Source organism: Shewanella sp. 10N.261.52.F9, from assembly GCF_041471165.1.
Lineage (GTDB): Bacteria > Pseudomonadota > Gammaproteobacteria > Enterobacterales > Shewanellaceae > Shewanella > Shewanella marinintestina.
On record NZ_JBFRNX010000028.1, the window covers coordinates 57,672 to 115,342 of the forward strand.

Annotated in this window: 50 protein-coding genes and 1 tRNA gene (2 of these 51 cut by a window edge); 18 read left to right on the plus strand and 33 right to left on the minus strand. The window is 43.7% G+C overall.

Annotated elements, in window-relative coordinates:
- From AB4298_RS17880 to AB4298_RS17945, 14 genes are all read right to left on the minus strand, one after another.
- Positions 1-115: the beginning of a flagellin N-terminal helical domain-containing protein gene (locus AB4298_RS17880; RefSeq protein ID WP_248997899.1), read on the minus strand. Its footprint begins 707 nt before the window's first position; only the first 115 of its 822 coding nucleotides appear in the window; it begins with the start codon at positions 113-115; its stop codon lies beyond the left edge, outside the window.
- Between the two features lie 93 nt (positions 116-208).
- The gene (flgL, locus tag AB4298_RS17885; RefSeq protein WP_248997900.1) at positions 209-1,399 is read right to left on the minus strand and encodes a flagellar hook-associated protein FlgL; all 1,191 of its coding nucleotides are present in this window, start codon (positions 1,397-1,399) and stop codon (positions 209-211) included.
- A 38-nt stretch (positions 1,400-1,437) separates the two neighbouring features.
- A complete protein-coding gene (gene flgK, locus AB4298_RS17890; protein ID WP_371987763.1) occupies positions 1,438-3,360 on the minus strand; it encodes a flagellar hook-associated protein FlgK in 1,923 nt (640 codons plus the stop codon).
- Between the two features lie 43 nt (positions 3,361-3,403).
- Entirely contained in the window at positions 3,404-4,510 is a 1,107-nt protein-coding gene (flgJ, locus tag AB4298_RS17895) for a flagellar assembly peptidoglycan hydrolase FlgJ (RefSeq protein WP_371987765.1), read from the minus strand.
- A gap of 28 nt (positions 4,511-4,538) precedes the next feature.
- Positions 4,539-5,630: a flagellar basal body P-ring protein FlgI gene (locus AB4298_RS17900; RefSeq protein WP_248998067.1), complete on the minus strand. Its 1,092-nt coding sequence runs from the start codon at positions 5,628-5,630 to the stop codon at positions 4,539-4,541.
- 38 nt (positions 5,631-5,668) lie between these two features.
- Entirely contained in the window at positions 5,669-6,343 is a 675-nt protein-coding gene (gene flgH, locus AB4298_RS17905; protein WP_248997903.1) for a flagellar basal body L-ring protein FlgH, read from the minus strand.
- A 22-nt stretch (positions 6,344-6,365) separates the two neighbouring features.
- Entirely contained in the window at positions 6,366-7,154 is a 789-nt protein-coding gene (gene flgG, locus AB4298_RS17910; RefSeq protein WP_248997904.1) for a flagellar basal-body rod protein FlgG, read from the minus strand.
- Positions 7,155-7,164: 10 nt separating this feature from the next.
- Entirely contained in the window at positions 7,165-7,908 is a 744-nt protein-coding gene (gene flgF / locus AB4298_RS17915; protein ID WP_371987766.1) for a flagellar basal-body rod protein FlgF, read from the minus strand.
- 236 nt (positions 7,909-8,144) lie between these two features.
- Positions 8,145-9,506, minus strand: a complete 1,362-nt coding sequence (gene flgE, locus AB4298_RS17920) for a flagellar hook protein FlgE (protein WP_371987768.1) — start codon at positions 9,504-9,506, stop codon at positions 8,145-8,147.
- Positions 9,507-9,594: 88 nt separating this feature from the next.
- Entirely contained in the window at positions 9,595-10,410 is an 816-nt protein-coding gene (flgD, locus tag AB4298_RS17925; protein WP_248997907.1) for a flagellar hook assembly protein FlgD, read from the minus strand.
- A gap of 25 nt (positions 10,411-10,435) precedes the next feature.
- Positions 10,436-10,852: a flagellar basal body rod protein FlgC gene (gene flgC, locus AB4298_RS17930; RefSeq protein ID WP_012276534.1), complete on the minus strand. Its 417-nt coding sequence runs from the start codon at positions 10,850-10,852 to the stop codon at positions 10,436-10,438.
- A gap of 2 nt (positions 10,853-10,854) precedes the next feature.
- Positions 10,855-11,253 (minus strand): flagellar basal body rod protein FlgB, encoded by a 399-nt coding sequence (gene flgB / locus AB4298_RS17935; RefSeq protein ID WP_248997908.1) that lies wholly within the window; start codon positions 11,251-11,253, stop codon positions 10,855-10,857.
- 192 nt (positions 11,254-11,445) lie between these two features.
- Positions 11,446-12,285 (minus strand): CheR family methyltransferase, encoded by an 840-nt coding sequence (locus AB4298_RS17940; protein WP_371987865.1) that lies wholly within the window; start codon positions 12,283-12,285, stop codon positions 11,446-11,448.
- Between the two features lie 136 nt (positions 12,286-12,421).
- Positions 12,422-13,342, minus strand: a complete 921-nt coding sequence (locus AB4298_RS17945) for a chemotaxis protein CheV (RefSeq protein WP_248997909.1) — start codon at positions 13,340-13,342, stop codon at positions 12,422-12,424.
- A gap of 204 nt (positions 13,343-13,546) precedes the next feature.
- Between AB4298_RS17945 and flgA the strand changes: the two genes are divergently transcribed.
- The 3 genes from flgA to AB4298_RS17960 all read left to right on the plus strand — a co-directional run bounded on the left by flgA (position 13,547) and on the right by AB4298_RS17960 (position 15,201).
- The gene (flgA, locus tag AB4298_RS17950; protein ID WP_371987769.1) at positions 13,547-14,320 is read left to right on the plus strand and encodes a flagellar basal body P-ring formation chaperone FlgA; all 774 of its coding nucleotides are present in this window, start codon (positions 13,547-13,549) and stop codon (positions 14,318-14,320) included.
- Positions 14,321-14,396: 76 nt separating this feature from the next.
- Entirely contained in the window at positions 14,397-14,714 is a 318-nt protein-coding gene (gene flgM / locus AB4298_RS17955) for a flagellar biosynthesis anti-sigma factor FlgM (protein ID WP_371987770.1), read from the plus strand.
- Positions 14,715-14,775: 61 nt separating this feature from the next.
- Positions 14,776-15,201: a flagellar protein FlgN gene (locus AB4298_RS17960; protein WP_371987771.1), complete on the plus strand. Its 426-nt coding sequence runs from the start codon at positions 14,776-14,778 to the stop codon at positions 15,199-15,201.
- 100 nt (positions 15,202-15,301) lie between these two features.
- On the opposite strand, the gene AB4298_RS17965 is transcribed toward AB4298_RS17960, so the two are convergent.
- Both AB4298_RS17965 and AB4298_RS17970 read right to left on the minus strand, forming a co-directional pair.
- A complete protein-coding gene (locus AB4298_RS17965; RefSeq protein WP_371987772.1) occupies positions 15,302-15,748 on the minus strand; it encodes an LPP20 family lipoprotein in 447 nt (148 codons plus the stop codon).
- Positions 15,749-16,369 carry a FlgO family outer membrane protein gene (locus tag AB4298_RS17970; protein WP_371987773.1) on the minus strand — a complete coding sequence of 207 codons (621 nt, stop codon included), beginning with the start codon at positions 16,367-16,369 and terminating at the stop codon, positions 15,749-15,751. It lies immediately after the preceding gene.
- A 487-nt stretch (positions 16,370-16,856) separates the two neighbouring features.
- Here AB4298_RS17970 and AB4298_RS17975 point away from each other — a divergent pair, with 487 nt between their 5' ends.
- The 4 genes from AB4298_RS17975 (at position 16,857) to AB4298_RS17990 (ending at position 20,172) form a co-directional block, all read left to right on the plus strand.
- Positions 16,857-18,026, plus strand: coding sequence for a flagellar assembly protein FlgT (locus tag AB4298_RS17975; RefSeq protein ID WP_371987775.1), 1,170 nt, complete (start codon positions 16,857-16,859; stop codon positions 18,024-18,026).
- 262 nt (positions 18,027-18,288) lie between these two features.
- Positions 18,289-18,364, plus strand: a tRNA-Arg gene (locus AB4298_RS17980).
- A 225-nt stretch (positions 18,365-18,589) separates the two neighbouring features.
- Complete coding sequence (locus tag AB4298_RS17985; RefSeq protein WP_371987776.1) at positions 18,590-19,918, plus strand: motility associated factor glycosyltransferase family protein; 1,329 nt, start codon at positions 18,590-18,592, stop codon at positions 19,916-19,918.
- A complete protein-coding gene (locus AB4298_RS17990; RefSeq protein WP_248997917.1) occupies positions 19,918-20,172 on the plus strand; it encodes a hypothetical protein in 255 nt (84 codons plus the stop codon). Before AB4298_RS17985 ends, AB4298_RS17990 begins: the two co-directional genes overlap by 1 nt.
- Positions 20,173-20,363: 191 nt before the next feature.
- Here the strand turns inward: AB4298_RS17990 and AB4298_RS17995 are convergent, their stop codons facing one another.
- From AB4298_RS17995 to pseB, 6 genes are all read right to left on the minus strand, one after another.
- Entirely contained in the window at positions 20,364-20,993 is a 630-nt protein-coding gene (locus AB4298_RS17995) for a pseudaminic acid biosynthesis-associated methylase (RefSeq protein WP_371987777.1), read from the minus strand.
- Positions 20,994-21,066: 73 nt separating this feature from the next.
- Positions 21,067-22,122: a pseudaminic acid synthase gene (gene pseI, locus AB4298_RS18000; RefSeq protein WP_248997919.1), complete on the minus strand. Its 1,056-nt coding sequence runs from the start codon at positions 22,120-22,122 to the stop codon at positions 21,067-21,069.
- A complete protein-coding gene (gene pseG, locus AB4298_RS18005) occupies positions 22,115-23,653 on the minus strand; it encodes a UDP-2,4-diacetamido-2,4,6-trideoxy-beta-L-altropyranose hydrolase (protein ID WP_371987778.1) in 1,539 nt (512 codons plus the stop codon). Before pseG ends, pseI begins: the two co-directional genes overlap by 8 nt.
- Positions 23,650-24,348, minus strand: a complete 699-nt coding sequence (pseF, locus tag AB4298_RS18010; protein WP_371987780.1) for a pseudaminic acid cytidylyltransferase — start codon at positions 24,346-24,348, stop codon at positions 23,650-23,652. Before pseF ends, pseG begins: the two co-directional genes overlap by 4 nt.
- Complete coding sequence (gene pseC, locus AB4298_RS18015) at positions 24,345-25,493, minus strand: UDP-4-amino-4,6-dideoxy-N-acetyl-beta-L-altrosamine transaminase (RefSeq protein ID WP_371987781.1); 1,149 nt, start codon at positions 25,491-25,493, stop codon at positions 24,345-24,347. Before pseC ends, pseF begins: the two co-directional genes overlap by 4 nt.
- Positions 25,493-26,491 (minus strand): UDP-N-acetylglucosamine 4,6-dehydratase (inverting), encoded by a 999-nt coding sequence (gene pseB / locus AB4298_RS18020; protein WP_248997923.1) that lies wholly within the window; start codon positions 26,489-26,491, stop codon positions 25,493-25,495. Before pseB ends, pseC begins: the two co-directional genes overlap by 1 nt.
- A 666-nt stretch (positions 26,492-27,157) precedes the next feature.
- Between pseB and AB4298_RS18025 the strand changes: the two genes are divergently transcribed.
- From AB4298_RS18025 to AB4298_RS18035, 3 genes are all read left to right on the plus strand, one after another.
- Entirely contained in the window at positions 27,158-29,629 is a 2,472-nt protein-coding gene (locus tag AB4298_RS18025; protein ID WP_371987782.1) for a 6-hydroxymethylpterin diphosphokinase MptE-like protein, read from the plus strand.
- 123 nt (positions 29,630-29,752) lie between these two features.
- A complete protein-coding gene (locus tag AB4298_RS18030; protein WP_248997925.1) occupies positions 29,753-30,232 on the plus strand; it encodes a DUF2947 domain-containing protein in 480 nt (159 codons plus the stop codon).
- Positions 30,233-30,274: 42 nt separating this feature from the next.
- The gene (locus AB4298_RS18035; protein ID WP_371987867.1) at positions 30,275-30,835 is read left to right on the plus strand and encodes a chalcone isomerase family protein; all 561 of its coding nucleotides are present in this window, start codon (positions 30,275-30,277) and stop codon (positions 30,833-30,835) included.
- A 37-nt stretch (positions 30,836-30,872) separates the two neighbouring features.
- Here the strand turns inward: AB4298_RS18035 and AB4298_RS18040 are convergent, their stop codons facing one another.
- On the minus strand, positions 30,873-31,769 hold the full coding sequence (locus tag AB4298_RS18040) for a DUF6268 family outer membrane beta-barrel protein (protein WP_371987784.1): 897 nt from the start codon (positions 31,767-31,769) through the stop codon (positions 30,873-30,875).
- Positions 31,770-32,076: 307 nt separating this feature from the next.
- Entirely contained in the window at positions 32,077-32,691 is a 615-nt protein-coding gene (locus AB4298_RS18045) for a TetR/AcrR family transcriptional regulator (protein ID WP_371987786.1), read from the minus strand.
- Positions 32,692-32,894: 203 nt separating this feature from the next.
- Between AB4298_RS18045 and AB4298_RS18050 the strand changes: the two genes are divergently transcribed.
- Both AB4298_RS18050 and AB4298_RS18055 read left to right on the plus strand, forming a co-directional pair.
- Positions 32,895-34,019: an efflux RND transporter periplasmic adaptor subunit gene (locus tag AB4298_RS18050; protein WP_248997929.1), complete on the plus strand. Its 1,125-nt coding sequence runs from the start codon at positions 32,895-32,897 to the stop codon at positions 34,017-34,019.
- A 6-nt stretch (positions 34,020-34,025) separates the two neighbouring features.
- Positions 34,026-37,121: an efflux RND transporter permease subunit gene (locus AB4298_RS18055; protein ID WP_371987788.1), complete on the plus strand. Its 3,096-nt coding sequence runs from the start codon at positions 34,026-34,028 to the stop codon at positions 37,119-37,121.
- Between the two features lie 2 nt (positions 37,122-37,123).
- Here the strand turns inward: AB4298_RS18055 and AB4298_RS18060 are convergent, their stop codons facing one another.
- A complete protein-coding gene (locus tag AB4298_RS18060) occupies positions 37,124-37,375 on the minus strand; it encodes an HP1242/YdcH family protein (protein ID WP_248997931.1) in 252 nt (83 codons plus the stop codon).
- Between the two features lie 190 nt (positions 37,376-37,565).
- Between AB4298_RS18060 and AB4298_RS18065 the strand changes: the two genes are divergently transcribed.
- Both AB4298_RS18065 and AB4298_RS18070 read left to right on the plus strand, forming a co-directional pair.
- Positions 37,566-39,569 (plus strand): methyl-accepting chemotaxis protein, encoded by a 2,004-nt coding sequence (locus AB4298_RS18065; protein ID WP_371987789.1) that lies wholly within the window; start codon positions 37,566-37,568, stop codon positions 39,567-39,569.
- Positions 39,570-39,731: 162 nt separating this feature from the next.
- A complete protein-coding gene (locus AB4298_RS18070) occupies positions 39,732-40,304 on the plus strand; it encodes a hypothetical protein (protein WP_371987791.1) in 573 nt (190 codons plus the stop codon).
- 123 nt (positions 40,305-40,427) lie between these two features.
- Here the strand turns inward: AB4298_RS18070 and AB4298_RS18075 are convergent, their stop codons facing one another.
- From AB4298_RS18075 to purL, 5 genes are all read right to left on the minus strand, one after another.
- Entirely contained in the window at positions 40,428-41,681 is a 1,254-nt protein-coding gene (locus tag AB4298_RS18075; RefSeq protein ID WP_371987792.1) for a dicarboxylate/amino acid:cation symporter, read from the minus strand.
- Between the two features lie 262 nt (positions 41,682-41,943).
- A complete protein-coding gene (gene cydX / locus AB4298_RS18080) occupies positions 41,944-42,060 on the minus strand; it encodes a cytochrome bd-I oxidase subunit CydX (RefSeq protein WP_012154573.1) in 117 nt (38 codons plus the stop codon).
- Between the two features lie 15 nt (positions 42,061-42,075).
- On the minus strand, positions 42,076-43,215 hold the full coding sequence (cydB, locus tag AB4298_RS18085; RefSeq protein ID WP_248997935.1) for a cytochrome d ubiquinol oxidase subunit II: 1,140 nt from the start codon (positions 43,213-43,215) through the stop codon (positions 42,076-42,078).
- Positions 43,216-43,230: 15 nt separating this feature from the next.
- The gene (locus tag AB4298_RS18090) at positions 43,231-44,787 is read right to left on the minus strand and encodes a cytochrome ubiquinol oxidase subunit I (RefSeq protein WP_248997936.1); all 1,557 of its coding nucleotides are present in this window, start codon (positions 44,785-44,787) and stop codon (positions 43,231-43,233) included.
- Positions 44,788-46,009: 1,222 nt separating this feature from the next.
- Positions 46,010-49,891, minus strand: coding sequence for a phosphoribosylformylglycinamidine synthase (gene purL / locus AB4298_RS18095; protein ID WP_371987868.1), 3,882 nt, complete (start codon positions 49,889-49,891; stop codon positions 46,010-46,012).
- Between the two features lie 293 nt (positions 49,892-50,184).
- Between purL and mltF the strand changes: the two genes are divergently transcribed.
- Positions 50,185-51,639 (plus strand): membrane-bound lytic murein transglycosylase MltF, encoded by a 1,455-nt coding sequence (gene mltF, locus AB4298_RS18100; RefSeq protein ID WP_371987795.1) that lies wholly within the window; start codon positions 50,185-50,187, stop codon positions 51,637-51,639.
- A gap of 244 nt (positions 51,640-51,883) precedes the next feature.
- Entirely contained in the window at positions 51,884-52,021 is a 138-nt protein-coding gene (locus AB4298_RS18105; protein WP_248997938.1) for a hypothetical protein, read from the plus strand.
- Here the strand turns inward: AB4298_RS18105 and tadA are convergent.
- From tadA to guaB, 3 genes are all read right to left on the minus strand, one after another.
- Entirely contained in the window at positions 52,011-52,559 is a 549-nt protein-coding gene (gene tadA / locus AB4298_RS18110; protein ID WP_283107182.1) for a tRNA adenosine(34) deaminase TadA, read from the minus strand. The genes AB4298_RS18105 and tadA overlap by 11 nt on opposite strands.
- An 87-nt stretch (positions 52,560-52,646) precedes the next feature.
- Positions 52,647-54,224 carry a glutamine-hydrolyzing GMP synthase gene (gene guaA / locus AB4298_RS18115; RefSeq protein WP_371987797.1) on the minus strand — a complete coding sequence of 526 codons (1,578 nt, stop codon included), beginning with the start codon at positions 54,222-54,224 and terminating at the stop codon, positions 52,647-52,649.
- 122 nt (positions 54,225-54,346) lie between these two features.
- Complete coding sequence (gene guaB / locus AB4298_RS18120) at positions 54,347-55,819, minus strand: IMP dehydrogenase (protein WP_220781142.1); 1,473 nt, start codon at positions 55,817-55,819, stop codon at positions 54,347-54,349.
- Between the two features lie 121 nt (positions 55,820-55,940).
- On the opposite strand from guaB, the gene xseA reads away from it, so the two are divergent.
- Both xseA and AB4298_RS18130 read left to right on the plus strand, forming a co-directional pair.
- Positions 55,941-57,278 (plus strand): exodeoxyribonuclease VII large subunit, encoded by a 1,338-nt coding sequence (gene xseA, locus AB4298_RS18125; RefSeq protein WP_248997940.1) that lies wholly within the window; start codon positions 55,941-55,943, stop codon positions 57,276-57,278.
- Positions 57,279-57,444: 166 nt separating this feature from the next.
- On the plus strand, positions 57,445-57,671 hold the start of the coding sequence (locus AB4298_RS18130) for a hypothetical protein (protein ID WP_248997941.1). 481 nt of this gene lie beyond the right edge of the window; 227 of the gene's 708 nt are visible here — the first part of the coding sequence; its start codon is at positions 57,445-57,447; its stop codon lies beyond the right edge, outside the window.

The following is a 57,671-nucleotide window of genomic DNA, read 5'->3' on the forward strand; positions in this document are numbered from 1 at the left end:
TAATGCGAAGACCACTCGATAAACGCTCCATTGAGGTCGACAGTCCTTGGCTTGACTGGTTTAGGTTCTTTTGCGCTTTCATTGATGTAACGTTGGTATTAACGGTAATAGCCATTATGATTTCCCTTATCTAAAATTACTGCCAAGACTTCAGGCTTGGCTAATTTCGGTTAATTTGAATTCTAATTATTTAGGTGGCATTCATGGTTTAGATATAATCAAACAATGACACTGTGCCGACCTTAGTAAAAACGCTTGATGCTGCACTTAAAGCTTGCTGTTGTTGCTCTAATTGCATTATCGCCTCGGCGTAATCTAAATCTTCCAACATCGAAAGAGCCGAGTTGTTCACAATCTTTTCTTCTTCATGGGTTGCAGCATAACTGTCTAAGCTTTTTAAGCTATTACCGGCAACACCCCGTGCAACATCCAGTTGATTCATTCCACTGTCGATATTATTCAACATTTGTGCCAACTCTGATTTACCTGCAGGAGTATTGACTAGGTTAGGGTCCTCAATTAAGGCTATCGCACTATTGATAGTATCGAGCAAACTCGCTTCTGGCTTATGTTCCATGGTAAATGAGTCACCTGACGCGGGCTTACCATCTAGCTTAACTTCAATGCCGTTGAAGGCGACGGGACTGTTAGGATCAAAAGCTGGTACAGTGGTGACAACAGCATTCGTCGAATCTCTGACTTCTAAATCATTACCAACCATAGTAAATGTGTAGGTATCGGGCACATGTGTCGCAGGATCTGTCACTTTTGCGCTTTCGACATTAAATTCGCCAGTTTGTGAGGCCAAATAATTGACACTGTAATCCCCTAAACCATTGGGAGAGTTCATAAAAGCAAGATCGCCCGGAATATTGGCGCCAATAGTCGTACCTGAGGCTACGATGCTTTCTCTGATCCCACTATCGCCGTTATAAACCGCGTTGCCACTCGCATCAAACTCAAATGGCTGACTACCAGTATTAAAACCACCAAACAGGTAATTACCCGACTCATCCTTGCTATTAGCAATGGTCATTAGCTCTTCAAGACTACCACGTAGCTCATCGGCAACTGTTTGCCGATCACTTTCAGTTAGTGTGCCGTTCACTGCCCTTAATACTTGCTCTCTAACACTGCTGGTAATAGTAGCCGCACTACCTAGTTTACTTTCAGATACTGACAATCTATTTTTGGTGTAGTCTATATTTTTAAGAAACTGGTCAACGACTGCATTCTGCTGCTTAAGATTGCCAATGCCCACTGAAGCAACTGGATCATCACCCGCTGTATTGACACGCTTTCCAGTCGATAGCTGCTCAATGATCTGGCTTGTCTGCGACTGTTTACTGGTCACACTATTAATGTTTTGGTGAAACATTTGCGCAGTTGAAATTCGCATAGTCTTAATTCCTGTCCCTAATCGTTAAGCATTCAGTGCTAACGCAGTGAGCTAAATAGTGTGTTGAAGATTTCATTTGCGGTAGTCATGATCCGCGCAGATGCTTGATAAGACTGCTGAAAGCGCATCAAGTTTGCCGCTTCTTCATCCAAGTTAACCCCTGATACGCTTTGAATTCGCGTATAAGCTTGGTTGTAAATTGCTTCAGCCGAACCCATTGACATTTCAGCCGACTTAGCTTTACTGCCCACGTCTAGCTTTGTATTCTCAAAGACATCATTCAAAGTTGTTTTACCGCCATTCATCAGCTTGGCTTCATTCAGATTTGCCATGTTGACCATATTAGAGTTATCCCCCTCCGCAAATGACAAATCGAAGCTAAATTTTTCTGTTGTGGTGGCTGAAGAGTCAATTTCAAATGTAAAGCCATGAGCGCTAATTGTCGGCGGCGTATAAGCTGCAGGTGCACCTAGTGATGTGCCATTGGCGTCAAATGCTTCAAACGTTGGCGGCGTTGCACCTGGATTAATTTCAAAGGTAAGCTCTGAGCCTGTTACTGGAAAATTAGCTGCCGTCCGGTCATCAATGCTAACTAGCTTAATTTGGCTACTACCGGTATTCGAAGCATCTGCAGTAATTTGACTACCTGCAGCCGCAATACCTTTAGGATCGGTCATCTCAACCGATATTGAAGAGGCTGCGCCAGAAGTCGGTCTGATTTCAAAGGTGTCGCCCGAGGCTAATGTGCCAGCGTTAATATTAACGCTAAAGCCATTTGCACCTTCGAGCTTGGTACCGTTTAAAGTAAGCGGCGTTATATTGCCGGTAGCGGCATCTTTTAACTCGTAAGTTGATGGCGCGGTAAACTTTAATTCATAGCTACTGCCGCTTAACTCTCCAACATCGTCAATATGAACGCCTAAAACTGCAGAGCCAGTATTGCTTGATAGCGCACCGACTCGACCAATTTGCATGGATGGGTCGTTAATGTCGGTAAATATATTAGCGCCCACTTGACCATTTAAGTCAAAGCCCTGCTCTTGTGCCTTGTTAAATGCATCACTCACACCTAATGCAAATTGGCCTAACTCCATTTGTGATGGCAGTAGTGTCTCGTCACGGTAATTGACTAAAGCGCCAAGCTGGCCGCCCAATTTACTCGCATCAACTATCATGCTTTTATCACCAGATTGGGCGGTGATTTGTAATTCATTCGGATACGGGTCGCCTTGAGAGGTTCCCATCTGCATCGACTTTTCGCCCGACACCAACATAACCGAACCACCTAGCATGATACTTTTAGCACCGGAATCTAATGGCACCACGTTAACCGATGCATATTCACTAAGCTCCAAAATTAATGCATCTTGCTTGTCAAGCAGCTGCATATCTTGGCCTTGAGACTTCATTAGCTCACGGTTAATGTTGCCTAACTCGGTACTGATCTCGTTAATTCTGTCTGTGACTGCAGCAATTTGATCATTAGTTTGCGTCATCTGCCCGTCTAGATGAGCTTGCATCTGGTTAACCGTACTCGCTAGATGTTTGGCATTGGTAAGAAATGAATCTCGCATACCTATGTCATTTGGCAGATCAGCCAAGGCATTCATACTGGCGAAAAAGTCATTCATGCCTTGCGGCACCGCTTGGCCTAACTGAGAAAAAATCTGGTCGAGCTCACTCATTTTTCCGAAAGTGGTTTGCGATTCACTCATCGCAGTAGAGCCAATGCGTAACTCTCTAGTGGCGTAATCGTTGTAAACCCTTTTTACATCTGAAACATAAGTACCCGCGCCGTAAAAGTCATTGCCCATACGCTGGGAATCGAGCGCCGACTGAGAAACCACCTGACGGTTATAACCAGCGGTATTGGCATTGGCGATGTTATTACTGGTAATCGCTAGCTGAGACTGAGAAGCCAATACCCCTGTACGGGCAATATTCATTAAATCTAAAGACATACGTACTGGCTCCTTGCTGTAAGAGATTGAACAACACGATTAATCATTGCTTAACCCCTTGTAAGACATCTTTAAAGTCTCGAGTAATAGTTTTCATCACCTGAATAACCTTATCGGCATATTTAGGATCGGTTGCATAACCTGCATCTTGCAGAGAACGAATAAAGGCTTGTGGGTTACTTGCTTGCTTCATCGCATCTTGGTAGCGCTCACCGTTAGACACAAACGACACGAAATCGTTAAAGCTTTGGCCGATATCCTCATAAACCCTAAAATTAGCTTGCTGTTTTACAGCGATACCTTGCTCATATTCCAAGGTGCTTACAGAAGCTTTATCACCTTGCCAACGGTTGTCAGCTTTAATGTTAAATAAATTGTTGCTTTGCTGCCCCTGATGACCTTTAACCATCTTCTGACCCCATCCGGTTTCTAGCGCAGATTGCGCAATCAATACTTCAGGTGTCGTCCCCAGTGCAGCGGCCGCTTTTTCAGCATGAGGGTATAAGCGTGATACGAACTCATCTTGGCTGGTAAAATTTGCTTGGGATTTATCGCCATTGACTGCCGCTGACGGCAATACTTTGCCACTTAATACGGAATCTAAAGTTTGTAGTTTGGGTGCTGCGGTTGCTAATTCGGCATTGCCATTAACACTGGCATATTGATTAGATTGCAGGCTTGGTAAGGCCATTGAATTAGTGCTGGTATGATTACTTGCATCATTACTTGCCACACGCGCTGTCGGCATCTGCAACATATCAGGCTTATCCATGGTCAAGGCCGCCGCTTTTGAGGCACCATTAATATCACCACGTAATACAGACGCTGGAGTCATTGGGCTATTTGCAGGATCAAGTTGCTGCACCATTAAGTCAGCCAAACCCAACATGCCCTCACCCGATAGATTTAACGACATTTGCTGATCATGCATCTGCTCGTAAAATTTGGTGTATTGGCTATTCATCGGGCTATCAGACTCGAATACAGCATTGGCGTCACGCATGCTTTGCATCAGCATTTGCACGAAGATCCCCTCAAACTGCTGGGCAACTTCTTTTAACGCACTGGTTTCATCTTTTTGGGCTCTGGATCTTAATGAGTCCAAGCCTCCAAGATCCAGAAATTGCGATGCGTTCGACAGCTTTTCCATGACACCATTCCAATAAAACTGACAATATTTAGATAATTATCAGTTCACCATGCAAAGCCCCTGCCATCTTTAACGCTTCTAGAATTGCTAGCACATCTGAAGGCGCCGCACCGACTAAGTTTACCGCTCGAACTAGCTCATCTAGCGTGGTTCCAGGATTAAACATAAACATACGGCTATCTTCTTCCGCCACATCAACTGTGCTGTCGGTGGTGACAACCGTTTGTCCATTTGCAAATGGATTAGGCTGAGATACCTGCGTTGCCTCTGCAATGGTCACAGTTAAGCCACCATGAGTCACTGCTGCTGGCAATAATTTGACGTTTTGGCCAACCACAATGGTGCCAGTACGAGAATTAACAATGACTTTGGCAGACTCTGCTGCAGGTTCGACTTCAATATTCTCAAGCGTGGCTAAAAACGATACCCGTTGTGACACATCGCGCGGCGCACTCACTTGCACAGATGCCGCATCAAGTGGTCTTGCCATACCAGGTCCAAGCAGATCGTTAATTGCATCCGCCAAACGTTTTGCCGTCGAAAAATCAGCGCGGCGTAAATTAAAAGTTAAGTGGTCGCCTGTTGAAAATGGCGTTGCAACTGTTCGTTCAATCATTGCACCATTTGGAATACGGCCAACGGTAGGTGTGTTTTGTACTACTTTAGAACCATCCATACCTTCGGCACTAAAACCACTCACAACCATGCTGCCTTGAGCAATAGCGTATACGTTACCGTCGACACCTTTTAAGAAAGTCTGTAGTAATGTACCGCCACGTAAACTTTTAGCTTCACCTAAACTCGATACTGTTACATCTAATGTTTGGCCAGGCTTGATAAATGGTGGCATCTCAGCACTAACTGCTACCACAGCAATGTTTTTAATCTTAGGTCTGAAATTGTCCGGTAAGTTGATACCAAAGTTTTTCAACATAGTTTTAAACGTTTGCTCGGTGTAACGGGTTTTTTCACCGGTTCCGGGTAAACCAACCACTAAACCATAACCAATCAACTGGTTACTACGTACGCCCTGTACGTTGGCAATATCTTTGATCCGCTGCGCATGAGCCGGCGCAGTTATCGCCAAAATGGCGCAAAGTAAAACCAATTTAAATTTCATCATCCTAAATCCTTAGCACTAGGCAAAACCTTTCTAGCCTAAAACGGCCACCAGCTACCCATAAAGAATGAGGCTAACCAGCCTACTTTTTGTACTTCAGCAAAGGTTCCTGTACCACTGTATTGAATACGCGCATTTGCCACACGTTGTGAGTCAATGGTGTTATCTGGTCGAATATCTTGCGCGCGAACGATACCGGTAATACGGACAAACTCGTCACCGTTATTGATACTTATCCATTTTTCACCACGAATAACCAAATTACCGTTGTTGAGTACTTGCATAACATTGGCAGAAATACTACCCGACAAGCTATTGCTTTGGTCTGCATCAGACTCACGCTTGGTATTCATGCTGTCTTTGTAGCGCAGATCAATCGGATTACCACCCACAGTGATATTGCCGCCACCGGCATAAATCGGGTCAAGCGACAGATCGGTCCCTTTGGAAATCTCGTTATTAGCACTCTTTTTCGCTTGAGTTTGTTCCATTAAATAAACGGTAATAATGTCACCCACTTTCAGCGCTTTAATGTCTGAATACAAACTAGAAGCCTGACTATCTTGATACATAGAGCCAGTCGCAGCGATCTTCGTCGGCGGCGCCTCTGGATACACAGGCGCATAATAAGGATCGTCCGCTATCGGTTTACCGTTAGTTGAATTACATCCTGAAATTACTGCAACAAGGGCTAAAAGCCACAAATGCTTCATATTCAACGCCTCTTATAAATGCTTAAAGGTTTTGGTTAACGTAAGACAACATTTGGTCAACAGCTGAAATCACTTTAGAGTTCATCTCGTAAATACGCTGACTTTCAATCAAGTTTACTAACTCTTCTGTCACGTTCACGTTTGAGGTTTCTAATGCGCCTTGTCGAATCGCGCCCATACCATCAAGTGATGCAGTGCCTTGAATAGGTGTGCCACTTGCGCCAGTTTCTAAGTATAAGTTCTGCCCCATAGGGTCGAGTCCTGACGGATTAATAAAATCAGAAATAGCTAGCTGACCCACGACTTGGTTTTCTGCGTTGCCCGGTGTTTTAACCGACACTTCACCTTCAGCTGAAACGGTGATACTTGTGGCATCTTCAGGAATGGTGATAGCAGGTTGAATCACATAGCCTGAACCTGGGGTCACGATTTGGCCGGTGTCATCTAAACTAAACTGGCCGTTGCGGGTATAAGCTGCGGTGCCATCTGGTAATTGCACTTCAAAAAAACCTGGGCCTTCAACCATCAAATCTAACGAGTTATCAGTAGTGAGCATGTTGCCTTGAGTAAACATCTCTTGGGTAGCAACCACTTTGGTACCCGCACCAATACTTAAACCGTTAGGCAGTTTAGTATTCGAAGCACTGATACCACCAGCTTGATTAACGTTTTGATAAAGTAAGTCTTCAAATACCGCACGACTCTTTTTAAAACCAACAGTACTGGCGTTTGCCACGTTGTTAGAAATAACAGAAATATCGGTTTGCTGAGCGTCTAAACCAGTCTTACTTATCCATAAAGCGGGATGCATAGTATCTCTCCTAGCTTATGCGCATTAAGGCAGAAGACGCGCGATCGTTCTCTTCTGCTGTTTTCATCATTTTTACTTGCATCTCAAACTGACGCTGAAGGTCAATCATAGATACCATTTCATGTACGGCATTAACATTGCTGCCTTCAACAGCGCCGCTTAACAAACCTACGCTAGGATCAGGAGGGGCATTTTCACCTGACATCAAACGGAATAATCCGTCTTCTCCGCGCATTAAGTTTTGGTTACCCGGGTTAACAAGCTTGATCCGGGCCACTTCTTCAATCACTTCAGCGGTAGCACCAGACGGACGCACAGAGACAATACCGTCTTGGGAGATCTCTACCTTTTCAATGGGTAAAGGTAGAACGATTGGGCCATTGTCGCCCATCACAGCTGTGCCTCTGTCGTTACGTAAAACGCCTGAGTTATCGAAACGTAAGCTGCCTGAACGGGTGTAAGCTTCACCACCATTCTCTGCTTGAACTGCAATCCAGCCATCGCCTTTAACGGCGATATCTAAATCGCGACCAGTCGTTTTTATTGGGCCACTAGAAAAGTTTGCAGACGGAGTTTCAGTCATTGAAAATACACGTGTAGGTAAGCCCTCACCAAAAGCTTGCATAGAGCGTGCTTGAGCCAAGTCAGCTTTAAAACCATCAGTATTCGCATTTGCCAAATTGTTGGCACTTACAGCCAACGAATTCATATTCTGTTTTGCGCCGCTCATTGCGACATAGAGCAATTTGTCCACTTAACACTCCGTCAAACTTCCGTCTAAACAATAGCAAAGCAAACTCTGTGCCAACTACTGCTATTTATCAGGAGGTTAAAGTGAGAACGATATTGAAGTGATTGATATTAAATGCGTGATGAGAAATTTATGCAGTAATTTAAAGGTAAAAGCTTAATCAGAAAAACGAGTATCAATGATTGGATAGGAAACACGTTGCCATTGCGGCAACGTGTTCACACTAGCTAATGCTTTGCTTAGCGGATCTGTAGAATTGACTGCTGTAGCGTGTTATTCACTTCAAGCGTTCGAGAGTTAGCTTGGAAATTACGCTGAGCAGAAATCAAATCAACCAGCTCAGTCGTTAAGTCTACGTTCGATTGTTCAAGTGCGGATGAACGAATACCACCAAATGTGCCACTGTTCGCCTCGCCAGCTAAAGCAGGTCCCGAATCTAAACTCGCTTTCCAAGAGGTATTGCCTGCTTGAGTTAATCCTTGCTCATTAGCAAAACTAACCAAGGCAACGCGTGCTAATGGTACCGTTGAACCATTACTGTAGCTTGCGTTAATTAGCCCGTCTGCGCCAACTTCAACGTTAGTTAAACGACCAACGGTTGTACCGTCTTGTGTCAACTCAGTAACTTCAAATGGTGAAGCAAACTGTGTTGGGTTATTAAAGTTAAGCGTCAGCTTTTGTGAGCCATCTGCACCTGGGCCTAGTACGTTAGCACCGCCAACACCTAAAGCTTCTGTTGTGATCACAGCAGGGTCGCTGCCTTCATAACCACCAGTAGAGTTAAATGATACCGCCGCGCCTTTCCAACCACCAGCACTCTCAGCTTTAGCAGTTGAGTCTGCAACACCATCACCAGTGGTGTCCGTCGCGTACTCACCTGACGCCGGATCAACATTAACAGGCTTTCCGTCAACGGCGTAAAACGCAACCCAGTTACTTTCATTGTTATGGGCCGCATTAGGCGGGCGCACAAAATACGAAGTCAAAATATGAGGCTCACCCAGTGAGTCATAGATAGTCACTGAAGTTGAGTTGTTAAACGTTTCTGGGTCATCCGGATCAAATGCAGCAGGGTCAAGGGTACCTTCGCCCGCATTTAGGTTCATCTGTATGCCAACATTGTCAGTCTTAACCGGACTACCAGCGGTGTCAGGGATCTGCACCGGTTTAGTTGTGGTCAAACTCACCGACGTAGAATTTCCCTCTTTATCAACCGGAAAAGTCTGTAAATAGTTACCCGCAGAGTCAACAATATAGTTATTAGAATCAAACTTAAATGCGCCCGCACGAGTAAATGAGTGATCTTGTGAACCAACTTCTGATGAGGTTACAAAGAAACCACCACCGTTAATTGCCATATCAAGCGAGTTATTAGTAAATGCCATGCTGCCCTGGTGGAATTGCTGAGCCACTTGACTCGTTGTAACTCCCCCGCCAACTGCTGTTTTACTATTTGAAAAAATAGAATTGGCATACACATCTGCAAATTCAGCACGTGATTCTTTAAAGCCTGTGGTGTTAACGTTAGCAATGTTGTTTGCAGTGGTATTTAGATCTTTTTGTGCTGACGAAATGCCGCTCAAAGCAATGTTAAATGACATGGTTCACCTCAATCCTTATGTAATTCGATTTTTAAGAAGGTCTAAACATTGATGAATAGCACCATCTCAATACATATCTTTATTTTTGTTAAGTTTCAGATACAGCGAGAACATCACCGATCTTAATGCCGCCAACACCACGTAAATTCAAAATAGCTCCGGTCGCAGCATTACCCAGTGAAACACTCGATACATGAGCATAGGTCGACACAGGTAACTCTTCGCTCTTACCATCTACCTTGCCACTCGCTTTGAAGGAATAGTTACCTTCGGCAACAGGCTGACCATTTTTGTCTAGGCCGTCCCAGCTGACATCGATATTGCCGCCTTCACTACCGTCAACTGTAAAGGTGTCAACTAACTGGCCTTTGTCATCTTCAATACGCACTGTGATAGATTCAATCGACTCTGGCGTACTGATAATGCCTTTCATGCTCGGGTCTTCAGCTGAAATATGGCCAGTATCAGAAGGAATTAGCACCTTTTGCCCAACGAGGCCCGATGCCTGTAGCGCCTGACTTGAGCTAGTCAATGCATTAAGGTTAACGATTTCTTCATTAAGTTTAGTGATACCATCTACAGTTGAGAAAGATGCCATCTGCTGGATCATTTGGTCGTTTTCAACCGGCTTAAATGGATCCTGCATTGACAACTGCTGACTTAATAACGCAAAGAAATCTTCTTGAGTTAATTCTTGATTATTAGCGTCAGGTACCGCGTTTTCTTCTGGTAGACGTAAACCGTCAAGAAATGGATTCCCCGTGGTTGACTGTTGCTCTGTTACCGTCGCTGCTGCTGCCGCACTTTGAGTCGCCGTAGCGGCTGTTTGCGGCGAAATAGCATTAGCCTGCGGGCTTTGTCCCGTTGCAGACTGCGTTGATGTGAGCGGATTTATAAGGCTCAAAGTTTACCTCCAGCTTTCACTGAGTTTATTTGCCTATTCTAAGCGTCTGCTGAAGCATAGACTTCGCTGCTTCAGTGACTTGTACGTTCATTTGGTATGAGCGAGAGGCTGAAATCATGTTAGCCATCTCCTCCATCACATTTACATTTGGCTTGTAAATAAAACCATCTGTGTCCGCCATAGGATGATCTGGCGAGAATTCTTTATTAAGCGGTAAGTCACTTTCGACAATTCCCTTAACAGCAACTGAAGCCGATGCACTTTGATGCTGTTGTGCTTTACTCATCTCAGCTTCAAAAATAGGATGACGAGCGCGATAAGTCTCACCAACACTGCTTGATACAGAGTCAGCGTTAGCGATATTACTAGCGGTGGTGTTTAGTCTGACCGACTGAGCCGACATACCAGAACCAGCCACATTGAAAATATTAAATAAGCTCATAATTAATCGCCTCTAATCGCTTTCTTCATACCTGAAAACTTACTGTCTAGAAAACCCAGTGACATTTGATACTCAAGGGCATTTTGCATAAATGCTGATTGCTCTTGCTGAATATCAACGGTGTTACCATCACCAGTATCAGGTTGGTTAGGCACTCGGTAACTGACATGTTGCTGAGATAATGCTGCTAAATCAAAGTGCTTACTATCGCTTTTAGCCATAGTAAGTCCCGACTGTTGCGACTTGGCTGCGTTGATGGCTTTGGTAAAATCCACATCACGCGCTTTATAATTTGGCGTATCAGCATTAGCTATATTTGAAGACAATACTTCAGCACGCTGAGAACGGATCCCCAAAGTGTGTTGATGTATGCCTAATGCTTTGTCAAAACTAATCGCCATAAAATTGCCTCCTCAGCTCTATGGCTAAAACAAAGCAATACTTGTGCCAAAACATTAAATAATAAGAAAGGTTTAGTGAGTCATCGCAGCTGAAATAAAAATCGTGCTGAAAAGTACAGCAAAAAGGCAATAAAAAACGCGCCTAAGAGCGAGGCGCGTTATTAATAACGTTGATCTTACGTTAAGAAGACATCAAGATTTTTTTTGATAATAAATGCCGGGGTTACAGCGCACCATATCAAATTCATCAGACAAGCCTGCAATAGACTCCGATGCACCTAGAAACAATATGCCGTTCGGATTTAAAGCGGCAGCAAATTGCCGCAATATCTTTCGCTTTGCCTCTGGAGAAAAGTAAATCAAAACATTGCGGCAAAAAATAATATCAAACTTGCCCAGAAGCGTATAACTTTCAAGCAAGTTATGAGCTCTAAAGTTCACCAAGCGCTTTACGTTAGACTTAATCACCATGTTGCCTGAGGGTAAAGCATCAAAAAACTGACGTTTACGTTCATCAGACAAACCACGACCGAGTGCAAGGTTGTCATATTCGGCATTTTTGCAACGTTCAAGCATCGATGGTGACAAATCAGTAGCCAAGATACTTGCACTGCAAGGCAAACTTCCCGGTTTGCGTTGTTGGTGTTCTAAAATACTCATCGCCAATGAATACGGTTCTTGCCCCGACGAGCATGCTGCAGACCAAATCTTCACTGGACGGCCTAGTCGGCTAAACGTCGGTAAAATTGAATTAGATAATAGTTCAAATGGGTAACGGTCACGGAACCATAAAGTTTCATTAGTCGTCATGGCATCAATTACCTCTGTGCGTAATTGACGCTCAGTCGGTTTCATCGAATGTTTCACCACATCAGACAAAGAGGGTAAGTTATACTTCCCCATTAGCGGTGCTAATCGGCTGCGCACCAAATACTGCTTATTTTCTCCCAGCACAATACCGCTGTGCTGCTCTAAGAATAATCTAAATTGATTGTACTCATTCTCAGCGAGAGATTTATTCGACACTCTTATATCCTAATTAATTTTAAACAAACCGCATTAAGCTAAACTGCATTGGCAATAGTCAAAAAACGAACGCAGCGTTATACCTTAGCAGCGCCTGAAACACAAGTAACACCGCGTCTCATCACCGCTCAAGGTGGGATAATTATAAACTTAAGTGCTTGTTTACAGCGGCCGCTAACTCATCAGGATTAAATTTCGCGATAAAGTCGTTGGCGCCAACTTTTTGCACCATTGCTTGGTTGAACACCCCGCTTAAAGAAGTGTGGAGTACCACTTTAATATTCTTAAGCTTTGGATCATCTCGAATTTCAGCGGTTAAAGTATAACCATCCATTTCAGGCATTTCGATATCAGAAATAATCAATGGGATCTCTGTCGACACATCATCAAGCTCTGTCGCTATCGCTCGCAGTTTATCTAACGCTTCTTTACCATCTTTTGCTGTATCGATTTGCAAATTAAGTGAGGTTAACGCACGGATGATTTGTTTGCGCGCTACTGACGAGTCATCTATCACCATAATGTGATAATGCTTTTCACGATCAATAGTTAATGCATCATCCAATTCTTTACTGGTATTGGTATTAACCGGAGATATTTCATCAAGAATTTTCTCAACATCTAAAATCTCAACCAACTCATTGTCAATTTCTGTCACCGCAGTCAAATAAGATAGCTTACCTGCGCCTTGTGGCGGAGGCATAATAGCTTCCCAGTTCATATTAATAATTCGTTCAACAGAGCTAACTAAAAAGCCCTGAATGCTGCGGTTATACTCTGAAATAATGATAAAGCTATTAGCGATGTCTTCAATCGGACGACCACCCGTTGCCGCACTTAAATCGATGACAGAAATAGTCATACCCCGCACATGGGCGATACCACGCACTTTAGAGTTAAGCTTAGGTAAGTTTGTCAAAGGTGGGCATTGCAGCACCTCTTTCACTTTAAAAACGTTAATTCCGAATCGTTGACGTCCATTAAGTTTAAATAACAATAACTCAAGGCGATTTTGCCCAACCAGTTGAGTCCGTTTGTTTACTGATTCAAGAATATTCGACATACAATTTTTGCCCTGTACCTACTTCTATAGGCTTATATCTGTTTCATTAAAATGATGTTACGACTGCAGCTATAAAGTGGCTTACCAGCCTCCCTTTCACACTGAAATACCTTTTAGGCATACTACTTGCTTATATAGCGACACCTGAGCAAGTCACACTCTTTAAGTCAAACTAATGACGCTCACTGATGCAAAAGGATAAAGATGACTGCAGTCCCAAAAACTACAAAATTTAGCCGTATTCTAACGAATCAAACGACTGCATTCATTAGGAATTTGTACTTATGCCCGCTTTTAGTTGCGCTTTTGGTACCTACTCAGGTATTTGCAACTGCGCAGGCCAGTATTCCTTCTATATCGACCATTTCTCGATTAGCTATAGCCGCTGTAGAAGAAAAAATAGAAGCGCCTGAAAAAGCAAAAATTCAAATTACTCCCCAAAGTCTAGATACCCGAGTAAACCTCCCCAATTGTTACCCACCTATTAAGGCTGAAATTGCCAGTAACCGTGCCATTAGACGCAACAATACCGTAAAAATTAGCTGTAACAGCCCTGACTTAAGTTACCCTTGGCAAATATTTCTATCAGTCAAAGTCGATATCATGTACCCGGTTGTCGTGGCAAAATCGACCATGGGGCCAGGAGATTTACTTTCTGGCGGTGATGTGGCAATTGAATATATCGAACAAGCCAGTTTACGAGGTCACCAATTTGAATTCGTTGAAGATGTTGTCGGTGCAAGGTTAAAAAGACGCGTAGTGCCTGGACAACCTATATTTGCTAATCAGCTGTGCATTATTTGCAAAGGCGACAGCGTATCTATATACGCTCGCTCTGAAAACTTTCAAATTAAAACCGTAGGTGAAGCGCTACATGATGGCAATGTGGGTGACAAAATAAGAATTAAGAATAGCCATTCTCACAAAAATCTCGACGCTCGAGTGACTGGCGTTGGCCAAGTTGAAGTAAGAATGTAAAATAAATCTAAAGTAATGAGTTAGGCCGCCGATATGGTGTGTAAGAAACTCTCTTTAATAAATGTTGGATCTCAAAATGGCTATTGATATTAAACAAGTAAACCCTCACGCTAATACTCGTATTAGTACAGGAACAAGTGCTAAAGGTACCCCTGCGCAAACGGCATCAACCAATGCCGCGCCAACGCCGCAAAAAAGCGACTCGGTGTCAATTACACCACAAGCGCAACAAATTCAAAATGTTCAAACTAAGATGGCCGATATGCCAGAAATCGATCAAAAGAAAGTAGACGCGATTAAAGCGGCTATTGCCGAAGGGCGTTACAAAATCGATCCAGAAAAGCTTGCAAGTAACATTGCTAGTTTGGAAAATGACCTTAAAGACTTAGATTAAGCTCAGTTAAGCATAATCGGTCTCAGCTACGAACTCATTAGAGCGAAAAAACAAGGCCAATATGACAAATCTCTCTCAACTTTTAAGCTCACAACACCAAGTGTTGACTGAGCTAAATGCAGTGATTAGCCAAGAAAAGCAAGCATTGCATGCGCAGCAAGCCGATGCATTGCTGGCATTAGCTAGCACTAAGGCTAATTTACTGACAAGCCTAAAACAAAATGATGAGATGATTGCTACCCAGCCAGATATTGCATTACTCAAAACCGATGCGGAGCTTGTCGCGCAAGTGAGTAACGCTAAAGACTTATTAGCGCAATGTCAGCAGCTTAACGCTGAGAATGAATCGTTAATTGAATTAAGTTTAGCCAGCTTAAACCGATTTTCTCAAGCTTTGCAAACTAGCAGAAATGCATCAAGCTTAACTTATGACGGCAAAGGTAAAACCTCAAGCATTTCAACTTTAGGTAGTAACCTTAAAGCCTAGCGCTAAGATAAATAATAAAAAGCCGACATATGCAATGTCGGCTTTTTATTGTTTAATCCCCCCCTCCCCGAATGAAGAAAGATATCAGAGACTCTTTTACTTAAAAATAAGTCACTGTCTTCACTCGTTGAGAGCGGTTTTGTTGCTGATACAGCGCCCAAACCTGCTCAAAATCCAATTCAAGTTCAGTAACGTAATGCTCTCCAGCCGGATAACTCTTCACAACCCTAGCGCCGCGAATGACACCTGATACTGAAGTTTGAATATTATCTTCAGCCATTACCCAGTCACGCACCTGACTGTTAGCGGTGAGCTGCTGACCATAAACCTGTTCAGCCAATTCTCGATATGCTGCTATTTTTGATGCCTGCATAGCCATTAGCACCCGCTGTGCGGGCTCCGCTGCGGGTTGAATATCTAGCGTTGCATACCCAATTGCGGTAATTTTAGGAAAACTCGTCGGCGCTTCAGTTTCATATTGCACATACCTATCTTGCGCAGAGCATCCACTTAGCAACAAGGTAACTAACAAGATTATCGCCTTCATCTACTGCTCTCCAATCACTGATACGGTTTGCTCAGCGAGGTTGCTATTGCGGTATAGCAGGCCACCTTCTGAAACAACTTTCTGAGAAGGTCGAATATAATCAGCCATCTCTTTTGCATTAACAAAGCCTTGGGCTGCTGATACCACACGATTATTGGTCACATTAACAATTCGACTCGTTAACGCCATGCCACTATTAGATAAGCTCATTGTTGACACAACTACATGTTCGACTGGCAAATCCGCTGGTAACTGTTGCCAATCTCGACTCAAAATAAACTCGCCAGAGGGGAGCACTTTAAGCGCTTCACTAACGTTTACATCAACTAGATTAAATTGATTATCGTGTAGCGCTGCGATCAACCCCTGCTGAAACTGCAATCCAAATGCATTGGTGGTTTGCAAATCATTAACCAATACTGGTGTAGTTACAATTAACGGCTGGTCATAGCGTAAACCGTCATTTTGGCGCACTAATGCATTAACCATCTGCATTGATACTTGGTTTATTGCCGCTGTATGAGGTAGACCATAGCCGTCACTAGTTGCTTTAGGGAGCTCAGTGGTTGTTTCACAACCTAAAGCAAATAATAACGGTAAAAGAATAATAAATTTATACATTGTTAAAGCCCTATATGGCGTTAATACGCCTACGACTAATTCGTGCACCTTATGATGCGAACTAATACTGTTAAGACTTTATCGGCGTAAAATAGGATAACTTTATTGTTATCATTAAACTCCATTACTGAAATCCTCCGACCAAGGCTAACAAAGCAAAAAGCACTTATTAAACAATTAATTCGCTTTATCACTCGCTATAGTGTCTATTATTCACAACTAAAAAGAATCAGATTGAAAGAAATTAATTGCGACTTAAAACTGCAGAAAAATCAGCCAAGCAAGGATCCTTGATTTAAGCCTATCAACTAAGTTGCAATAGAGTCCGCATGTTCAATCCAGAGCATGACTTGGACTTTATACAACAAACACATAACGACGGGCATATAACTTGCTTAGTACTCTTTAGTTATGCATAAGCGCCAGTTAAACGTCGTTTAAGCCCTCTTTAGAAACTGTATCTAATGATAAAACCGGAAAAGGTAAGATGAAAGTAGCACCAAATTCAATACTGGCACTTATATGCCTAACATCATCATTAATGACACAGCCTGTTTCAGCTAAGTGGGTCACAGCGAGCGGACAAGCCAAAATAACTGGCAATAATGTTGCCCAAGCTAGAGAAGATGCTATTAATCAAGCGGTAACTTATGCCACATTAAAATCCGGAGCAAGCTTTAGTAGCCAGCAAACCTTGAGTAATGGCCAACTCATTGATGATTCATTCACTATGTCACAGCAAGCACATAGTCAAAATGTTGAACTCATTAATGAGCAAATCACCGACAACGTACTTAGTGTAAATGTCCGCATCGATATACTTGAGCCAATGGAACAAGCTTGTCCAACCACAGGACTTAAAGCGGCAATTTTAATCCCTCAGGCATTGATAAAAGATCGCACACAACTCCGCTACGGTAATATCGGTTTATTCGAGCAGAACTTATCAGAGCGTTTAGCTAACATCATACAGCACCGCTCAAATAGTAGCTTCCCACATATTCATGCCAATGAACGCTTAGATATCGACCAAGCATTGGTTGACGTTCGCGGTTACCGCTTGCCGACTTGGTTGGGTGAAATAACCGACAGCCAATATATTTTATTGCCAGAAATTATCGATATTTCAACCGAACCGTTTACCAGCACATTAGGCCTTTGGGATAATGACCCCATGCGTAACTTTCATATTCGCGTGTCACTGTTTCACGCTATTAGCGGCGAAAAAGTCTGGAGTCAACAATATACCCAAGCAGCTGAGTGGGAGTTTAAACGCCAGCGTACCGTCAACTCAAATAGCGCCACCTTTTGGGGCTCAGAATATGGCGAAGCAATTGACCAAGTGCTAAGCCAAGTTAGTATTGATATCGATGACAGCCTAAACTGTCGACCTCTGCTAGGCCAAATTGTTTCTCGTCAGGGTGACAGGATCATTATCAATCTAGGCAGAGAGCACGGCATCCGTGTTGGCGATAAACTGCAGTTAGTCTTGCAGCAAAATCTACCCGACCGCTTAGATAACATGCGAGCAGTTGCTAGTAAAAGCAAAGCGACAATTACTATCGACCAAGTAACACAAGAAAGCTCGACAGCGGTGTTAACAGGAATCGCAGCATCGCTCAACGTGCAGTTAAACGATTTAGCAATAAAGCTATAATGACTTAGAGACTTAGAGACTTAGAGACTTAGAGACTAGCAAGTAAAACCAGCAATCTTGTCTTGAAAAGTCAAAAGAAGTTCGCTTTGAAGAAGAGTCGTTTCAATATGGCTAGTCTAATAACAATAGACGCAATAAATGGCGAGTGCCCCTCGCCATTCACAATTTAAATTGAAATAGCGAACATTAATTAAGCAACTAAATTAATTAGCTTTTCATCCCCTCTTCTCATTAGGGAGAAAACCAGTATAATCAGCTCAGTCTCCCTATAGCTCAACAGGATAGAGCAGTCGCCTCCTAAGCGATCGATCGGGGTTCGAGTCCCTGTGGGGAGACCATATACATGCCTTTTGGGTGATGTTACTTCTGCTATATCATCTTCATTGTTTACTTTTAGCCTCGCTCACAACCTAGCGATCATATTTGTAACTCTATTTTTGTTTTTACTCTCATTTACGCTCAAAGTTCTCTATTCAAGTTCAGCAGCTAACCGTTAACTGATACCATGCTAATAATGCGTTAATTGCGCTGTTATAGCTGACGACATTTCAGGAAACCATTAAATGACAGAATTGTTTACGAGTAATTTAGCGCTTATTAGTCAACGCTGGCCTGCTGTAGCCTCAAAACTGACACTTGCAAACTTTGACCATTTTGATGCCAATCTTGTCACCGGACAAAACCAAACCATCTCGGTAAATGGGATCCAGTTAAGCAGTCGCCATAATCGCCTTGCAGAAGCGCAACTCTTTATTGAACAACTACCTAAAAACTGTGTTGATGTGACAGTTTATGGCATGGGAATGGGTGATGTTATTTCACTCTTGTGTGATGACTCAACGGTTAATGACTCATTTCAAGCCCCTCTCAGATCAGAACTACAAACCATTACGGTCTGCCCTCTTAACTATTCGCTGTTTGCATTATTACTTTGTTATACCGACCAAAGCGAATGGCTTAATGATCCTAGAGTCTATATTGAAAGTGAATTAACGCAGAATGTGACTAATGGGCAATATATTTCCATCACACCAGATCTATTATTGATTGACGATTGTAATGCCGTCTTACGAGACCTGCTGGTTTACGAGAACAATCGTGCTTATGCCAATCAGCGCTCACAAGACAATGAATCGATATTTAAACAAAGGCTCGCGGCGAATCGGCATCTGCTGACTAAAGATGCCGATGCAGCAAAGCTAAAGGACCACTATAGCAAGCCGAAAGCCTATGTGATTGGCACTGGTCCTTCGTTAGAACAGCACTATCAATTTTTAGCAACTGAAAGGCTTAAACCGTTAGGCCAACGCCCGCTATTCATTGCTGTTGACACTGCATTAACGCCGCTTATCAGCCATGGCGTTGTGCCTGATATTGTGGTGAGTATTGAACAAAATATTACTCGGGAGCATTTCCCGAAGACATTCGCTGACGATATCAACTTGGTTTATTTCCCAACCGTACCGACAGATGTAATTGAGTGGTGGCCTGGACCTAAATATAACGCCTATTCGCAACATACAAAATATGATGCAATCAATGAGCAACTCACTAAGCTAAGACTGTTTTCTAATGGTAGCGTTCTTCATCCTGCTATCGATTTGGCTGTTCACCTTCAAGCATCTGACATCACCCTTTTTGGTAGCGACTTTTGTTACCCGAATAACAAAACCCATGCTCACTGGCCGGACGGGGCTTTAGGGCTCAAAGCTGCACATGCTAAACACTGGGTGTTTAATGGTATAGGTGAAAAAGTGGCGACTGAACTGAGTTTTAGAGGCTATTTGAGAAGTCTAGAGCACTATATTCGCACAAAGCCTCATGTTGCTTTTTATCAATCCAGCTTATCTAGCGCACGTATTGACGGTGCTAGTTTTAAAGAGTGTAAATAATGACCCAAATGGTAAATGATTCTCTAATTCAGCAACTGATAAGCACAGCTCATCAATTAAGATTAGGTCATGAGGCGCAAGGCTCATTACAACTGACTGAATGCATAGATAAGTTAATTGAGCTTCAAGCTTCTTTAACTAATAATCAGCAAATCATGCCCATACTAAGCAGTATGCTTGCCGCGCAAGAAAAGCATGACTGGTTAGGGTTAGCGGATGCCTTAGAGTATGAATTACCCTTATTGCTTTCATAAGAGCTGTTAAAGTGAAAAGTACCTGCGTAATGGAGGCTAAAGTGAAATTGGTATGCCAAAGCGAGTTAGTCTGAAAGTCGTTTACTATCAAGCCATAACCACATCTATGCTATGGCTTGATTACAAACACGCTAATACTTATAACTCTGATCCCTAGTGCAGTGATACTGGCAGTTTTAATTGTAGTGAGTTTAAGCTTGAGTAGATGATTTTTCTAATAAAAACCAGGTTAAATCGTCTTGCGGAAATAGCCTGTCTCTATGATAACTGAATCCATAATCAACTAGCTTAAGATCGGCATACTTATCTAACATTTCACCGGCAAAATCTCTCTTAAATAACTTACCACTATGGCCACGGTAAGGCACTTCAACCGGTGATGGATTGTAATATTCTACAATACAGATGTAGCGAGCACTCGCATTATATAAGGCGCTATATACCTCAGCTAACGCCTCTGGATTAATGTGGATAAGCACACCTTTAATGAAGGTCATTTCATATTGGCGTTCGGGCGCAAATGTGAGTAATGAATCATGTATTACAGTTAACTCAGGGATCTGCTTTAGCTGCTCAACAGCGGTGGCATTAATCTCAATCGCTGACAGCTCGCTATTAGGTAGCAATTGCTTAAAGGCTTGAATATTCATGCCTATATTGGCACCAAATTCGATAAGTGAGCCGATCTTTTCTGTGCGGCTAAAAATACGCGTAAAGAGGGCTAAGTTACTCGCTAACAGCTCCGCGCCTTGATTACGTTTAATGTATTCGTTACCAAATTCGCCCGCCCAAAAGCTTTCTTGCTCTGTCTTATATGCCATGCTCAACTTACCTATTGTATTTATCATCACTCGTAAATCGTTTCACGAGCTGCTAAAGGTTTATCAACCCACATCACTTACTTAGGACATGCTCCATTTTCAATGCTGTCCCCGCCGTTAAATCTTGGTTAAAGTGTGTGCCTATAACGGCCTCTAAATGCTTAGGCGCTAGACCAAAACCTGGACGTATACTTTTTACATTCTCCATTGTTACCCGCTCACCCGCTTTAACAGACTTCACCACATACAGTGATCGCCTAAACTTTATATTCGCTTGTTCAGCAGCGCTTCGGGCATAATTGACCTTGCCTAACGCTGACCAAGCTAACCTACTGTCGCGGCAAAGTTGCTCGAGTTCAGTTGGCTCTAATGAAAAACTATCATCAGGACCACCACCGGTTCTGTCGAGTGTGACATGTTTTTCAATAATACTGGCGCCTAAGCTTGTGGCCGCAATCGCGGTGATATTACTTAGGGTATGATCTGACAGCCCTGTTACTAGATTAAATCGATTTTTCATATCGACCAAGGTGGCAAGATTATAGTCTTCTGCCGCTGCAGGGTAAGCGCTAACACAATGCAATATCGCCAGCTCTTTACAACCTGCACTGCGCGCGGCATCAATAGCCTCTGCAATTTCTTCTGCATTGGCCATGCCTGTTGATATGATAAGTGGCTTACCTGTTGCTGCAGCATACTTAATTAACGACAGGTCAACGGCTTCAAACGAAGCTATCTTATAAGCCGGCGCGTTAAGATCTTCTAATAAATCAACAGCAGTTGAATCGAATGGTGAGCTAAATAGGGTAATGCCTAATTGGCGCGCATAATCAAATAAAGGTTTATGCCAATCCCATGGCGTGTGCGCCCACTCATACAGCTGGTATAAGCTTTGCCCGTGCCAAAGGCCACCTTCAATTTGAAAATCGCTATGATCGCAATCTAAGGTAATGGTATCTGGTCGATAGGTTTGCATTTTTACCGCATCAGCCCCAGCCTTTTTAGCGGCGGCAATAATGTCGAAAGCGGTTTGAATATTGCCGTTATGGTTGGCAGATAATTCAGCAATAATATAAGGCGTATGCCCTTCACCAATCACTCTGCCATCAATTGAAATTATGTTACTCATTGGCTTCCTTCGCAGGGTATTGTATCCATTGTTCTTCGCTTAGCTGTACGTATCCAGAGTGAGCAAACAGCGTTTGAGACGCATGATTGCCAGCCAACACAGTCGCGTGAATCGTTATCAATTTAAACGCTTGCCTAATCAGCAAAAGTGCAGATTTTGCAATACCTTGACGGTAACAATCAGGTGCCGTCACGATTGAGATCAAGTAATGGTTTGACTCAGATAGAGGGTCTAAACGCACCATACCAACATCGATACTATTCCGGCGTAACATCAACAGGTAACTGTCAGCTTGTGTAATTTTATTAGCAAACCAAGCGCTGTGCTCCTGCCATGTTGGAACCGCACTATTTAACGCATAGCGCCGCGTTGCAGGACTTTGCTGCCAGTCATATAGACATTGGCAATCATTGTGGCTCGCACGCTTTAAATAAATCGAGTGACCCAGTGCATCTTCAACGCTAAATAAACTCAATGCGACTCGACTTGCGCCTAAGCCGTCAACAAGCTCACTCGCTGCATTAGCCATCTGCTGGTAATCGGCATCGCACCTTGCTAAAGCGGCATCGATTGCTGCTGTGGTTAATAACGACGGCTCACCGAGTGAAATGGCTATGCCCTGAGCATCGAGGCGTTTTGCTATGGTGCGCTGATTATCGGCTAAAGTGATATTTAATGCAGGTAAAGATAACGCGCAGCGCTCCCATGCGCTTGAGCCTGCAGCCCCAATGGCAACGTCCGCTTGGCATATAAAGCGCGCCATGTCATTAACGGCAACAAATAACCGGCATTGTAATCTCGCTTCACCGATTACCTTTTGAAGGTTTTCGGCGTGGGGATTATTAGGCCCAATAATGACATTGACTCGTGTGCAATCGGCAAGAATGCTGGTATCCAACAGCCTAAGAACTGTCGCCGTTATATTATCAATATCTGTGCCGCCCAGACTAAGTAATATCGTTTTAACCCCTTGATATTGCAATCTGTTGTTTTTCGCTTGTTCAGCGTACTCGCTAAACTCATCTCTTAGTAAGCAAAAGTCCGTTCCCAGTAGCTGCTCGGCAGGTAAATGAGCATCTATAACATAATCACTGGCTTGGCGTTCAAAGGTCTGGTCAATTAATCGATCGCAGTCATAAGCGCGATCAACAAGATCGTCAATGACCATTAGCCGGTATCTCTTACCAGATTCAGCTGCCACCGCTTTATGCCAATGAATATCTAGACTGTAATGATCAACAACCAACCAGTCAGCACTCGCTTGATCCAATATTTGCTTTGTTAGCAAGGCATCTTGTTGCCATGTACGCCCAAGTATGGGCGAGCGAACTTGCTGCTCGGCAATAACAGCTAAAGAGTGCAACACATAGCCTTTTTGTGTGATCAATTGATGTAAATTACCAGCAACTTCACCAGCAATAAACTCAACCTCACAACCAAATCTGGTTAGTTGCTCTGCTAACGTTAGGCAGCGGTATACATGGCCGCAACCGATAGTCAGCGAAGCATCGGTTCTAATGATGACTTTCAACTCATCGACCTTTGCTGATAGAAGCTAAATAAAGCTTCAGCTAACAGCCAATCTTCTGGGGTATCAATATCAACTACGCAGCCCTTTGGCAAAACTAAGCCACTGGCTTTTTCACTATATATTGGCTTAGAGGAAAGGTAAGCAGCGACGGTTCCCCAATAAAACTGCCCGGTGTCATAATATGCAGCGCTTAAATCTTGGCTACGGGTATTAAGGTGTTCTGGTGCAAACATCGCCACATTAGCATTGTCATCTAGGCGGATTGCTCTTTGAATTGGCGCTGGGAATTCACAGACTGGAAACAGATAATCAGCTTGCCTTTGTTGCATTTGCTGCAAGCCTTGTTTTAGCTGCTTGGCGGTGACAAAAGGTGCGGTCGCATAGATACAACAACAGTGTTGGTATTGCACACCGTCAAGCGCTAACACATTAAGAGCATGCTCAATTACCATTAAGGTTGTCGCATAATCATCAGCAATGTTAGCTGGACGCTTAAAAGGCACTTCAGCGCCATATTGTTTTGCAACCTCGGCGATTTCGCTGTCATCGGTAGAGACAATCACTCGATCAAAACAACCACTTTGCAGCGCCGCTTCGATAGAATAAGCAATGATGGGTTTACCGTTAAAATGCTTAATATTTTTGCGAGGAATACGTTTGCTGCCACCCCTTGCAGGAATAATCGCCACGTTCATGACAACAGCCCTATTAACGTATCAATAATATAAGCTTGCTCTTGTTCTGTTAAATCGGGAAATAGCGGTAAAGTAAGGCAGTGCTGATAAAAATATTCCGCCTCTGGGAAGTCATGCTCAGCAAACCCCTTGTTTAAATAGTATGGCTGTAAATGCACTGGAAAATAGTGAACATGAACAAAGATGTTAGCCGCTCGCATCGCATCAAAAACCACTTTGCGATCTAGACTCTCCGGCAATAGCACAATCATCAAGTGATAAGCACTATAACTATTTTCAAGGGGGACAACACTGGTGACATTAAGCTTTGTAAGCTCTGCTACATAGGTCATGACCAGCTTGTTTCTTTGCTCAACAAAGCTATCCAAACGTTTGATCTGGCTGTTGCCTAACGCGGCTTGCAGCTCAGTCATACGATAGTTAAACCCTAACTCATGTTGCTCGTAGTACCAATCCCCTTCATCAGGCCTTAACAATTTTTCTGCTGTTTTCGTAATACCGTGACTACGAAGCAAAACCATGGACTCTGCTACGGCTGGATCATTGGTGGTTGCAACGCCGCCCTCGGCGGTAGTAATAATTTTTACCGGATGGAAACTAAAAATAGTAATGTCGCTATATTCGCAAGCGCCAATTTTGCTCCCTAAGTAACTACCACCAACACCATGTGAAGCATCTTCAATCACCCTAACGCCATAATCTTGTGCCAATTGCCATATCGCCCGCATATCGCAGCTGTGACCCGCCATATGCACAGGGATCAAAACCTTAGGCAGACAGTTTTGGGCTTTAGCTTGTTTGAGTTTATGCTCAAGTGCCTTGGGGCACATATTACCTGTATGACGGTCAACATCGACAAAATCGATTTCACCGCCGCAGTAAAGTGCACAATTAGCTGAGGCAACAAATGTGATAGGACTGGTCCAAACATAATCGCCGGCTCCAACACCTAAAGCCAGACACGCCAAATGCAACATAGAGGTCGCGCTGTTTGCTGCTACCGCATATTGTGCAGTCGTTATTTGACAGATATTACGCTCAAATAAAGGGACTTGTGGCCCTTGGGTCAGACAATCTGATTGCAGCACAGCAGTTACAGCGGCAATGTCTTCAGCTGAGATATTTTGGCGCCCATAAGGGATCATTAGTCTTTACCTTCATCAAGCAACTTAATTTGCTCTACTGATAAAAAGTCAGGGTTGTTGCCTGAGTGATATTCAAAGCCCATTTCAACCGCTTTGCCCTGCTCATTAAGCAAGTTTTTAGAGTAATCCATGTCTTTGCCAAAAAAGATAATGCTAGGCGTGATAACAAAATGGTCATCGAACTCAATGGTGTGATGTGAATCGTCACCTGGACACATAATTTCGTGCAGCTTTTCTCCTGGTCTTATGCCGATAATTTCATGTTTTAAGCCGGGTCCACAGGCTTCTGCAATATCAGTGACTCTTACCGATGGGATCTTAGGCACAAAAATCTCACCACCTTGCATTCTGGCAAAATTCTTTAATACAAAATCAACACCGTCTTGCAACGATAGCCAGAAGCGAGTCATCTCAGGATGAGTAATAGGCAATGAAGTGGTACCTTCATTGATCAGCCCTTTAAAGTAAGGAACGACTGAGCCACGCGAACCAACAACATTGCCATATCTAACAGCAGAAAAGCGTGTTACGCCCTCACCCACCATATTGTTGGCCGCGACGAACAATTTGTCTGAAGCGAGTTTAGTCGCACCGTATAAATTGATTGGGTTGGCCGCTTTATCTGTTGATAACGCAATCACACGTTTAACATTGTTGGCGATAGCCGCTTTAATCACATTTTCAGCACCATAAATGTTGGTCTTAATACATTCCATAGGATTGTACTCAGCTGCAGGCACCTGTTTGATGGCGGCAGCATGAATAACATAATCCACATCTTTGAATGCTTGCATCATCCGATCGCCATCACGGACATCACCGAGGAAGTAACGCATGCAAGGTGCATTAAACACTTGTTGCATTTCATACTGCTTTAGCTCATCACGAGATAAGATAATTAATCGCTTTGGTTTATAACGCTCTAGTATCGTTTTGGTATATTTTTGGCCAAACGACCCGGTGCCACCAGTAATAAGGATCGATTTATTATCAAACATGTTATCTCCAATTTATCACTACAGTGCTCTGTATGAACAATTATAAAGCCAGACTACGTCTCAAAATTTACTGAGCAAAATGCATACCAAAAAAAGTAATAATCAAAATTAACCTGAAAGCAGATATTGATTACGGCTTAGATTTGCTCAACCTTGCCAATAAAAAACGCTGTTCTATTTGGATAATTAAAATAAAAGCAGACATTTAGCGCGGCATTTTATCAATAAACTGACTATATAGAAATATTCGCTCAGCATCGACACTATTGGCTAGCGCCTTGGTTGTCTGAGCAAAAAAGCATCACAGCTAACCGACAATGACTCTCGAGTGGCTGAATTTTGACGCTCAATATACAGGCTCATTTTCCCGTGAGCCTTGCCTAATATAGCGTTAGAAAAAAATCAATAAGCTAAGCTTTAGCGAGTTCAAATGTGCTGCCGATGTGCCGGTTCTTGCTTATCGCTATTTAAAAGCTCTCGGCTTGCGCTTACACTCCGGTGCAATGCGTCCAGAATTGGAAGAACTAGCCAGTAATGGCGTAAATTTTGCTTATCTTATTTTTCACCAGAATTGCAGAAAAACTAACTATAAAACGACAATTCCCTGACGTAACAGGCAAACACAGCAAGCAATCTAATAACGATTAAATAAGGCTTAAATTGGCAATGAACGTATCTGAATCTGTAATTACCAATCAATTCGCAATTAGCAATTTTGGCGAATATTACCTACCTAGCGTAAATCGAAATACGTTCGAAAAGATTGACTCTAAGACAGCTTTTAAAAAACGATTTAAAGAGGCAATTTTTCAAGAAGATAGCTTACACATTATTGTCGGCATAGATTCAGGCTTGCTTGCAAATTATATCCTTGAACACCCAATACCAACGGGCAGTAAATATATATTCGTCGAACTGAATCCAGTATTAGCCTTGCTCAATGTCGAAATCGATGTTGATAAACAAAAGCAGATGCAGATCTTAACCTTCGATGCGTTTCAAGCTGAAATAGAATCAGGTGATAATGATTTATATCTGATCAAAGAGCAGTATATGATCCATCACTCTTTTGCATCGACGCTCGGCATCATTGAAGAATACAGCACACTAATCAATTTAGTCGACAAGCAACTGTCATTTAGAGCCGTTGAACGAAAGTCCCATTTTGAGCAAAAGACCTTCTTAATTCAGCAATTAAAAAACCTTGCTGATAATCAGTATCCTGCAGCTATCCTTAACGGAAGATTTACAGGGAAAACCTGCATTGTAATTGGCGGAGGCCCTTCTCTGGATGAGCATTTCGATTGGATTGTAGATAACTACCACCAGCTGTTTGTGATTACGGTTTCAAGAATGGCTTCAAGGTTATCTCATGCGGGGATCCCAGCACATATTATCGTATCTGTTGACCCACAAGACTTTAGTTTCGAGGTCAATCGAGACATGATGGCGCTCACCCACGAAAGTCTTTTCGTCAACTCGCATCATGTTAATCACCGACTAATATCTCAATGGTTAGGTAAGTCACTCTATTTAGGTAGCAAGTTACCCTGGACAGATGAAGATGCCGACAATATTCCAACCGTAGGGCCAACGGTCACCAACAGCGCGGTTAGAATTGCTATAGAGTTAGGCTTTAGCGATATTTTGCTCACTGGCGCAGACTTTTGTTATTCGAGTAGCGGCGTGTCTCATGCCAATGGTGCCGTCGAAGCTAATGCAGGTTCAAACAATAGCCGTATTGGTGAATGGGTTGAAACCTATGCCGGCAATATTGCTGAAACCATTGTACAGCTTATCTATGCTGGCCAAGCTCTCACAGAAGACGCGCTAGCCTATCCACAGGCAAATATTATTAATCTCTCTGAAAATGCAGCAAAGCTTGACGGCGTAACACATCAGAAAGTTGAGTCTATTAAGCTGAAACCAGCCAATATTTCACCTGAAGCACTATTAGACCTAGTGCCTGATTATGCTGCTGAGAAATCGGAGCACCTTAATAAGATGATCGCAGAGGTTAAGCAGGCAATCCAAGACTTAGAACAAATAAAAGCACTGGCAAGCCAAGCCATTGAGCTTAATGCTCAAGCTCGTGATATTGAGTTCCAGTCTAAGAAAAATCAAATCATCGTCAGTAAAATCGACAAGATTGAAAGCCAACTCCAAAATAAATACAGCGCATTATCTCAAGTGATTAAGTTCTATGGATATTATGAATTCTCTAAATTCTTGACCACTCAGGAGTCTGAGACTTGGTCTATAGAACACATGCAAAATATGACGCATCGCTACTACGAAGCCTTCAATACCTTGGCAATAGAATTACTTGGCTCTCTTAATCAAACCATAGAGAACTTGACGATTAGGCAGCTAGAACTTGCTGAGACTGCGCCAATAACCAAACTGGTTAATCATTGGCGCCAGAGCGAACAACCAGGCCGAGTCCACAATGTCTGCCAACTGAGAAAAGCACTCAATTTAACACTAGATTCGGATGATGCTCGCCTGCAGCAAATCGCACTTGAATATCAAGATCAACTAACCTCAATGGAGCACCCATATTTCAGCCTTAAAAAAGCCAATATGTCACTGCACAACACCTTTGCAAAAATTGTCGACTTATATAAAAGCAAGAATAAAACGGGATTAAAGCAACTGATTAACAGCATTGAAGCAATGATTGCAGCTGACGCGTTAGCACAACGGCTCTATTATCTAGCCCAAAGCTACCTTGCAATCCTTAGCGATGACAATCTAACCGCTTTATCTTGCTTACAAAAAATCGAACCAGATAACCAAACTGAAGTAGAGAAAAAACAAATATTAGTGTTGGCACTTAAACTTCATGATATTAATTTAGCTGAACAAACGTTAGAACAGATAATTAATTACAGCGATGAATACTTGCCGCAATATGCTCATATACTCACATTACAAGGTAAAAACCAGCAAGCACTCAATATCTATTTAGACTTTCTAGATAAGTACCCAACTGATATCAGTGTTCTATTAAAACTAGGTATTTTCCTTGCTGAAATGGGGCAAATAGACGGAGCTCGCTCAAGCTTTAATCAGGTACTAGTAATTGATCCTGATAATCTCACAGCCCCAAACTACCTCCAGCAACTGCAAGCTTAAGCAACTCAAAACTACATCTAAGCGGCGCTAAGTAAAAAAACTTATTGCGCCGCTGCTATTAACCTAACTTGCAGGGTATAATGCCGGCGTTTTCCTTATTAATATCCTTGCAAGAGAGGCGCTGTGGCACATACCTATATTCCATTTGAACAATACAAACGTAAGTGGATCTTTAATCATAAAGACCTGCCTGTTACTGATGAAGATAAAGCGCTAATTATGCCGCTTGATCAAAAATCATCGATGGAAGTTTGGAATAAATGGATTAGTAATAAAAGTAGCCGTACAGAACAGTTTGCTAAAGGTGACTGGGCAGCCAAAGACAGTGCTTGGGTAATAACTGAAGACTGGCAAGCCCCATGGGACAGTGAGGAAGCCGCTCTGCCTGAAGGTTTCAGTGAGCACTTCGATTGGGCTGATGATACTCCAGTTTATTTCTGCTACGAAAAATACCAAGTGATTGAAACTCGCTGGGATGTGTTTGTCCGTAACTGGAAGTGCTTTTTGTTCTTTGACGATGGCCCATTATTGATTTCAGCTAAACAAAAACAAGCGGCTATATTCCACCAAAGTGGTCAATTCCAATTGGGTACGCGCGGCTAAATGTAGGCGCATTATTTAATAAGAGATGAATAAGATATTATGATGAAATCCGTTTCTACCCTACTACTTGCTACAAGCGTATTACTGTCATCATCACTGCAGGCTCAAGAAATTTCTGGTGTGCAGCTTGACGATTCAATTAATATCGAAAACCAAACACTATTGTTAAATGGTGCTGGTGTGCGTAGCAAATTCTTTATCGATTTATACGTTGGCAGCTTATACGTCCCTCAAGCAATTGATAGTGCAAAAGCGGCTCTCGAAGCACCTAGTGCTGCAGTGCGCCTAAATATCACATCAGGCATGATCACCGCCGATAAAATGAAAGATGCCATCAATGAAGGTTTTGATGATGCAACTGAGGGGAATACCGCACCGATTGCAGCCAAAATCGAACAGTTTATGGGGCTATTTAGCGCTGAGATTGTTGAAGGTGATCAATTCACTTTACTTGCTGATAAAGCAACGGGTGTAACTGCCTATAAAAATGGCCAAGTTCAAGCAACAATTGCTGGTGAAGACTTCCGCCAAGCAGTACTTATGATTTGGTTAGGTAATGAACCTGCCCAAGACAGCTTAAAAGAAGCTATGCTGGGCAAATAATCTAGCTAAGTTTGGCTTATTGCTCTTGTAAGTAGGGCTAAAACTTAAATGTCACATCCAAGGCCACTGCGCCTTGGTTGTCGATATCTTCCTTACTGTTCTGCGGGTTTAACTCTAATTCGCCATTAAAGAAATAGCCTGCATAAGCATTAACGCTTACCGAACGGGAAATATCCCAGCCTACTCTAGCAAAACTGACCCACTCATCAATTTCCGCAGTATCTTTTTCATCTGCAATTAAAAAGCGACTGGTTCTCTTAGAGGTACCAAAACCGACATTCCAATCAGAACTCAATTGATAGCTCAGCTCAAGACCTGCAGGGCCGCTAAAGCCTGCTGAAAACGGATTACCCAATTTGAGATTTTCGGTGATCTGCCAATTTACTGCTAAAAACGGCACCGTTCTAACTTCATCAATGTCATTTAGGTAAGCGACGCCGAAACCTAACATATTACCGGAATCAAAACGGTACATACCCGATAATACCGCACCGTAACTGGCCGCATTACTGGCTGAGGCTGTATCGGCATAAGCATATTGCAGCTTGGGCGCTAGCATAAACATCCAGTTTTTATTCGGGCGGTAGGACAAAGATAAACTGGCGCGGTAACGCTCAATTTTATCCCAAGTTTGAGTATTGTCTTTTAAACTCGACGAGCGCCAGTCATAATCAAGATTGTCGTAACCGACACCCGCACCAACAAACCACTTTTTACCAAGCGGCATACCGGTTTTAAAATCAAACATCCATTGGTCGCGCTGTAATTCATTACCTTGAACACCTACATCGGCATTCGCAGTGGTGATCCGTGAAGCGCTAACAGTAAATGGACTCGGGCGATAAGAAGATTTCTGTTGCTCTTGCGCTAACAAAATTGGCGAAGCCGCCAAACTTGAAACGGCAAGCACACTCAATGCCAAAGGCTTATTCATATTGCTAACTCCATTAGCTAATAATTATTAATATCAGTGACGCTTAACGATTCAGTAAAGCTCAATTAAGTACTTTACTCTACGCTAACGTCAAGCTGTAGGATCATTTTGTATCCAACTATTTTTTCAAGCCTTTCTTATTATAAGAAGGTCGCTAAACCTAGCTTCCAATCAGTTATCTCCTAGCCTATGAAAAGAGGCGCTTGAGATTAGTCTAATGACAAAAACAACAAAGGAGCAGTAAGCTCCTTTAATAACATTGGTATAGATTGGTACTACAGCCCAAAACAAGTTTGGATAAAACCAGTTAAACCGTTTTATAAGCTTTCAAAAACATCTCTACCGTATCGTTAATGTATTGCTCACGCTCGGCCAATAGATCGCTCACATCTAAACCCAAATCGAGTCGCATACGTACTTCACCAAATACCATCAAACACAAACGCACGGCGCAGTGATGCGGATTGTTAAACTGGTAGTCACCGATCACTGAGACCTTAGCCAAATACTCCGCTAACAAGCCTAAAATATGTTTTGGACCCGCACTATAAAAGAGCTCTGAGATCTTAGGGTGTGAATCTGACTGCGACACACAGGCTTTAAATACTGTAATGGCTTCAGGGCTTGTAATCACCTCACCAAAGTGCTTGGCAAACAAGGCTAAACTGACTTCCGGCGTTAATGGATCAGACAATAACTCTTGATTAACACCATGCACTAAACACTTGGATTCTATCGATGCGACAAACAAATCATCTTTACAGCCAAAGTGCGAATACACAGTTTGTTTAGAGACGCCAGCAAGCTTGGCAACTTCATCCATACTGGTATTTGGAAAGCCCTGCTCACAAAATAGCTCTTTAGCAGCTTGTAAGATCTGCTCGCGCTTTTGCTCACTTCGGCTCATTGATGGTGCATTCATAAAGGGCTTCACTCCCGCGATTAGCCTCAAGGTAAATCTATATTGCTATTTAAGCACAGACTAGACTACCCAGTCCATTTTGCGAACTAATAGACCACAATTAGACTAGACAGTCTAGTTTCAACACTCTAGACTACACAGTCTAGTTTAACAATTTTTATACTTATCGCTTACCGTGGCGTTAACAAAATAGGCTTAGTGTAATGAATACTCAAAGTGTGCTAATACATCGCAAAATGTTTATGTTACTAGCTGCAGTCTCTTTTCTATCAGCCTGCCAAGACAGTGATATACCATTAGCCGCCACGCCAAGTTACCAATCTGTTAATGCGCAAGAGCTGCATATTGATGATTACTATCAATTTAACCAAGAGTTTTCGGGTAGTATTCGAGCAGGCAATACCACGGGAGTAGGCTTTGAGTTAGCCGGTAAGATTAATGCGTTAACGGTCGATAGCGGCGACAGCGTTAAACAAGGGCAACTGCTTGCCAAACTCGATACCCGCCTATTGTTAGCTGAGAAAAATGAGTTAACAGCCAGTCTTTCACAAAACCAAGCCGACTTAGATTTGGCTCAAACGACCCTCAATAGAAGTTTAGGTTTACAGCAGCAAGGGTATGTCTCTGAGCAACAATTAGATGAGCAGCGCGGCCAGTTAAACAGTCTTAAAGCCGCCAGCAACCGATTAAATGCGGCGTTACTAGCGAATCAATTGAAAATAGAAAAATCCGACCTGCTCGCGCCTTTTGACGGTGTCATCAGTAAACGAACTCATAACTTAGGCGAAGTAGTCAGCCTTGGCAGCCCGGTCTATACCCTAATCGAAGACAATAACATCCAAGCCTATATCGGCGTGCCAGTGGATATTGCTAATCACCTCACTACGGGGCAAAACGCGGATATCCGTGTGAGAGGCCAGCACTACCAAGGTAAGATTGCCGGTATTAGCGCTGAACTCAACCCAATCACCCGCACTGTAGAGCTTAGGATCACCTTGCCAGCCAACGCCGATGTGATTAACGGAGAACTGAGTTACTTAAGCTATCAGCAAACCATTGCCTCTCAAGGTTACTGGGTGCCGTTAAGTGCACTGACCGATGGCGTGCGAGGTCTGTGGAATATCTATGTCCTACACCCTGTTCTTAACCCGACCGACAGTGAGCTTTACCAAGTTGAGCGCCGCGATGTGGAAATTATTTATACCGTAAAAGATAAAGCCTTCATTAATGGCGCTATTAATTCCAATGAGCAATATGTCTCCCAAGGTTTACATAAGCTAGTGGCGGGCCAGTTGGTGACTCAACAAGCCCAACTCGCAACGAGGTAATCATAGATGGTTAAGTCATTAGTAGAGAACGGCCGTCTTATCAGCCTTGTGATTGCCTTGTTAATCGTCGCCGGATTTGGCGCCATATCCAGCCTACCGCGTATGGAAGATCCTGAGATCACCAACCGTTTTGCATCAGTGATCACTCACTATCCTGGCGCGTCAGCTGAGCGGGTAGAGGCGCTGGTCACCGAAGAGCTTGAGAGCGAGCTAAGACGTCTTGAAGAACTCAAGTTAGTGCAATCGACCTCCCGCCCTGGGATCTCGGTTATTCAGCTTGAGCTCAAAGATGACGTATTAGAAACCGCCCCGGTGTGGTCAAGGGCACGCGACTTAATCGCCGACGCCAAAGGTAAACTGCCCACATCGGCACAAAACTCGACCTTGGACGATCAGCTCGGCTATGCCAATACTGCCATATTAGGCATTGCTTGGCGTGGCGGCAGTGAAGTGCGCACTGATATGCTCAATCGTTACGGCAAAGAGTTACAAAGCCGATTGCGCCTACTGAGCGGCACTAACTTTGTTAATCTTTATGGCCAGCCAACCGAAGAGATTTTAGTTAAACTAGACGGTAATAAGGTTAATCAGCTTGAGTTATCCCCTGCTGCTATTGCGAAAATTCTACAAAATGCCGACTCCAAAGTCTCGGCCGGTGAAGTCAACAACGACTATTTTAAAGCCTTAATCGAAGTCTCTGGCGAGCTTGATTCTATTGCGCGCATTGGCCAAGTCCCCTTAAAAGTCACTCAAAATGGTCAAATAATTCGTCTCGCCGATATTGCTAGCATCAGTCGCCAATCTAAAGAGCCCGCCAACAGCATTGCCTTAATCGATCAGCAACAAGGCGTAATGGTTGCGGCGCGAATGCTCAGCAATACCCGCGTCGATTTATGGCTAGCCCAAGTGCGCCAAACTGTTGATGAACTGCAAAGCAGCATTCCGGCTAATATTGAAATTGAGTGGTTATTCGACCAAGAGGGTTATACCACTGAACGACTTGGCGATCTGATCGCGAGCTTATTACTCGGCTTCGTGATTATTCTTGCGGTGCTAATGCTGACTTTAGGCCTTAGAAATGCCGTCATCGTGTCATTATCCTTGCCGCTTACCGCACTATTTACCTTAGCCTGCATGAAATATATCGGCCTGCCTATTCATCAAATGTCAGTCACGGGTCTGGTTGTCGCATTAGGTATTATGGTGGATAACGCCATTGTGATTGTTGACGCCATCTCTCAGCGCCGCCAAAGCGGCATGGATAGGATCAATGCGGTAAAACAAACCCTGCAACACCTTTGGTTACCCCTTGCTGGCTCGACCATCACCACCATGCTCGCGTTCGCACCAATTGTATTAATGCCTGGCGCTGCTGGCGAGTTTGTTGGTGGCATTGCCATTTCGGTTATATTTGCCTTACTCGGCTCTTTTATTATCTCGCATACCATTATTGCCGGCCTTGCGGGTAGATTCGGCGTTGACGGCAAAGGCACACATTGGTATCAGCACGGCATTAATTTGCCGTTTATGAGCAACGCCTTTAGACGCACGTTAGCCTTAGCGTTATCACGGCCGTTGCTTGCCGCGTTGGTGATCGGTGTTTTACCGGTAATGGGCTTTATTGCCGCCGGAAAAATGACTGAGCAGTTCTTCCCGCCATCAGATAGAGACATGTTTCAGATTGAAGTCTATTTGGCGCCGCACGCCAGCATTGACCACACTCGCTTACAAGTTGAAGAAATCGATGTTCAGTTGCGCCAAACCCAAGGTATTAGTCGCATCGATTGGGTTATTGGCGGCAATACGCCCTCTTTCTATTACAACTTACTGCAACGCCAACAAGGTGCCAGTCATTATGCGCAGGCCATGGTAAAGGCGACCGACTTTACGACCGCTAATAAGCTCATTCCGGCCTTGCAAAAGTCGCTCGATAAACGTTACCCACAGGCGCAAATTATTGTGCGTAAACTCGAACAAGGCCCGCCTTTTAATGCGCCGGTAGAAGTGAGGATATTTGGTCCCAATTTAGACCAATTAAAGCAGCTCGGTGAACAGGTTCGTAAAGTGTTGTCTGACACCACAGATGTTATCCATACCCGCGCCACCTTAAGTGCTGGCGCGCCAAAGGTTTGGCTGCAAATCGATGAAGACGCCAGCCTGATGAGCGGCCTGTCTTTAACCGACATTGCAAAGCAAGTTGAGATGGCGACTACTGGCATTAATGGCGGCAGTATTTTAGAGCAAACCGAGTCTTTACCTGTGCGCGTGCGGTTAAGCGATAGCACCCGTGAAGACCAAACAAGACTGTCTGAAATTACTTTAGTGTCAAACAGTGGTAAAGGCATTCCGTTATCGGCTATTTCAACGAGTGAAATAGAGGTTAGCCGCGGTGCAATTCCAAGACGAGACGGTCAGCGGGTCAATACTATCGAAGCCTACTTAACCTCTGGCGTGCTGCCACAAACCGTGGTGGACAATGCCAGTGAAGCTCTCAGCCAAATAGCACTACCAAGCGGTTACCGCATTGAGCTGGGTGGTGAGAGTGCAAAACGTAATGAAGCAGTCGGTAACTTGATGTCTAATTTGGTATTAGTGGTCACTTTGCTGCTTACCACTGTGGTACTGTCTTTTAATTCATTTAGACTCACCGCCATTATCTTGTTCAGCGCGATGCAGTCGGCAGGGTTGGGATTATTGGCTGTGTATACCTTTGGTTATCCATTTGGCTTTACGGTAATCATCGGTTTATTAGGATTAATGGGGCTGGCAATCAACGCCGCTATTGTGATTTTGGCAGAGCTGGAAGAGGCGCCCGAGACACGCGCGGGGGACAAACAAACCATTGTTGATTTAGTCACTAGCTGTGGCCGTCATATCGGTTCGACCACGATTACTACCATCGGCGGTTTTCTGCCGTTGATCATTGCTGGCGGTGGTTTTTGGCCGCCATTCGCGATTGCCATTGCTGGCGGCACATTACTGACGACATTATTATCTTTAGTCTGGGTACCGACTATGTATCACTTAATTATGCGACCTAAAAAAACCAGAACAAGCGATACCAAATCCAATGCCGCCAGTAAGCATTTGGTAACTGAATAAAGCTAAGCCTGATTAGCGTGAGCAACCAATAGCCGATAAAGCTGATCTTTAAGTGTTACCCGCTCAGCTTTCAATTCAATAAAGTGCTCGTCAGTGATGGGCACTTCATTATTCTCAAACCCACGTATTTGATGATCGAGTTGATGATAACGTTTTGCCAATTGGCAGAAATTGCGATTAGTGGATTTAAGCTCAATAATCGCCGATAGATATTCTGGAAACTCGTGGGTTAACAAATGATTTTCGCCCAACATATTTCTTCTCCTTTATTACTTTCAGCCATTATCGCTACTCAAATACCCCATAGCTACCACTTCTGGATAAATATCCACAAGGGCTCTGTAAAGATTTATGTTATCAAGCCTTAACTTATAGACCTACATCAATTCTTTTGTGCAGTAAATCAATTACATTGAATAAACTCTAAGCAGACAAAGAATTAGTATGAATTATAAAAACTGGCCGATTGCTAAACAAATCGGCATGCTTGCCCTACTTCTTACCGTACTCATTTTTGGCTTTCTCGGCTGCGTATCCTACTTAACAGCATCTGATGTGTTAAGGGATAAAGGGATCAGCGCTATGCAAGCTCAGACCCAAGGCACTGCAGACTTAATTGAACTGCAATATGAAAGCCTACTTTCACTTGCTAAGCGAAATGCTGACGTATTTCGCGCAATGTATCCAGGTAACTTCTTCAAGCCAGAAAAAACCGTCAGAGTCATGGGAGTGGTGACACCAGCCCTTAGACATGAAAAAGAACAAATCAACGCTTCAAAAAGTAAAGTGGACCGATACTCAAAGCTCACGGGCGGCAATGCCACGGTGTTTGTGAGAGACGGCCAAGACTTTATCCGGATTTCAACCTCACTTAAGAATGCTGAAGGCAAACGAGCATTAGGCACATATCTAGATAAAGATCATCCAGCTTATAGCGCAATGCTAAAAGGTAATGATTACGAAGGCTATGCTCAGCTCTTTGGCAAAGACTATATGACTATATACCGCCCAATCAAAGACAGCAGTGGCGTAGTAATTGGTATTTTATATATAGGTTTCGATATCAGTGGCTCGCTAAGCCAATTAAGAGAATCTATTAATAAACTGCAGCTTGAAGAGACAGGCTCATACCTACTAGTCAGAAAGCTGGATATGTCTGTTGTCGCTCATCCAGAGCACTCAGTTGGCACTGAAGTTAATTCAAACACACTTGATGGTATCACGATTGAGCAAGCGCTAACTCATCAAGGCTCATGGGAATATAACAACCTAAAGGGTAAAAAATCTTATGCCTATTCAATTACTATCCCGGGTTGGAACTGGGTGCTAATCGGTCAAGTCGGCGCTGCTGAGCTGAATGAAGAAAGTGTTACATTACTCAAAATCAATGCCGCAGTTTCTATAATCGGCATGATAGTGATTACCTTGTTATTATCTCAAGTATTAGTCAGAGCCCTAAAACCTCTTGGCGCATTACAAAATCAACTGGAAAAACTGGGGGCTGGCGATCTATCTCAAACATTTACTGCAGATAAGGCAAACAGCAACAACGAAGTTGACCTAATCACCGCAAGCACTTCAAAAATGGCGACTAACTTAAGGGAACTTATTTTAGCGTTGCAGCAGTCTGTTACCGCGTTGCAGACCCACTCTAATCAAACCCAAGAGACCGCAAGACTTAACGGTGAAGAAGCACAATCATTAATGGCACAAACCGACCAAATTGCCACCGCGATTGAAGAGATGTCAGCCTCAGTACGTGATGTAGCTAACCATGCCAGTGAAGGGGCTAGCATGAGCCAACGTGTTGATGATGCCGCTAAAGGAGGCCAAACCCATTTAAATGATTTGGTTATTGGCTTACAAAATCTGAGCACACAGCTGTCTCAAAGCCACCACAGTGTCGAGGTCGTCAATAAAGAAAGCCAAGCAATCAGTCAAGTTACTGAAGTCATTAATAGTATTGCCGAGCAAACCAATCTGTTGGCTCTTAATGCCGCGATTGAAGCTGCTAGAGCCGGTGAACAAGGCCGTGGCTTTGCCGTTGTCGCCGATGAAGTACGAACACTCGCTCAACGCACCCAAACATCAATTGCAGAGATCTCACACACCATTACCCAATTGCAGTCGCAAGTTAAACTAACTACAGGGCAAATGAATCAAAGCAATGAGCTTGGCGACGTATCAGCAGCACAAGGAAAAGATGCCATTGCCCAGCTTATCGAAATCAACAATAGTATTGCGGAGCTTGCAACAACAGCAAGTAGCATCGCCAGTGCGACTGAGCAGCAAAGTGCGGTAGCGGAAGAAATTACTCGTAATCTGCACCAAATTACAGAACTGGCTAGAGATGGTGAGCAGCGCGCAGGAGAAAGCGTTGATTCTGCTGAAAGTCTTGCAGCATTGGCTGATGACATTAACGCTAAGATCAGTGTTTTCAAGGCATAAGCGTTAACATAAATAAAGTGATTGCTAGATAAATAATCTAAAGCAACAGGACACTGTTGCTTTTTTATTGTTGATTTTTGGTAAATTTCTCATTACCGTCCTCACCAATTCTTAGGCGTCACACTTTTATTGGTCACCATTAAAGTGCATAGAGAGAAAAGTATGTTCAGAAAACTATTGATAGTCTCGTTTATCGTCATTATGGCGGGCTGTGCGAGCCACAAAAATAACACGGTTGAAGGTAAGAAATTACTTATTATTGCTGGGGAAGGTCTTAATACTACCTATGAAAATAACCCAGCCGCAAACGGCTTTCTATTTGAAGTAGGTAAAACTTTTGCCACCGATCTTGGCCTGCAACTTGAAGAGCTAGGTTTTGATTCTTACCTATTTATTAGCAAGGATTCAGCAACCTATAAGCAAGAGTATCAGCGCGCGGTAAACCGTTTGATGACAGATGAAACCATTGATGGTGTTGCAGAAATTAAAGTACTGCATACTAAAAATGACAAGATCAATGAAATTGCACTTTATGCGACTTACTTTACCACTGACTTAATGGTTAAAGGCTGCGATCTACGTACCTCTAAAAACTGCTATAGCGTCAAAGAATTAGACAAAGCAGGAGATAACATCTATCAAATCGTCGACCAAGCAACTGAGCAGTTTAATACCACTCCAGTGTCAGAGATGGTGATGGACACAGCGCTGTTTATTTACCGCGCCGAGCTGTAATAGCCAGAAAGTCTAATAAAACTAACCGTTACCAATTTGGTTGCGGTTAGTTCAATATTGATTACCGCTTTTCAGTGCACTAACCTCTCTGTGCATTTCTCAGTACATTAGCCTCTCTATGTACTAGCTACGCTGCCACTTATCGACCACCAAGGCAGCAATAATATCGCCCTCAACATTCACCGCTGTGCGGAAAGTATCCAGTGGCCTTTCAATAATCAACAAGATTGCAATCGCCTCTAGCGGGATCCCAGCTGCAAGCAGCACTAATTGCATCCCCGACATTGAACCTGATGGCATACCGGGTGCGCCAATAGACGAAACCATCGCCATGATAAAAATCATGATTAGCCCTGTCGTCGTTAAGTCCACACCGAATAGCTGCGCCAAGAAAATCGCTGCTACACCTTCAAACAGTGCCGTACCATCCATATTCATCACAGAGCCTAACGGCAATACCACACTGCTAGTCGCTGGAGTAACCCCTAGCTCTTCGGCACTTTTCATCGATAGCGGCAACGTTGCAGCACTTGAAGACGTCGCAAAAGCCATAGCAAGTGGCGCGCTAATGCCCTTAAACAAGGTACGTATTTTTATACCTGTTAGCATTTTTGCCAAGCTAGGTAACACAACCAACCCATGTAACATAGTCAAGCCGAACACTAATAGTGCAAACATCGCTAGCTGGCTAAACAGGGTTTCACTGCCGCCAATCGAAAACTCAAGAATAATCGCGAAAATAGCCAGCGGAGAAAGTCGAATAATACCGCCAACTAAGGTATTAATGCCTTTATTCATACCGCGAATAACTTCAAATAACACATGCTCTTGTGGCAAGGCGATAAGCAGCGAAATACCTATCATGAATGCAAATACGACCACGGCTAACAAGTTGCCATTAGCTATCGCTGCAACGGGGTTTACTAATGCCATTTGTAGCATTTTGCCCGCAATAGCGCTGCCACTCGCAGCTTCCGCTTCAATCAAGTTTGTGCCAGCCGCTAACGGCACCGCTTGAGCAAGAGGCTGCCAAGGAGGCAATAACAAAGATGCGCCTAAGCCTAGGCTAACCGCTATCGTTGTGGTGAATATATAAAAGCCTACGGTGCGGCGGCCGAGGGTTTTCAGCTTAGCAATAGCACCTATGTTGCTGATGCCCTCAATCAAAGAGAGCATTACCATGATCCCAACAACCATTTTAAGCAAACCGATATAAACCGTTTTGCCTAGCATTAACAACTGGTACCAGCTCTGCTGACTGATAGTGGACACTTCACTTGGGGCAGTGAATTCAGTGATCCCAGTTGCTAATAACCAAGCCGCTGCCGCGGCAATGATTAGTTGTAGTGGCAGAGAACTGCGAATTTTATTCCACATAGAAATTTCCAAAGTAATCAGCAAGTACTAAACAATCCTGCGTTCGCCCAATGAATTAAGCAGCTAAGAACCGTACGCGCGATGGGTGGGTCTAAATACATAAAGTGGCGGATTATAACGTCAAATTAAAAAATGATAATTAGTCATTTATGCAATTAACTATTACCTGATGGTAATAGTTAATTTAACCAGTAGTTTAACAATAGAAACAAAAAGCCCCGCTATTGCGGGGCTTTTCTTAACCATTTAACTGTAGAGAAGATTAATCTTCAGTTTCAGCATCACGGTCCATGTTCTCAGTAGTCTCAAGCCATAAGGCGTTGATGATACCAAAAGAACAGGCTAACAATACGCCTAAAATCCAAGCGAAATACCACATAATCTAGGCTCCTTATTAGTAAAGTGAGGTCTTGTTCTTTTGGATGAAGTCGCGAGATAAGCGACCAAACATCTTCAAGTAAGTCCAAACCGTGTAGCTAAGTACAATCGGTACAAAGATGATTGCAGCCCATGTCATTACAGTCAATGACATCTCACTTGCAGTCGAATCCCACATAGTCAAACTTACGTTTGGCTCTAGTGAAGATGGCATAACGAATGGGAACATTGCTGCGCCACACGTTAGAATTACCGCAGCAATACCTAGTGAACTAAAGAAGAACGCAAAACCACTACGGTTCATACGGCTACATAGCAATACTAAGATAGGCATAAGTAGGCCAATCACTGGGAACGCCATAGTCAGAGGGTACTTATCGTAGTTCACTAACCAAGCGCCAGCTTCAACGCTAACAGTTTTCAGAGTTGGGTCTGAAACGCCGTATGTGTCGATAGCTGAAGTAATCACGTAACCGTCAATACCGTTCACTAACCATACACCCGCAGCGCCGAAGAATACGAACAGTGCTACAGATAGCAACTGTGACATCTTAGCTGCACGAACACGTAGTTCGCCTTCAGTCTTCATTTGTAACCAAGTAGAGCCTTGAAGCATAAACATGCTCACGCTCACTAGGCCAGCTAGAATACCAAAGCCGTTAAGTAGACCGAAGAAACCGCCGTGGTATGTTGCACGCAGGTATTCGTCAAAGTTAAACGGAACACCTTGTAGCAAGTTACCGAACGCAACACCGATAATGAGCGGTGGAACAAAACCACCCGCAAACAGTGCCCAATCCCAAGACTTACGCCATCTTGGATCTTCAATCTTTGAACGGTAGTCAAATCCTACTGGACGCATGAACAATGCAAACAACGTCAGCATCATTGCCACGTAAAAACCTGAGAAAGACACACCGTAGACCATAGGCCAAGCAGCGAACAATGCACCACCAGCGGTAATTAACCAAACTTGGTTACCATCCCAGTGCGGCGCAATAGAGTTAATCATAATACGGCGGTCAGTGTCGTCTTTACCGATAATCGGTAATAAGGCACCTACACCCATATCGAAACCGTCAGTGACAGCGAATCCGATGAAAAGCACACCAATCAGTGCCCACCAGATGAATCTTAACATTTCATAATCAAACATAATCAGATCTCCAGTTTAGGCATCAAGCTTTTCAAAGTGATAGCGACCCGTCTTCAAACAGCTTGGGCCAATACGTGCGAACTTAATCATTAAGAACAGTTCAATCACTAGCAAGATGGTATAGAACAGCGTAATAGAGATGATACTGAACATTAGGTCGCCTACTGACAAGCTAGAGGCTGACATGAATGTCGGTAACACTTCAGAAATCGTCCAAGGTTGACGGCCGTATTCAGCCACAAACCAACCACACTCAATAGCAATCCACGGTAGCGGTAAGCTGTAAAGTGCCGCTTTAAGAACCCACTTCTTCTCTTCGATTTGATGACGCGTGCTCTGCCAAAATGCTGCAGCAAATACGAGTAACATCACCATACCGGCGCCAACCATGACACGGAAAGACCAGAACATAGGTGCTACGTTTGGAATAGAATCATCAGCAGCTGCTTTGATCTGCTCATCTGTTGCATCAACCACTTTGTCAGTGTAACGCTTCAGTAGTAGACCGTAACCTAGGTCAACTTTAGCTTCTTCAAATGCCGCACGGATTTCAGGAGTTTCATTACCTGCACGTAATTGCTCAAGTAGACCGTATGCCACCATACCGTTACGAATACGCACTTCGTGCTCAGCAATTAGATCTTTAATACCGGTAACTTGCTCATCAAGCGAACGCGTTGCAATAATACCCATTGCATAAGGAATTTTAACTGCGAAGTCTGTTTCGTGAGTTTCTTGATTTGGGAAACCTACTGCAGTAAATGCGGCTGGAGCTGGCTCAGTGTGCCATTCAGCTTCAATTGCTGCTAACTTAACGCGTTGCACTTCACCTACCTTGTAGCCTGATTCGTCACCAAGAACGATTACAGATAGGATAGATGCCATACCGAAACTTGCTGCAATCGCAAATGAGCGACGTGCAAACGGTAGATCACGCTTCTTAAGGATATAGTAAGCACTGATTGCAAGAACGAACATCGCACCCGCTACATAGCCTGACGCTACAGTGTGAACGAACTTCACCTGTGCAACTGGGTTAAATAACACTTCACCCCAGCTGGTCATTTCCATACGCATGGTTTCGTAGTTGAATGTGCTACCCACTGGGTTTTGCATCCAGCCGTTAGCAACCAGAATCCACAATGCAGACATGTTAGAACCTAGCGCAACTAACCAAGTTACCGCTAAATGCTGACGTTTGCTGAAACGATCCCAACCAAAGAAGAACATACCCACAAGAGTAGATTCTAGGAAGAATGCCATTAAGCCTTCAATAGCAAGTGGTGCACCAAAAATGTCACCGACGTAATGCGAATAGTATGACCAGTTAGTTCCGAATTGGAACTCCATCGCCAAACCAGTTGCAACGCCAAGTGCAAAGTTGATACCGAATAACTTACCCCAGAACTTGGTCATATCTTTATAGATTTGCTTATTAGTCATCACATAAAGTGATTCCATAATGGCTAGCAAGAATGCTAACCCCAAGGTCAAGGGAACAAATAGGAAGTGATACATGGCTGTCATCGCAAACTGGAAACGCGACAGCTCAACAACCTCTTCTAAAATCATTTGTGACTCCTTAGGTGGTGCGTCAAATCACTTTCGTTAGATCCCCATCAACGAGAGTGATTGCCTATATAGGAATATTAATGCAGTAAAACGGTCAGGTTTTGTAACAAAACTCCAACTTCAACCGCGATTCGTTGTTTAATTCATAAATTTTGTATTTTAAAGCCAAAAACACTAGCAAACCCACGCTTGCGATCACATTTTCAATGGCTGTTGTGATTCCCTTCTCGAATACGCAAATAAAGAATAAACAAATTAGTTAATATCAGTCACTTGCAAGACGAAATAAGGTTATCCGCAGGGTTTTTATAACATTCAAAATTGATTCAAATCAATCAAAGCATTCGGTTTCAATGGGTTTTGGGGTGAAGCACACAGTTCCACCCTAGAGGCAGTTGACAACACAAAAAACTCATGATAGGGATGAATAATAAATAGGCAAAACAAATATTTTCAGCAGATACACATTTAATTTACTACCAAAGCAACAAAACACTAGATGTTAACAACTTTAGCAACAACTCAGGTATTGCAAATCCAACTGCAAAAATAAGACTCTTTACAAATAAACCATAAGAAACAGTTAGTTATAAAATCCAAGATTGAAAATCAATAAAAACCGAAGATTCAATCATTAGCTTTACTAATGATTGAATGCAATTTTTCTCGTTTGATCAAAAATTAGACCTCGCCTAAAATGAGCACCAAGTTAAGGAGACGGTCTAGCCAACCCGGTGAAGTAGCCCGGTAAAGACTAACTCCGCTTAAATCATCTTTCTATGTGGAGAAACTGTTATGACAAAATTATTTGAGCGTCTAGTTGTTAGCTATCAGCGTGTTTTCGTTGAACTTTATACTTCTAGAGAGCTATAAGTACGACTTTATAATGCAAGATAATTCTTGAAGTTTTGTTAGCGCAAAGCGGCCCTCCTTAGCAATAAGGAGGGCTTTTTTATGTCTGGCGAATTATTCTCGCTTAAAACTGTCCCCCATACTCTAAAGCCAAAGAGTATGCATAACCTCAGCTTATGGATAAACTTGCTTTAACTACTACAAAACAGATTAATTAGCATTCCATTTAGCAGTAAATGCTCTCTAATCCATTGTTTAGTGGTACTTCTTTGGTCTAACGATTAACTATTAAATATTTCAGGCAAAAAAAAGCCCCTATTAATAGGGGCTTTTCGTTAGTCAGACTAACGCTACATCAGCAAACAGTATATTAGCCGACTGACTTTCTCACATTGCGGAACATTCTCATCCAAGGGCTATCTTCACCCCAAGATTCAGGATGCCATGAGTTAGCAACGGTTCTAAATACGCGCTCAGGGTGCGGCATCATAATCGTCACTCGGCCGTCAGTTGAGCTCAATGCGGTAATCGCATTTGGTGAGCCATTCGGGTTTTGTGGATACTGAGTTGCGATTTGGCCATTGCCATCAACATAACGCAGTGCAACCGTACCAGACGCTTCTGCCGCTGCTAACGCTTCAGGCGATGCAAACTCAGCGCGACCTTCACCGTGAGACACAGCGATTGGCATACGAGAGCCTTCCATACCTTGGAAGAATAACGACGGGCTCTTCTGCACTTCAACCAAACTAAAACGCGCTTCAAAGCGCTCAGAGCGGTTACGCACAAAGTGTGGCCATAACTCAGTGCCAGGAATGATGTCTTTAAGGTTAGATAGCATCTGACAACCATTACACACTCCTAGCGAGAAGCTATCGTTGCGCTCGAAGAATTGGCTAAACTGCTCACGAGCACGCTCGTTAAACAGAATCGACTTAGCCCAACCTTCACCCGCGCCTAGTACGTCACCGTAAGAGAAGCCACCACACGCCACTAGACCTTGGAACTGCTCTAGACTTATACGCCCGCTTAAGATGTCACTCATATGTACGTCAGTCGATTCGAAACCTGCGCGGTCAAATGCCGCCGCCATTTCGATATGCGAGTTAACGCCCTGCTCACGCAAGATAGCCATCTTAGGTGCTGCGCCTTTTAAGATAAATGGCGCGGCAACGTCTTCACTTGGATCGAAACTTAAATGAACGGTTAGACCTAAGTCCTTGGTGTCTTGCTTAAGCTCGAACTCTTCTTTAGCACATTCAGGGTTGTCACGTAGCGCTTGCATGCGGTACGTAGTTTCAGCCCAAATAGTACGTAGTGAAGTACGAGTTTCGGTTAATACTTCACGCGTACCATCAAAGATTGCAATGCTGTCATTTTCTGTAAGCTCAGCCACTTTATGGCAAGGTACGCCTGCTGCTGCAAACTTTTCAGTGATAATCGCAACGTCTTGACGACGAACTTGAATCACTGCACCTAGCTCTTCGTTAAACAAGCGTTCAACGTCTGTACCTGTCAGAGCACTTAAATCAACATTTAGCCCAGTGTGACCCGCAAACGCCATTTCAACTAGTGTGGTGTAAAGACCTCCATCACTTCTGTCGTGGTAAGCAATAATCGACTTATCGGCAATCATTGGCTGAATAGTTTCAAAGAAGCCTTTCAGTGTTGCTGAGTTATCAAGATCTGGAGCGATATCACCTAGCTCACTGTATACCTGCGCTAAGCAAGAACCGCCTAAGCGGTTTTGACCAAGACCCAGATCAAGCAGTAATAAGTCAGTGTCACCTTTATCGGTGCGCAGCTCTGGCGTTACCGTATTACGCACATCTTGCACCACACCAAATGCCGTAATGACTAATGACATTGGCGAGGTAACCGTCTTTTGAACGCCTTTATCTTCCCAAGCTGTCTTCATCGACATTGAGTCTTTACCCACTGGAATTGTCAAAGACAAATCAGGGCACAGCTCTTCGCCAATAGCTTTAACCGCTTCATAAAGACCTGCGTCTTCACCTGGGTGGCCAGCAGGAGACATCCAGTTAGCAGACAACTTAATGTGCTTGAACGAGCCGATATCAGTACCAGCAATATTCAAAATCGATTCAGCTACCGCCATACGCGCCGATGCGCCAAAGTCTAGTAGTGCAAGCGGCGTGCGCTCACCCATAGACATGGCTTCACCTGTGTATGAGTCGTAGCTTGACGCTGTTACCGCGCAATCGGCTACCGGTACCTGCCATGGGCCCACCATTTGGTCACGGTTAACTAAGCCTGTTACCGTTCTGTCGCCGATGGTGATAAGGAAAGTCTTTTCGGCAATCGTTGGCAAACGCAGTAAGCGGTGCGCCGCTTCTTTCACTTCAATACCAGTTTGGTCAAGTGCTGCAGAGTTAGCTTTAGCGCTTACTACATCGCGGCTCATCTTAGGCGCTTTGCCTAATAGCACTTCCAGTGGCAAATCGATTGGATGGTTTTCAAAGTGCTCATCACTTAGAACTAGCTCTTTTTCTGCTGTAGCAACACCCACAACCGCAAACGGAGCACGCTCACGCTGACAAATTTGAGTAAATAGCTCGATGTTCTCTGGTGCAATTGACATCACATAACGTTCTTGTGACTCGTTACACCAAATCTCTAATGGACTCATACCTGGCTCATCAGACGGTACTTTACGTAACTCAAACTTACCGCCACGTTCGCCATCATTTACCAACTCAGGGAATGCATTTGATAATCCACCCGCGCCCACATCGTGAATAAACTGGATTGGGTTGTCATCACCCATCTGCCAGCAGCGGTCGATAACCTCTTGGCAACGACGCTCCATTTCTGGGTTTTCACGCTGTACAGAGGCAAAGTCTAAATCTTCACTTGATTGGCCCGATGTCATTGATGAGGCCGCGCCGCCGCCCAAGCCGATATTCATCGCTGGGCCGCCAAGTACCACTAGCTTAGCGCCAACGGTAATCTCGCCTTTTTGTACGTGCTCTTCACGGATATTACCTAAACCACCCGCAAGCATGATTGGCTTATGATAACCGCGCACTTCAACGCCGTTATGGCTGTTAACTTCTTGCTCGTAAGTACGGAAGTAACCTACAAGTGCCGGACGACCAAACTCGTTATTAAATGCCGCGCCGCCTAATGGGCCTTCGGTCATAATATCCAAAGCCGTCACGATGCGATCAGGCTTACCGTAATCGGCTTCCCATGGCTGAACAAAACCTGGGATCTTAAGGTTTGATACACTAAAACCTGTTAGGCCCGCTTTTGGCTTAGAGCCGCGGCCTGTTGCGCCTTCATCACGAATTTCACCACCGCTGCCTGTCGCTGCACCAGGGTATGGACTAATTGCTGTTGGGTGGTTGTGAGTTTCAACTTTCATCAAGATATGCATTGGCTCAGTGTGGTAGCCGTAAACACCATCTTGTTTCGGGAAGAAACGACCAGCTGTAGAGCCTGTCATTACCGCGGCGTTATCTTTATAAGCAGATAACACATTGTCCGGTGTCTTCTCGAAGGTATTTTTAATCATCTTGAACAATGACTTTGGCTGTACTTCGCCATCGATTGTCCAATCTGCGTTAAATATTTTATGACGACAATGCTCTGAGTTCGCCTGAGCAAACATCATTAGCTCAATATCGTTCGGGTTACGACCTAGTCGAGTAAAATTCTCAACTAGGTAGTCAATTTCATCATCAGCCAAAGCCAAGCCTAGTTTAGTGTTAGCTTGCTCTAGTGCAACACGTCCTGCGCCAAGTACATCAACGCTAGTGAACTTTGCCGGCTCTGTGCGAGCAAATAACACGCTTGCATCATCAAAGCTTGGCAACATCACTTCAACCATGCGGTCATGTAATAGTGCAGTTAATACTTTAGTTTGCTCGCTGCTTAGTTCATCGCTCTCAACATAATAGGCAATACCACGCTCTAGGCGCTTTACCTTATTCAGACCACAATTGTGGGCAATATCTGTTGCTTTTGATGACCAAGGAGAAATGGTGCCGGGACGGGGTGTAACGAAGTGGAGATGACCTTCTGGCGTGTGCGCTTCAATAGCGGGGCCGTAGGTTAGGATTTTTTCAAGCTGTTGACTTTCTTCTTCATTTAACGACTCTTTCAAATCAGCTAAATGGACAAACTCAGCATAGATGTGGCGCACTGGTAGTGCTGCCGATTCACAAGCTTGCATCAGCTTCTGAACTCTAAACGCCGAAAGTGCAGGGGCTCCGCGGATGATCTCCATCACGTCTTTTCACCTTATATATTATAATTGCAGGGTCAGATCTGGGCGCTATTATAGGGAAATGTTTGTCACAAATCATCAGCAGTCGCTATTGAAAACAGTGTTTCCTGTATAGGAAAAAGCGCACTGAATTTATTTACCCTTGTTCAGCTCAATTCTCTGCAAATCTACAATTTAAGTACATACTAAAACTAAGGTTCATCAAGCAAAATGCGATTTTTTTACGGCGACTAAGTTTGTGGTATAATCGACGGCTATTTGCTTGAAAGTAAAGCGCTAACAAAAAGTAACCAATGAACAAACTCTTGCTGACTCTATGTTGTATAACCTTACTGGCTGCCTGCCAGAAAGTCGTCGTGGAGCAAGAAAAACCCGCCTTTATTCCCGAGCCTACAGAGTTAGTTGTAGGAACGCTTTACGGCCCACAAATTTATTTTACCTCTGGTCAGGGTGACTCTGGTTACGATTACGAAATGGCTGAGCGGTTTGCCACATACCTAGATCTTAAATTAACTATGAAGCCGTTTGCCAATATTGGTGAGCTTTATGGCGCAATGAGACAAGGCGAAATTGATATTATTGCAGCTGGCTTAGGTGACACTCCCGCTAGAAGAGAGCAGTTTAGAGTCGGCCCGCCGCTTTACCGCGTAAACCAAGTCTTGGTTTACCGCCAAGGTACTCCTGTCCCTAAAAGCATTAATAACCTCGACGGTGAAATCACGGTTATCACCAACTCTTCTTTTGTTGATACCTTAACGGAATTGCAGAAATCTAACCCTGACTTAGTTTGGAATCAGGAAAAAGGTAAAGATGCCGAAGAATTACTAACCATGATTGCGGCGGGCGATATTCCTTACACTATTGCCGACTCAACTAGCTTAGATATTAATCGCCGCTTTATGCCAGAGCTACGTGAAGGTCTAGTGTTAAAAGAAAAGCAGCCTGTAGTGTGGTTACTACCGGCCAATAACAGCGACAAACTAATGAGTGAGTTGTTGGCTTTTTGGCATATAGAAAAGCGCAACGGAACGTTGGCTCACTTAAATGAAAAGTACTTTGCTCATGTAAAGCGTTTTGACTATGTAGATACCCGCGCCTTTATTCGCGCCATCGACAACAAGTTACCTAAGTATCAAGCTACTTTTGAAAAATACGCTGGCGATATCGATTGGCGTAAGCTCGCAGCAACCGCTTATCAAGAGTCTCATTGGAACCCAAATGCCCGCTCTCCAACCGGCGTGCGTGGCTTAATGATGCTGACATTACCCACAGCAAAACAAATGGGAATTAAAAACCGTCTTGATCCGTATCAGAGCATCCAAGGTGGCGCGAAATACTTAAACAGTATGCTTGAGCGGCTGCCGAACTCTATCCCTGAAAGCCAACGTATGTGGTTTGCCCTCGCCTCTTATAACATTGGCTTAGGTCATGTTGAAGATGCGCGTAAATTGGCGCAAGCTCAGGGCTTAAACCCGAGTGCATGGCGTGATGTGAAATCAGTATTGCCACTGCTGCAAAAGCGTAAATATTACAAAAAGACACGTTACGGTTATGCCCGCGGCAATGAGGCTGTACACTATGTTGATAGCATTCGTCGCTATTATGACACCCTCGTTTGGATTGATAACCAGAACATGTTGCTTGAGCTTAGAAACAAGCCACTTCAAACAGCAGAGATCCAAGAAGAGGTAGTCGATATTCAGGTGCCTCAACAACCTTTACTCAACCAATCACCAGAAGTGAATTAAGCAAAGAACAATTAGCGTTTAATATTCCAATCAACCTCAACTAATGCTAGTCATGTCTACTGCATCACACTCGTTGTTTATTCTGTAAATTCATCAAAGATTAATAACTCTCGCGTAGACTTTTGATATCGAAGTTTGCTAAATAGTAGTAAGACAATTTAGCAAAAACATACACACTAAGTAAGTTCGACGTCGAATACTGATAAATACAATACTGATAAGTAACAATAACAGTGAGGCTAATATGAGAAAAAAAGCAATCAACAATGTTGCTGCGCGCCGCCGTAGTCAGCTAAAAACACGTCACCAAAAAGTACTAAGCCGCCAGAAGCAGTTTTTCGTATTTATAAAACCTGCTGAAGATAGCTTTTTTAATCCTTAGTACGACCGTGGCTCTCACCATTTTCTAACGCTTGTTGTTTCGCCAACACTTTAGCCGCCTTAATCTCTTTTCTACGGCGTCTAAAGAACGCACTCAACTGCTCTGCACACTCTTGCTCTAACACTCCCGAGTCGACTTCGACTAAGTGATTAAAAGCGCTGTGGCGCACAATATCAACAACCGTACCAGCAGCACCGGTTTTCAAGTCTTTGGCACCAAAGACTAAGCGGCTTACTCGAGAATGCACAATCGCTCCTGCGCACATTGCGCAAGGCTCAAGGGTGACGTAAAGCGTCGTATCGAGCAGACGATAATTTTGCATTATCTTTCCTGCTTGACGCAGACACTGCATTTCAGCGTGTGCGCTCGGGTCGTGCAAACCAATACTATAATTAAACCCAGCGCTTACCACCTCACCGTCTTTAACCAACACTGCGCCAACAGGGACTTCGCCCCTCTCTTCGGCTTTGGTTGCCATCTCCATTGCCATTTTCATGAAATGAAGATCTTGTTGTTCTATTGAGTCAAACTGTGACAAATCGAGCTCCAAAGATAATGTTGACGCTAGCGCCAATAAAAAAGGTGCCGAAGCACCTTTTATTTAAGCGTTATTATAATCCGAAGATTATTCCCACTCAATCGTTGCAGGTGGCTTACCTGAAATATCGTAAACGACGCGCGAAATACCATCAACTTCGTTAATGATACGGTTAGATACACGACCTAGGAAATCATAAGGTAAGTGTGCCCAATGCGCTGTCATAAAGTCGATAGTTTCAACTGCACGTAGTGAAACAACCCAGTCGTACTTACGACCGTCGCCCATTACACCTACAGAACGAACTGGCAGGAATACAGTAAATGCTTGGCTTACCTTGTTGTAAAGGTCAGCTTTGTGTAGCTCTTCGATGAAAATCGCATCAGCTAAACGTAGCAAGTCACAGTATTCTTTCTTTACTTCACCAAGAACACGTACACCAAGACCAGGTCCTGGGAACGGGTGACGGTAAAGCATGTCGTATGGAAGACCTAGCTCTAGACCAATCTTACGCACTTCATCTTTAAACAGTTCACGTAATGGCTCAACCAGACCCATTGCCATATCGTCTGGCAAACCGCCAACGTTATGGTGTGACTTAATGCAGTGTGCTTTACCCGTTGCGCTACCAGCAGACTCAATAACATCTGGGTAGATAGTGCCTTGAGCAAGCCATTTAGCGTTAACGCACTTCTTAGATTCTTCATCGAAGATCTCTACGAATACGCGGCCAATGATCTTGCGCTTAGCTTCAGGTTCTGCTTCACCAGCCATTGCATCTAGGAAACGGTTTTCAGCATCAACATGAACAATGTTTAGACCGAAGTGGTCACCAAACATATCCATAACTTGCTGCGCTTCGTTCAAACGAAGTAGACCGTTATCAACAAATACACAAGTTAGCTTGTCACCAATTGCGCGGTGTAACAGCATAGCAACAACAGATGAATCAACACCACCAGATAGACCTAAGATAACTTCGTCATCACCGATCTGCTCTTTTAAGCGCTCAACGGCATCTTCAATAATTGAAGATGGTTTCCAGTTTGCTGGACAGCCACAGATCTCAAGGGCGAAATGCTCAAGCATACGCTTACCTTGACGGGTGTGAGTCACTTCAGGGTGGAACTGCACGCCGTAGAACTGTTTGTCTTCATTTGCCATAGCCGCAAACGGACATGTTTCAGTTTTTGCTACTGCAACAAAACCTTCTGGGATTTCAGATACTTTGTCGCCGTGGCTCATCCATACGTCAAGTAGTGGCTTGCCTGTTTCGCTGATTGCGTCTTCAATCGCTTTAAATAATGCAGATTCAGTTTGCACTTCAACTTGCGCATAACCAAATTCGCCTTCACCCACACCTTGAATAACTTTACCACCAAGCTGCTCAGACATGGTTTGCATGCCGTAACAAATACCTAGTACAGGTACGCCAGCGTTAAACACATATTCAGGTGCGCGTGGTGAGTTCTCAGCGGTAACACTTTCAGGGCCACCGGCTAAGATAATGCCGTTTGGAGCGAATTCACGAATTTGCTCTTCAGAAACATCCCAAGCCCAAAGTTCACAATAAACACCGATTTCACGAATGCGACGGGCGATCAGTTGAGTGTATTGCGATCCAAAATCTAAAATGAGGATCTTATGCTCATGAATGTTGCTCATGGGGTACCTTATCTCTATATTTCAACATTGTTAACTAACCAAACAGCAACACTCTATGAGTTGTCTATTTGGCTTAATTTAAAGGCGACTCTAATTGTCGCCTTTAATATCTAAAATACTAATTAAGAACGAGTGCTATAGTTTGGTGCTTCTTTACTAATAGTCACGTCGTGCACATGAGACTCGCCCATGCCAGCTGCAGTGATTTTCACAAATTCAGCTTTCTCATTTAGCTCTTTAATCGTTGCACAACCTGTTAGGCCCATGCATGAACGTAGGCCGCCCATGTGCTGGTGAATGATCTCTTTAAGCTTACCTTTGTAAGCTACGCGACCTTCAATACCTTCAGGTACTAGCTTGTCTGCTGCGTTATCACTTTGGAAATAACGGTCAGACGAACCTTGAGTTTGGGTCATGGCGCCTAGTGAGCCCATACCGCGGTATGACTTATATGCACGGCCGTTATAAAGCTCAGTCTCACCTGGCGCTTCATCAGTACCTGCAAACATAGAACCCGCCATGATGCACGATGCGCCAGCAGCAAGTGCTTTAGCAAGGTCACCAGAGAAACGAATACCACCGTCAGCAATAACAGGAATGTCTAAGTGCTTAACCGCTGCAGCCGCATCAGATACAGCTGTAATTTGCGGTACACCAACACCAGTAACAATACGTGTAGTACAGATAGAGCCAGGACCAATACCGACTTTAACTGCGTTAACGCCCGCTTCAACAAGTGCTAACGCACCTTCTGCTGTTGCTACGTTACCGCCAACGATTTGTAAGTCAGGGTATTTAGCGCGAGTATCACGAATGCGCTGTAACACGCCTTCTGAATGTCCATGTGAAGAGTCGATAAGCAAGATATCAACGCCAGCTAATACTAAGGCATCAACACGTTCTTCGTTACCAGGACCAGCGCCAACAGCTGCACCAACACGTAAACGACCTAACTCGTCTTTACATGCATTTGGCTTACGCTCTGCTTTTTGGAAATCTTTAACAGTGATAAGACCTTTAAGCTTGAAGTTGTCATCAACAACTAATACTTTCTCAACGCGGTGAGAATGCATAAGCTTTTGAACTTCATCTAACTTAGTGCCTTCAGGAACGGTTACTAGGCGCTCTTTAGGGGTCATCACTTTATCAACGGTACGAGACCAATCAGTGATAAAACGTACGTCTCGACCAGTAATAATACCAACAAGCTCATTTGCATCGTTTACAACAGGGTAACCTGCGAAACCGTTTCTTTCGGTCAATGCCTTAAGATCTGCTAATGTGGTTGATGGTGTCACTGTTACTGGCTGCTGAACGATACCCGCTTCGTAAATCTTTACTTTGCGAACTTCTTCAGCTTGCTGCTCAATCGTCATGTTTTTATGAATAAAACCTAGGCCACCTTCTTGCGCGATAGCAATAGCTAAACGAGCTTCGGTAACAGTATCCATAGCAGCAGACACGATTGGAGTATTCAACTCAATCTTATTCGTCAGACGTGTTTTTAAAACAGCTGTATTTGGGAGGACGGTAGAGTGCGCTGGAACCAGCAACACATCATCAAAAGTAAGCGCTTCTTTTTTCAATCTTAACATGCAACATCTCCCCAAGAGAGTAGGAATTAGAGGTGAAATATTGCGGCGAGATTATACCTTGCATATCTGGGTTGGTAAATGGAAAATAGACATTAAATCGCATTTGTGTGTAAAAAAAATTATGAAAACCCCAAAAAACGATGTTTATACCGTCTCTCGTCTTAATGGTGAAGTAAGGCAACTTTTAGAGGGTCAGCTTGGCCGAATTTGGCTTAATGCTGAAATTTCAAACTTTGCGGCGCCGGGCTCTGGTCATTGGTATTTAACCCTCAAAGATAATTTTTCTCAAATTCGCTGCGCCATGTTTAAGGGCCGAAACCAAGCGGTGACCTTTCGACCAGCCAATGGTCAACAAGTATTAGTTAAAGGCAATATCAGCGTTTATGAACCTCGCGGTGATTACCAATTAATTATTGAATCTATGCTGCCAGCAGGTGATGGTTTGCTCGCTCAGCAATATGAAGCGTTAAAGATGAAGCTTGCAGCCGAAGGTTTATTTGCCAGCGACACTAAACGCCCGCTCCCCGCTAACATTCAAAAAATCGGTGTTGTGACCTCGCCAACGGGCGCTGCCATTCGCGATATTTTACATGTACTCGCACGCCGAGACTCATCAATTGAAGTCATCATCTACCCGACTCCCGTGCAAGGCGTTGATGCTGCAAAAAGCATTTGTGATGCTATCAACCTTGCTAACTCACGCAGCGAAGTTGACGTATTACTGGTGACTCGTGGTGGCGGTTCTCTCGAAGATTTATGGAGTTTTAACGACGAAGGATTAGCCCACACCATTTATAACAGTGGTATTCCTGTTGTATCTGCCGTTGGTCATGAAGTGGATATGACCATCAGTGATTATGTCGCTGACCTACGCGCGCCAACGCCATCAGCAGGCGCTGAGCTGTTATCAAAAGATGCCGACAATAAAGCGCAAAAGCTGTTATCGCAATTATCGCGCCTAAAACAGGCTTGGCAGCATTATCAGTTAAAGAAGCAAAGCCAAGTTCAAACCTTTGAGCACCGCTTACAAAAACAAGACCCACAGCGCCGCCTACAGATGTACGAGCAAAGTTTCGATGAAATGCAGCTGCGCCTACATCAAGCGATGCAAACCAAGTTACATGCTTCTACCTTAAAACAGCAGAACTTAAGTAATCGCTTAGCTAATCAATCGCCGCAACATCGCCTGACACTTGAAGCCCAACGCTTGAGCTACCTCAGCGCCAAGCTCAATGATGCCATGGATGATAAGTTAAAGATGAGTGAGCAGCGCCTTGCTCACCGCACGCAACAATTAGAAACCGTTAGCCCTTTGGCCACATTAAGCCGTGGTTACAGCATCACACTTACGGGTCAAAACAAAGTGGTGCAGTCACCAAGTGACACTAAGATTGGTGACACATTAACAACCCGCCTGCGTGATGGCAGTGTCACTTCAACTGTAGTTGAAGTTAGTTAACTTTAACTTGAAGTGAGGTTGTTTAATAGAAGATAACTTCTAGCCTTATCAACACAGTGGCGTTTTGTGCTGAATTACTGGTAGATTAGCCTTTAATTAAACTAAATTAATCAGTTAGACTACCTATAAACGACTCATGAGAATAATGGATTAGATGCAAATTAATATGCTTAACACAATAAAAGTGTCTCTCGCCTTAGTATTGGCAACATCAAATGTCAGCGCATATGCTGCAACAGAAAGTAAAGTCAGTATTACAGACACCTATACAGCGGCGGCGTTAAAGCTCGGCTTAAAACCAGAATTAGTCAATCGTTTATGCGAGCCTCTACCTGACATTGTCAGTGTTACTTGTCACCATTCGGGGGGAGACGGGCCATTTGAAAGCTTAGT

Bases quoted from the DNA above. Each gene is read 5' to 3' on its own strand.
- flgK (WP_371987763.1), bottom strand. From the start codon at position 3,360: ATGTCTTTAGATTTAATGAATATTGCCCGTACAGGGGTATTGGCTTCT.
- guaA (WP_371987797.1), bottom strand. From the start codon at position 54,224: ATGAGCAACATTCATGAGCATAAGATCCTCATTTTAGATTTTGGATCG.
- AB4298_RS17965 (WP_371987772.1), bottom strand. From the start codon at position 15,748: ATGAAGGCGATAATCTTGTTAGTTACCTTGTTGCTAAGTGGATGCTCT.
- guaB (WP_220781142.1), bottom strand. From the start codon at position 55,819: ATGTTAAGATTGAAAAAAGAAGCGCTTACTTTTGATGATGTGTTGCTG.
- AB4298_RS17985 (WP_371987776.1), top strand. From the start codon at position 18,590: ATGACAGAATTGTTTACGAGTAATTTAGCGCTTATTAGTCAACGCTGG.
- AB4298_RS18055 (WP_371987788.1), top strand. From the start codon at position 34,026: ATGGTTAAGTCATTAGTAGAGAACGGCCGTCTTATCAGCCTTGTGATT.
- AB4298_RS18070 (WP_371987791.1), top strand. From the start codon at position 39,732: ATGTTCAGAAAACTATTGATAGTCTCGTTTATCGTCATTATGGCGGGC.
- AB4298_RS17945 (WP_248997909.1), bottom strand. From the start codon at position 13,342: ATGTCGAATATTCTTGAATCAGTAAACAAACGGACTCAACTGGTTGGG.
- AB4298_RS18105 (WP_248997938.1), top strand. From the start codon at position 51,884: ATGAGAAAAAAAGCAATCAACAATGTTGCTGCGCGCCGCCGTAGTCAG.
- AB4298_RS18045 (WP_371987786.1), bottom strand. From the start codon at position 32,691: ATGAATGCACCATCAATGAGCCGAAGTGAGCAAAAGCGCGAGCAGATC.
- AB4298_RS18060 (WP_248997931.1), bottom strand. From the start codon at position 37,375: ATGTTGGGCGAAAATCATTTGTTAACCCACGAGTTTCCAGAATATCTA.
- cydB (WP_248997935.1), bottom strand. From the start codon at position 43,215: ATGTTTGATTATGAAATGTTAAGATTCATCTGGTGGGCACTGATTGGT.
- cydX (WP_012154573.1), bottom strand. From the start codon at position 42,060: ATGTGGTATTTCGCTTGGATTTTAGGCGTATTGTTAGCCTGTTCTTTT.
- AB4298_RS17975 (WP_371987775.1), top strand. From the start codon at position 16,857: ATGAAAGTAGCACCAAATTCAATACTGGCACTTATATGCCTAACATCA.
- purL (WP_371987868.1), bottom strand. From the start codon at position 49,891: ATGGAGATCATCCGCGGAGCCCCTGCACTTTCGGCGTTTAGAGTTCAG.
- flgC (WP_012276534.1), bottom strand. From the start codon at position 10,852: ATGAGCTTATTTAATATTTTCAATGTGGCTGGTTCTGGTATGTCGGCT.
- xseA (WP_248997940.1), top strand. From the start codon at position 55,941: ATGAAAACCCCAAAAAACGATGTTTATACCGTCTCTCGTCTTAATGGT.
- AB4298_RS18065 (WP_371987789.1), top strand. From the start codon at position 37,566: ATGAATTATAAAAACTGGCCGATTGCTAAACAAATCGGCATGCTTGCC.
- AB4298_RS18035 (WP_371987867.1), top strand. From the start codon at position 30,275: ATGAAATCCGTTTCTACCCTACTACTTGCTACAAGCGTATTACTGTCA.
- flgG (WP_248997904.1), bottom strand. From the start codon at position 7,154: ATGCATCCCGCTTTATGGATAAGTAAGACTGGTTTAGACGCTCAGCAA.
- pseF (WP_371987780.1), bottom strand. From the start codon at position 24,348: ATGAACGTGGCGATTATTCCTGCAAGGGGTGGCAGCAAACGTATTCCT.
- AB4298_RS18090 (WP_248997936.1), bottom strand. From the start codon at position 44,787: ATGATTTTAGAAGAGGTTGTTGAGCTGTCGCGTTTCCAGTTTGCGATG.
- AB4298_RS18075 (WP_371987792.1), bottom strand. From the start codon at position 41,681: ATGTGGAATAAAATTCGCAGTTCTCTGCCACTACAACTAATCATTGCC.
- flgH (WP_248997903.1), bottom strand. From the start codon at position 6,343: ATGAAGCATTTGTGGCTTTTAGCCCTTGTTGCAGTAATTTCAGGATGT.
- flgJ (WP_371987765.1), bottom strand. From the start codon at position 4,510: ATGGAAAAGCTGTCGAACGCATCGCAATTTCTGGATCTTGGAGGCTTG.
- flgE (WP_371987768.1), bottom strand. From the start codon at position 9,506: ATGTCATTTAACATTGCTTTGAGCGGCATTTCGTCAGCACAAAAAGAT.
- AB4298_RS18040 (WP_371987784.1), bottom strand. From the start codon at position 31,769: ATGAATAAGCCTTTGGCATTGAGTGTGCTTGCCGTTTCAAGTTTGGCG.
- AB4298_RS17990 (WP_248997917.1), top strand. From the start codon at position 19,918: ATGACCCAAATGGTAAATGATTCTCTAATTCAGCAACTGATAAGCACA.
- flgL (WP_248997900.1), bottom strand. From the start codon at position 1,399: ATGCGAATTTCAACTGCGCAAATGTTTCACCAAAACATTAATAGTGTG.
- AB4298_RS17970 (WP_371987773.1), bottom strand. From the start codon at position 16,369: ATGTATAAATTTATTATTCTTTTACCGTTATTATTTGCTTTAGGTTGT.
- AB4298_RS17995 (WP_371987777.1), bottom strand. From the start codon at position 20,993: ATGGCATATAAGACAGAGCAAGAAAGCTTTTGGGCGGGCGAATTTGGT.
- flgA (WP_371987769.1), top strand. From the start codon at position 13,547: ATGACTGCAGTCCCAAAAACTACAAAATTTAGCCGTATTCTAACGAAT.
- pseC (WP_371987781.1), bottom strand. From the start codon at position 25,493: ATGATCCCTTATGGGCGCCAAAATATCTCAGCTGAAGACATTGCCGCT.
- AB4298_RS17960 (WP_371987771.1), top strand. From the start codon at position 14,776: ATGACAAATCTCTCTCAACTTTTAAGCTCACAACACCAAGTGTTGACT.
- pseI (WP_248997919.1), bottom strand. From the start codon at position 22,122: ATGAGTAACATAATTTCAATTGATGGCAGAGTGATTGGTGAAGGGCAT.
- flgB (WP_248997908.1), bottom strand. From the start codon at position 11,253: ATGGCGATTAGTTTTGACAAAGCATTAGGCATACATCAACACACTTTG.
- flgM (WP_371987770.1), top strand. From the start codon at position 14,397: ATGGCTATTGATATTAAACAAGTAAACCCTCACGCTAATACTCGTATT.
- AB4298_RS17900 (WP_248998067.1), bottom strand. From the start codon at position 5,630: ATGAAATTTAAATTGGTTTTACTTTGCGCCATTTTGGCGATAACTGCG.
- pseB (WP_248997923.1), bottom strand. From the start codon at position 26,491: ATGTTTGATAATAAATCGATCCTTATTACTGGTGGCACCGGGTCGTTT.
- mltF (WP_371987795.1), top strand. From the start codon at position 50,185: ATGAACAAACTCTTGCTGACTCTATGTTGTATAACCTTACTGGCTGCC.
- AB4298_RS18050 (WP_248997929.1), top strand. From the start codon at position 32,895: ATGAATACTCAAAGTGTGCTAATACATCGCAAAATGTTTATGTTACTA.
- AB4298_RS18025 (WP_371987782.1), top strand. From the start codon at position 27,158: ATGAACGTATCTGAATCTGTAATTACCAATCAATTCGCAATTAGCAAT.